This is a genomic window from Bacteroidota bacterium (assembly GCA_026391695.1).
Taxonomy (GTDB): Bacteria; Bacteroidota; Bacteroidia; order Bacteroidales; family JAGONC01; genus JAPLDP01.
The window spans coordinates 1-57,671 of the sequence record JAPLDP010000076.1 but is presented as its reverse complement, the minus strand read 5'-3'; the positions used below and the strand labels follow the sequence as shown (position 1 = coordinate 57,671).

At 41.2% G+C, this 57,671-nt stretch carries 43 protein-coding genes and 2 pseudogenes (1 of these 45 running past the window's edge); 23 read left to right on the top strand and 22 right to left on the bottom strand.

Features of this window, described 5'->3' with window-relative positions; translation table 11 throughout:
- Positions 1–1,134, bottom strand: the 5' portion of a protein-coding gene (locus tag NT175_10985; protein ID MCX6235222.1) for a competence/damage-inducible protein A. The gene continues 120 nt to the left of window position 1, outside the view; the window shows 1,134 of its 1,254 coding nt (coding positions 1–1,134); the start codon lies at positions 1,132–1,134; its stop codon lies off the left edge, out of view.
- Positions 1,135–1,249: 115 nt separating this feature from the next.
- Here NT175_10985 and NT175_10980 point away from each other — a divergent pair, with 115 nt between their 5' ends.
- Positions 1,250–2,128: a nucleoside phosphorylase gene (locus tag NT175_10980; GenBank protein MCX6235221.1), complete on the top strand. Its 879-nt coding sequence runs from the start codon at positions 1,250–1,252 to the stop codon at positions 2,126–2,128.
- Positions 2,129–2,158: 30 nt separating this feature from the next.
- A complete protein-coding gene (locus NT175_10975; protein ID MCX6235220.1) occupies positions 2,159–3,037 on the top strand; it encodes a transglutaminase-like domain-containing protein in 879 nt (292 codons plus the stop codon).
- Between the two features lie 7 nt (positions 3,038–3,044).
- On the opposite strand, the gene NT175_10970 is transcribed toward NT175_10975, so the two are convergent.
- The 4 genes from NT175_10970 to NT175_10955 are packed head-to-tail and all read right to left on the bottom strand — an operon-like array spanning position 3,045 to position 6,823.
- Positions 3,045–3,653, bottom strand: a complete 609-nt coding sequence (locus NT175_10970) for a sugar transferase (protein MCX6235219.1) — start codon at positions 3,651–3,653, stop codon at positions 3,045–3,047.
- A 7-nt stretch (positions 3,654–3,660) separates the two neighbouring features.
- Positions 3,661–4,875, bottom strand: a complete 1,215-nt coding sequence (locus NT175_10965; protein MCX6235218.1) for a DegT/DnrJ/EryC1/StrS aminotransferase family protein — start codon at positions 4,873–4,875, stop codon at positions 3,661–3,663.
- Positions 4,876–4,890: 15 nt separating this feature from the next.
- Positions 4,891–5,844 (bottom strand): phosphoribosylaminoimidazolesuccinocarboxamide synthase, encoded by a 954-nt coding sequence (locus NT175_10960; protein ID MCX6235217.1) that lies wholly within the window; start codon positions 5,842–5,844, stop codon positions 4,891–4,893.
- A 31-nt stretch (positions 5,845–5,875) separates the two neighbouring features.
- Entirely contained in the window at positions 5,876–6,823 is a 948-nt protein-coding gene (locus NT175_10955) for a PhoH family protein (protein MCX6235216.1), read from the bottom strand.
- Positions 6,824–6,917: 94 nt separating this feature from the next.
- Between NT175_10955 and NT175_10950 the strand changes: the two genes are divergently transcribed.
- The 8 genes from NT175_10950 to NT175_10915 all read left to right on the top strand — a co-directional run bounded on the left by NT175_10950 (position 6,918) and on the right by NT175_10915 (position 18,440).
- Positions 6,918–7,697 (top strand): SAM-dependent chlorinase/fluorinase, encoded by a 780-nt coding sequence (locus NT175_10950; GenBank protein MCX6235215.1) that lies wholly within the window; start codon positions 6,918–6,920, stop codon positions 7,695–7,697.
- A gap of 52 nt (positions 7,698–7,749) precedes the next feature.
- Positions 7,750–8,514 (top strand): gliding motility-associated ABC transporter permease subunit GldF, encoded by a 765-nt coding sequence (gene gldF, locus NT175_10945; protein MCX6235214.1) that lies wholly within the window; start codon positions 7,750–7,752, stop codon positions 8,512–8,514.
- Between the two features lie 7 nt (positions 8,515–8,521).
- On the top strand, positions 8,522–10,261 hold the full coding sequence (gldG, locus tag NT175_10940) for a gliding motility-associated ABC transporter substrate-binding protein GldG (GenBank protein MCX6235213.1): 1,740 nt from the start codon (positions 8,522–8,524) through the stop codon (positions 10,259–10,261).
- 200 nt (positions 10,262–10,461) lie between these two features.
- Positions 10,462–14,358, top strand: coding sequence for an Eco57I restriction-modification methylase domain-containing protein (locus NT175_10935; protein ID MCX6235212.1), 3,897 nt, complete (start codon positions 10,462–10,464; stop codon positions 14,356–14,358).
- A gap of 36 nt (positions 14,359–14,394) precedes the next feature.
- Complete coding sequence (locus NT175_10930) at positions 14,395–15,543, top strand: XRE family transcriptional regulator (protein ID MCX6235211.1); 1,149 nt, start codon at positions 14,395–14,397, stop codon at positions 15,541–15,543.
- 3 nt (positions 15,544–15,546) lie between these two features.
- Positions 15,547–16,071, top strand: a complete 525-nt coding sequence (locus NT175_10925; protein ID MCX6235210.1) for a DUF4411 family protein — start codon at positions 15,547–15,549, stop codon at positions 16,069–16,071.
- Positions 16,072–16,085: 14 nt separating this feature from the next.
- On the top strand, positions 16,086–17,141 hold the full coding sequence (locus NT175_10920) for a DUF4340 domain-containing protein (protein MCX6235209.1): 1,056 nt from the start codon (positions 16,086–16,088) through the stop codon (positions 17,139–17,141).
- 42 nt (positions 17,142–17,183) lie between these two features.
- Positions 17,184–18,440, top strand: coding sequence for an O-antigen ligase family protein (locus NT175_10915; protein MCX6235208.1), 1,257 nt, complete (start codon positions 17,184–17,186; stop codon positions 18,438–18,440).
- Positions 18,441–18,479: 39 nt separating this feature from the next.
- On the opposite strand, the gene gdhA is transcribed toward NT175_10915, so the two are convergent.
- Positions 18,480–19,835 carry an NADP-specific glutamate dehydrogenase gene (gdhA, locus tag NT175_10910; GenBank protein ID MCX6235207.1) on the bottom strand — a complete coding sequence of 452 codons (1,356 nt, stop codon included), beginning with the start codon at positions 19,833–19,835 and terminating at the stop codon, positions 18,480–18,482.
- Positions 19,836–20,058: 223 nt separating this feature from the next.
- Between gdhA and NT175_10905 the strand changes: the two genes are divergently transcribed.
- Together NT175_10905 and NT175_10900 are read left to right on the top strand one after the other, a co-directional pair.
- The gene (locus NT175_10905; protein MCX6235206.1) at positions 20,059–23,985 is read left to right on the top strand and encodes a pyruvate, phosphate dikinase; all 3,927 of its coding nucleotides are present in this window, start codon (positions 20,059–20,061) and stop codon (positions 23,983–23,985) included.
- A gap of 142 nt (positions 23,986–24,127) precedes the next feature.
- Positions 24,128–24,949, top strand: coding sequence for a hypothetical protein (locus tag NT175_10900; GenBank protein MCX6235205.1), 822 nt, complete (start codon positions 24,128–24,130; stop codon positions 24,947–24,949).
- A 6-nt stretch (positions 24,950–24,955) separates the two neighbouring features.
- Here the strand turns inward: NT175_10900 and gltA (NT175_10895) are convergent, their stop codons facing one another.
- The 5 genes from gltA (NT175_10895) to NT175_10875 are packed head-to-tail and all read right to left on the bottom strand — an operon-like array spanning position 24,956 to position 32,107.
- Entirely contained in the window at positions 24,956–26,353 is a 1,398-nt protein-coding gene (gltA, locus tag NT175_10895; GenBank protein ID MCX6235204.1) for an NADPH-dependent glutamate synthase, read from the bottom strand.
- Position 26,354: 1 nt separating this feature from the next.
- Positions 26,355–27,170 (bottom strand): sulfide/dihydroorotate dehydrogenase-like FAD/NAD-binding protein, encoded by an 816-nt coding sequence (locus NT175_10890; GenBank protein ID MCX6235203.1) that lies wholly within the window; start codon positions 27,168–27,170, stop codon positions 26,355–26,357.
- Positions 27,163–29,757 (bottom strand): molybdopterin-dependent oxidoreductase, encoded by a 2,595-nt coding sequence (locus NT175_10885; protein ID MCX6235202.1) that lies wholly within the window; start codon positions 29,755–29,757, stop codon positions 27,163–27,165. The genes NT175_10890 and NT175_10885 overlap by 8 nt, the downstream gene beginning before the upstream one ends.
- Positions 29,758–29,796: 39 nt before the next feature.
- On the bottom strand, positions 29,797–31,662 hold the full coding sequence (locus NT175_10880) for an NADH-quinone oxidoreductase subunit NuoF (GenBank protein ID MCX6235201.1): 1,866 nt from the start codon (positions 31,660–31,662) through the stop codon (positions 29,797–29,799).
- On the bottom strand, positions 31,655–32,107 hold the full coding sequence (locus NT175_10875) for an NAD(P)H-dependent oxidoreductase subunit E (GenBank protein MCX6235200.1): 453 nt from the start codon (positions 32,105–32,107) through the stop codon (positions 31,655–31,657). Before NT175_10875 ends, NT175_10880 begins: the two co-directional genes overlap by 8 nt.
- 307 nt (positions 32,108–32,414) lie before the next feature.
- On the opposite strand from NT175_10875, the gene NT175_10870 reads away from it, so the two are divergent.
- From NT175_10870 to NT175_10845, 6 genes are all read left to right on the top strand, one after another.
- The gene (locus NT175_10870; protein MCX6235199.1) at positions 32,415–33,269 is read left to right on the top strand and encodes a hypothetical protein; all 855 of its coding nucleotides are present in this window, start codon (positions 32,415–32,417) and stop codon (positions 33,267–33,269) included.
- Positions 33,270–33,316: 47 nt separating this feature from the next.
- Complete coding sequence (locus NT175_10865) at positions 33,317–34,141, top strand: sulfide/dihydroorotate dehydrogenase-like FAD/NAD-binding protein (GenBank protein MCX6235198.1); 825 nt, start codon at positions 33,317–33,319, stop codon at positions 34,139–34,141.
- A gap of 435 nt (positions 34,142–34,576) precedes the next feature.
- Positions 34,577–35,965 (top strand): NADPH-dependent glutamate synthase, encoded by a 1,389-nt coding sequence (gene gltA / locus NT175_10860; protein ID MCX6235197.1) that lies wholly within the window; start codon positions 34,577–34,579, stop codon positions 35,963–35,965.
- Between the two features lie 543 nt (positions 35,966–36,508).
- Positions 36,509–37,081: a hypothetical protein gene (locus NT175_10855; GenBank protein MCX6235196.1), complete on the top strand. Its 573-nt coding sequence runs from the start codon at positions 36,509–36,511 to the stop codon at positions 37,079–37,081.
- A gap of 12 nt (positions 37,082–37,093) precedes the next feature.
- A complete protein-coding gene (locus tag NT175_10850; GenBank protein ID MCX6235195.1) occupies positions 37,094–37,387 on the top strand; it encodes a transcriptional regulator in 294 nt (97 codons plus the stop codon).
- A 369-nt stretch (positions 37,388–37,756) separates the two neighbouring features.
- Positions 37,757–39,013, top strand: coding sequence for a DEAD/DEAH box helicase (locus tag NT175_10845; protein MCX6235194.1), 1,257 nt, complete (start codon positions 37,757–37,759; stop codon positions 39,011–39,013).
- 31 nt (positions 39,014–39,044) lie between these two features.
- On the opposite strand, the gene NT175_10840 is transcribed toward NT175_10845, so the two are convergent.
- Positions 39,045–40,247 carry a glycosyltransferase family 87 protein gene (locus NT175_10840; protein ID MCX6235193.1) on the bottom strand — a complete coding sequence of 401 codons (1,203 nt, stop codon included), beginning with the start codon at positions 40,245–40,247 and terminating at the stop codon, positions 39,045–39,047.
- A 216-nt stretch (positions 40,248–40,463) separates the two neighbouring features.
- On the opposite strand from NT175_10840, the gene nuoE reads away from it, so the two are divergent.
- From nuoE to NT175_10825, 3 genes are read left to right on the top strand one after another with little or no spacing between them, the layout of a single operon-like run.
- Entirely contained in the window at positions 40,464–40,982 is a 519-nt protein-coding gene (gene nuoE, locus NT175_10835; GenBank protein MCX6235192.1) for an NADH-quinone oxidoreductase subunit NuoE, read from the top strand.
- Between the two features lie 40 nt (positions 40,983–41,022).
- The gene (locus NT175_10830) at positions 41,023–42,801 is read left to right on the top strand and encodes an NADH-quinone oxidoreductase subunit NuoF (GenBank protein MCX6235191.1); all 1,779 of its coding nucleotides are present in this window, start codon (positions 41,023–41,025) and stop codon (positions 42,799–42,801) included.
- 28 nt (positions 42,802–42,829) lie between these two features.
- Positions 42,830–46,558: an FAD-dependent oxidoreductase gene (locus tag NT175_10825; GenBank protein ID MCX6235190.1), complete on the top strand. Its 3,729-nt coding sequence runs from the start codon at positions 42,830–42,832 to the stop codon at positions 46,556–46,558.
- Between the two features lie 102 nt (positions 46,559–46,660).
- Here NT175_10825 and NT175_10820 read toward each other — a convergent pair whose 3' ends face one another.
- The 3 genes and pseudogenes from NT175_10820 to NT175_10810 all read right to left on the bottom strand — a co-directional run bounded on the left by NT175_10820 (position 46,661) and on the right by NT175_10810 (position 51,892).
- Positions 46,661–50,917, bottom strand: a complete 4,257-nt coding sequence (locus tag NT175_10820) for a carboxypeptidase regulatory-like domain-containing protein (GenBank protein ID MCX6235189.1) — start codon at positions 50,915–50,917, stop codon at positions 46,661–46,663.
- Between the two features lie 304 nt (positions 50,918–51,221).
- A complete protein-coding gene (locus tag NT175_10815; protein MCX6235188.1) occupies positions 51,222–51,548 on the bottom strand; it encodes a helix-turn-helix transcriptional regulator in 327 nt (108 codons plus the stop codon).
- A pseudogene (locus NT175_10810) lies at positions 51,545–51,892 on the bottom strand (type II toxin-antitoxin system RelE/ParE family toxin). Before NT175_10810 ends, NT175_10815 begins: the two are co-directional and overlap by 4 nt.
- A 294-nt stretch (positions 51,893–52,186) precedes the next feature.
- Between NT175_10810 and NT175_10805 the strand changes: the two are divergent.
- The gene (locus NT175_10805) at positions 52,187–52,477 is read left to right on the top strand and encodes a hypothetical protein (GenBank protein ID MCX6235187.1); all 291 of its coding nucleotides are present in this window, start codon (positions 52,187–52,189) and stop codon (positions 52,475–52,477) included.
- 24 nt (positions 52,478–52,501) lie between these two features.
- Here NT175_10805 and NT175_10800 read toward each other — a convergent pair whose 3' ends face one another.
- The 7 genes and pseudogenes from NT175_10800 to NT175_10770 form a co-directional block, all read right to left on the bottom strand.
- Positions 52,502–52,858, bottom strand: coding sequence for a transcriptional regulator (locus NT175_10800; protein ID MCX6235186.1), 357 nt, complete (start codon positions 52,856–52,858; stop codon positions 52,502–52,504).
- A gap of 13 nt (positions 52,859–52,871) precedes the next feature.
- Positions 52,872–53,165 carry a type II toxin-antitoxin system HigB family toxin gene (locus NT175_10795; GenBank protein MCX6235185.1) on the bottom strand — a complete coding sequence of 98 codons (294 nt, stop codon included), beginning with the start codon at positions 53,163–53,165 and terminating at the stop codon, positions 52,872–52,874.
- A 593-nt stretch (positions 53,166–53,758) separates the two neighbouring features.
- Complete coding sequence (locus NT175_10790) at positions 53,759–54,118, bottom strand: DUF5615 family PIN-like protein (protein ID MCX6235184.1); 360 nt, start codon at positions 54,116–54,118, stop codon at positions 53,759–53,761.
- Positions 54,118–54,339 carry a DUF433 domain-containing protein gene (locus tag NT175_10785; GenBank protein MCX6235183.1) on the bottom strand — a complete coding sequence of 74 codons (222 nt, stop codon included), beginning with the start codon at positions 54,337–54,339 and terminating at the stop codon, positions 54,118–54,120. Before NT175_10785 ends, NT175_10790 begins: the two co-directional genes overlap by 1 nt.
- 392 nt (positions 54,340–54,731) lie before the next feature.
- The gene (locus NT175_10780) at positions 54,732–55,043 is read right to left on the bottom strand and encodes a helix-turn-helix transcriptional regulator (GenBank protein ID MCX6235182.1); all 312 of its coding nucleotides are present in this window, start codon (positions 55,041–55,043) and stop codon (positions 54,732–54,734) included.
- Positions 55,044–55,054: 11 nt separating this feature from the next.
- The gene (locus NT175_10775; GenBank protein ID MCX6235181.1) at positions 55,055–55,387 is read right to left on the bottom strand and encodes a type II toxin-antitoxin system RelE/ParE family toxin; all 333 of its coding nucleotides are present in this window, start codon (positions 55,385–55,387) and stop codon (positions 55,055–55,057) included.
- Between the two features lie 543 nt (positions 55,388–55,930).
- Positions 55,931–56,107, bottom strand: a pseudogene (locus tag NT175_10770) (type II toxin-antitoxin system RelE/ParE family toxin).
- 102 nt (positions 56,108–56,209) lie between these two features.
- Between NT175_10770 and NT175_10765 the strand changes: the two are divergent.
- Positions 56,210–57,460: an IS1380 family transposase gene (locus NT175_10765; protein MCX6235180.1), complete on the top strand. Its 1,251-nt coding sequence runs from the start codon at positions 56,210–56,212 to the stop codon at positions 57,458–57,460.
- The last annotated feature ends 211 nt before the right edge of the window (positions 57,461–57,671 follow it).

Below are 57,671 nucleotides of genomic sequence, written 5' to 3'. Positions count from 1 at the left end.
AGCGATCCACACTGTGCCGACCGGTTTGTCAGGTGTGCCGCCGTCAGGCCCGGCAATACCGGAGGTAGCAATCGCAAAATCGGTATGAAATTTCTTTTTCACTCCCACAGCCATTGAAGTGACAACCTCCTCGCTGACAGCGCCATGCCTGACCAACAACTTTTGGCTGACGCCGAGAATTTTTTTCTTTATTACATTTGAGTAAGCTATGACAGAACCGGTGTAATAATCCGAACTTCCCGGAACAGAGGTGATCAGGTGAGCAATATATCCACCGGTGCAGCTTTCAGCAGTAGATAACGTCAGTTTTTTTTCCTTTAAAATCCTGCCGATAATTTTTTCCAGCGTATCATCGTCATAACCAAAGATGTAATCGGGAATGATTGTTTTTAGCTTTTCAACCTGTTCTGTAATATCACGGGACAGGCGTTCCCTGTTCGATCCTTTGGCTGTGAGGCGTAAGCGGATCACTCCGGGTTGCGGAAGATAAGCCAAGTGAATATGCCGGGGTAAGGTTTCTTCCCATCCGGTGAGCATGTCGCACAAAGCCGATTCGCCTATTCCTTGTGTTATTATGGTCTTATGGATGATAATACCATCATGCTGCAATTGTATCACTTTCGGTAAAATATAATGGCTCATCATGTGTTTCATTTCAAAAGGAACGCCGGGCATCGAAACGATGATTCTTCCCTTGTCTTCAAACCACATGCCGGGGGCGGTGCCAATGTCATTTTTCACAGGAGTGCAGTTTGCCGGCACTTCCGCTTGTTTGCGGTTGCGTTCGGTGACTTCCATTCCCCTGCTGCAGAAGAGACGCGTCACATTTTCAAGGGCGACAGGATCAAACCGCAGGGTCGTATGGAAGTAATCACATAATGCGGCTTTTGTAATATCATCTTTGGTAGGCCCAAGTCCACCTGTCATTAGTACAATGTCGGCTCTGGTTGTGGCATCGGCCAGCGTTTTGATAATTGACTCTTTTTCATCGGATATGCTGGTGATCTGAACGACCTCGACGCCGATATTATTCAATTCAGAAGCCATCCATGCGGAGTTTGTGTCGACGACCTGGCCTATAAGAAGCTCGTCACCGATGGTAATGATTTCCGCCTTTATTATAGAACTGTCCATAACTCGTTGTATATCTTCATAATAAATCTAAAATCAACTTTTTCTCAACCATTCCTGAACTTCCTACGTATAAGCAAAGTTAGCTTTAAAAAGCAGTGTAAGAAATCTTCATTGAATGGAAAAATTTTCCGATTCTGAACTGATCATAAATTCTGACGGCAGCATATACCATTTACGATTAAAGCCGGAGCAACTGGCGCATACTATCATCGTCACCGGTGACCCGCAGCGGGTCCCTGACATATCAAAATACTTCGACAGCATAGAGTGGGAAATCCAGAACCGTGAGATCATTTCACACACAGGATACCTGAATACCCGCCGGGTTACTGTGCTTTCAACCGGTATGGGTGCGGATAACATCGATATTGTAGTTAATGAGCTGGATGCCCTGGTCAATATCGACCTGAAGACCCGAAGACGGAAAGAACAACATACGGCACTGAACATCATCCGACTGGGGACGTCAGGAGCCATACAGCCGGATATTCCGTTAAACGGGTTTATTGTCGCTGAATATGCATTGGGACTTGACGGCGTCATGAATTTTTATGCGGATAATAAACATATCGTTGAAAAGGAATTATCGGAGGCATTCATTCGTCATACACGATGGCCGGAATTCTTGTCACGGCCCTATGCTGTAAAGGCTTCACAGAAGCTCATTCAGCAGCTTGGCGATCATTTCATCCGGGGCATAACCATAACCGCTCCGGGCTTTTATGGGCCCCAGGGCAGGTCATTACGCCTGAAACTGGCATATCCTGAACTGAATGAAAAAATCGTAACCTTCCGGTATCAGGATTTAAAGATCACCAACTTTGAGATGGAAAGCTCTGCCCTATATGGTTTATGCGGACTTCTGGGCCATCATGCCCTGACCATCTGTATAGCCGTTGCTAACAGGGCTACGGGACAATTTGATCCGGACTACAAAACTAAAATTGATAAACTGATACAGGTACTTCTGGAGAGACTTAGGAATAAGTTGTGAGAATGAACACATGACTATTGAAAATAAATAATGCAAGATTATTCTGAATATAAAGAACTTCATGCGCTGATCAGTCTTCTGGATGATCCGGATAATCACATCTATGAGAAGATACAGGAGAAAATTTACACCTATGGTGTTGATGCTATTCCGGTTCTGGAATCAGCGTGGGAAAATGCATTTGATAATGTCATCCAGGAGCGGATAGAAGTGATCCTTCACAAGCTGCAGTTCGATAGTTTATATGCCGGTTTAAAAGACTGGGCCAATAAAGGGCATCAGGACCTGCTGAAAGGCTTCCTGCTGATAACCCGACACCAGTATCCTGATCTGGATGAAGATAAAATCAGGAGGCAACTGCAACATATCAAACAGGATATATGGCTAGAAATAAACAATGACCTCACCTCGCTGGAGAAAGTGAAAGTCATCAACAACATATTATTCGATATTCATAAATTCAGCGGGAATAAGAGCAACATCAGTGCGCCGCAGAATTCCCATATCAACACGGTACTGGAGACAAAAAAAGGTAATCCTCTCTCTCTGGGCATGATTTATATCATCATTGCCCATAAACTTGACCTGCCGGTATATGGTGTTAACCTGCCACAACATTTCATACTGGCCTATCTGAATGAAATCATGGAAGGCAGTGAACAAATCGTAAATGAAAAGGATATTCTTTTTTACATTAATCCATTTAATAAAGGGGCTATCTTCACCAGAAGGGAGATTGATCAATATATCAGGCAGCTAAAGGTGAAACCTGAGAAATCCTATTATTATCCCTGTAATAACCGCACTATCCTGCAAAGGCTGATCAGCAACCTCCTCTACTCCTATGAATCGCTGGGTTATGCCGATAAGGTCCGCGAGCTTAAAATACTGGGAAAAATTTTGAAATGATTTATGTTTATTTAACTCTATCCTTAAACAATGGGCTAATCTGCCACACTGTCTTAAGAATGATTTTCAGATCAGTCAGGATACTTTGGCTTTGTATGTAAAGAAGGTTGAGTTTCAGTTTTTCCGGCATAAGATAATGTATATAGGTCTCTTCAGGATCAGGGGAATTTCCAAGGATATCACTTTCCCTGATGAACTGAAGTGATGCATAATCGGTGAGACCAGGCCGGACAGAGAGGATTTTCTTCTGTTCTTCATCATATAATTCAACATATTTGCGCACTTCAGGCCGAGGACCTACGAAGCTCATATTTCCCGAAAGGATATTAAAAAGCTGTGGAATCTCGTCGAGTTTATACTTCCGGAGCGTTCTGCCGGCACGAGTAATACGGGCATCGCCGGAACCTATAGTGAGCAATCCTTTTTCAGAGAAATCCGTGAACATAGTCCGGAATTTTAAAATAGTAAAGTCTCTGTTATTCTTTCCGACACGGCTTTGCCGGAAGATGACACCTCCCGGGGAATCCAGAATAATATAAAGGGAAATCAGAACCATCAGGGGTGATAATATAATGATGAACAGAACAGCCAGAACAAGGTCAAAAATTCTTTTCATCATTCTTTTATTTTTTTATTACCTGTTCTACAGATTTCCTGACTGCCCGCACCACAATATCCAGTTGTTCATCTGAGAGGTCATAATAGACAGGCAGGCTGATTACCCTGGAGTAGTTGTCGAAGGCGACAGGGTAATCTGTGATAGTGTATCCGGCCGATTTATAATAGCTCATCATGGCCAGCGGGATGAAATGGACATTGACAGCTACCCCGTTATCAAAAATCCTGATGATGATCTGGTCTCTTTGCTGCTCATTCACACCCTTGATCCTCAGCAGGTAAACGTGGAAGGAAGATGTCCTGCTATCTGTTTCATAGAGGGGTAGCTGGGCCCATTTGCAGGTGGAGAACATACGGGAATAAAAATCAAATATTTCCTTGCGTCTCACCAGCATGTCTTTATCATATCGTTCCAGTTCAATCAGTCCGATAGCTGCCTGAATATCGGTAAGATTGCATTTATAACCAGGTTCTATGATATCGTACCGCCAGTTGGCTGTGCCGAATTTCGCCAGGGCATCTTTGGTTTGGCCATGCAACGATTTAATTGCCAGCTCTTTGTACAGATTTGGATGATCAAATTCTTCACCCAGGTTAAGGCAAATGGCACCGCCTTCGGCTGTGGTAAGGTTTTTAACAGCATGGAACGAGTACACGCTCACATCGGTGAGAGCGCCTGTCCGCTTGCCCTTGTAAACGGCGCCTACACTGTGTGCAGCATCGGACAGGATCAGTATCCTGCCGAGTTTTGTCTGAATATCATTACCGGGATTAAACTTTCTCCTGACTTTGTCACTTCTGACCAAGGCATTGATCTTATCGTAATCGCACGGGAATCCGGCCAGATCGACAGGCATAATGACCTTTGTCCGCGTGGTGATGGCATTTTCAATATTTTCAACAGTGATATTGAAATCTTCGCCGCAATCGACCAATACAGGTTTAGCACCACAATGGATGACGACATTGGCTGTAGCGGCAAAGGTGTAAACAGGAACGATGACCTCATCGCCTTCCTTCACGCCAAACCAGCGCAACATAAGTTCCAGTCCGGCTGTACAGGAGTTGACACACAGGGTGGCTTTATGCCCGCCATATTGTGTCAATTTCTGTTCGAAGAGCTTAACCTTGGGCCCTGTTGTTATCCATCCGGAGCGAAGAGTATCAACGACGGCGTTGATGATTTTCTGATCAATGCGTGGTGGCGAAAATGGGATCATAACATATAAGTTTGTTTATCTGTTGTAAGCTTTCAGAAAGCGGATTACATTATCTTCCACTCTTTTAAAAACATCAGTGACATCAGATCTGACAAATTTTTCACCGGTTATACTCTCATATAATTCAATATACCTTTCAGAGACCTGGTTCACAAAACGGTCATCCATTTCTGGTATCTGTTGTCCTTCCCTGCCCTGGAAGCCGTGGTCCATGAGCCATTCACGGACAAATTCCTTTGAAAGCTGTTTCTGAGGTTCACCTGCACGCAGCCGGTCTTCATAGCCTTCCTTGTAAAAATAGCGCGATGAGTCGGGTGTATGTATTTCATCGATAAGGTAAATCCTGTTGCCGGCCTTGCCGAACTCATATTTTGTATCGACCAGTATCAAACCCATTTTATCGGCCATTTCAGCACCCCTGCGGAAGAGTGCCAGTGTATATTTTTCAAGTTGTGCGTACTCTTCTTCCGGCACCAGCCCACTCCGGATGATCTCTTCACGTGATACATCCTCATCATGGCCAATTATGGCTTTGGTGGTGGGAGTAATGATTGGTTCCGGAAACTTTTCATTTTCTTTCATGCCTTCAGGGAGGGCAACACCGCAAAGGCTGCGTTTTCCGCTTTTATATTCCCGCCAGGCATGGCCGGCCAGATAGCCACGTACGACCATCTCCACTTTAAAAGGCTGGCAAATCCTGCCGAAGGTAACCATGGGGTCGGGAATGGCTATTTTCCAGTTGGGGAGGATGTCCTCGGTGGCATCGAGGAATTTTGTTGTGATCTGATTGAGCACCTGTCCTTTATATGGGATTCCCCGCGGAAGGACTACATCAAACGCCGATATACGGTCGGTAACGACCATCAACAGGTATTGATCATTAATATTGTACACATCCCTTACCTTACCAGTATAAAGATTTATCTTATCAGGCAAAGAAAAATTTGTTTTTATCAATGCATTTCTCATGACAAATAACACGTTTGTTTTTATCTTTTTATTATTGATTTTCGGAATGATAGGCTTTAAGTATGCGCGACACCAACTTATGGCGTATGATATCGGATTCATCAAGCACGACGATGGCAATACCTTTTATATTGGCCAGAATTTTGGTGGCATGCACCAATCCTGAGGGCTGATTGCCGGGCAGGTCAATTTGAGTGATATCGCCGGTGACGATAAATTTGGCTGACTTACCCATGCGCGTTAGGAACATCTTCATCTGGGGTTTAGTGGCATTCTGTGCTTCGTCGAGGATGGCAAAAACATTGTCGAGTGTACGACCGCGCATGAAGGCCAGCGGGGCTATCTCGATAGTTCCATCTTCCATATACGCCAGGAGTTTCGGGGTGGGCAGCATATCCCTGAGAGCATCATACAAAGGCTGCAGGTAGGGATCGAGTTTATCTTTCAGGTCGCCGGGGAGGAATCCCAGGTTCTCGCCGGCTTCGACAGCAGGACGGGTGAGAATGATGCGCTTCACTTCCCTGTTCTTCAATGCCCTCACAGCCAGCGCCACAGCCGTATATGTTTTGCCGGTGCCGGCAGGGCCGAAGGCAATAACCAGATCATTCTTTTCACTGCTATCTACCATCTTTTGCTGGTTTGCTGTGCGGGCTTTTATCAGCATGCCATATCGCCCATGAACGAGAATATCGCTGGTATCTATGCCTGCGGCATAGGACTCTCCCTCTTCCCCACTGAGAATCTGGAGTATATCATTTTCAACCAGCCTGCCGAACTTTTCGAAATGAAGAAGCAAAAGTGAAAACTTATCTTCAAAATTATTAATCTCGCTCTGCTCACCCATGACTTTGATAAACTCACCCCTGACAATGAACTTAAGTTTAGGGAAGTTCGCTTTTATCAGGTTCAGATTTATATCATTCACTCCATAGATATCAAGGGCACTGTAAGATTCGATACTAAAAACTTTTTCAGTCATAAAGTAAGGTGAGAATAAAATTTGTAACTTTGGCTTTCACAAAAGTAAGGGATTTTTTTATCTTCCGAAAAGTTTATCTGAATAACGCGATATTATGCCTGTTATCACGCTCACTAGCGACTGGGGGCTGAAAGATCCCTATCTGGCAAGTGTAAAAGGTACCATTCTGACCCAGCTACCAGATGCCACTATTGTTGACATCTCGCATAATATTGCCCCTTTCGACCTGAACCAGGCCTCTTTTATCATCAGGAATTCATATAAAAGCTTCCCGCTGAACAGTATTCATATTCTGAGTATAAATCCTGAAGCATCTATTCAAACGCCGCACACGGTCGTAAGACATGACGGGTATTTCTTTATCGGGGCGGATAATGGCATCTTTTCGCTGATCTTCGATAAAGAGCCCGAGCAAATCGTCGAAATTGACATCTTCCAGGATTCTGATTATTTTACTTTTCCCACACGTGATGTGTTTGTCAAGGCTGCAGTTCATATTGCCAAAGGTGGCCGAATAGAGGATTTGGGAACGGTCAAATCCTCCGTCAACAAGTTCTATACCTTCCAGCCTGTAGTGGATAGTCAGGTTATTAAAGGCAAGGTGATGTATATTGATGCTTTTGAGAACCTGATCACCAACATTACTGAGACGCTTTTCCGCAGTGTCGGAAAAGGCAAAAAATTTCAGATATCCTTTCGTACTCCAGGTTACAACATCATCTCCATCAGCAAATCATACAGTGATGTCCCCGAGGGAGAGATGCTGGCCATATTCGGCTCAACAGGTTTCCTGGAAATTGCTATGAACAAAGGCAATGCAAGCAGCCTGCTGGGAATGGAAATCGACGATATGGTCCGTATCGAATTCAGTTAAGATTAATGTTTATCTTTGCCACCTGTTTTAAGGAAATAATCAGCACACCTCCATGTTCACGTTATTTAAGAAAGAGGTCAGCAGTTTTCTCAGCTCGCTCATAGGGTATGTTGTCATTGCCGTTTTTTTGCTGGTCAATGGACTATTTCTATGGGTTTTCCCTGTGGAATTCAATATCCTTGATTTCGGCTATGCCACACTCGACGGATTATTCATCATCTCGCCATTTGTATTCCTTTTCCTCATTCCAGCCGTGACCATGCGGTCATTTGCTGAAGAGAAAAAAAGCGGTACAATTGAGCTGCTGCTCACAAAACCTCTGTCGGATTTACAGATTATCATGGCAAAATACTTTGCCGGACTGCTCCTGGTTATTATTTCGCTGCTGCCGACGTTGATCTATCTGATTTCAGTTTATCAGCTAGGGTTGCCAAAAGGAAACATGGATATGGGCGGAACATGGGGATCATATATAGGATTGCTTTTCCTTGGGGCTTCCTTTGTCGCTATCGGTCTGTTCGCCTCATCCCTGACAGATAACCAGATCGTCGCTTTTATCCTGGGTGTTTTCCTTTGCGGTGTGATGTATATCGGATTTGACCTGATCTATCCCCTGTTGATTTTTGGGGAAATAGATCTGTTTATCAAATCCATGGGAATAAATGCCCATTATTCGGCTATGAGCCATGGCGTGATTGATACGCGGGATGTTTTGTACTTTTTAAGTGTGACAGGCATTTTCATTCTGCTCGCCAAGGTTTCACTGGAAAGCAGGAAATGGGACAGGGCTAAGATTAAAACAACAGTTGAAGGGTGATTTTATAATGATGGGTAAAAAAATCAGAAATATCAGGCAAAATAATATCATCCAGCTTGTCATGGGATTGATCATCATTATTTTACTGAATATCATCGGCCAATATATATTTACCCGTTTTGACCTGACATCTGAAAAGAGGTACACACTTACACCGGCCACTAAAGATCTGCTGCGGAATTTAGATGATGTGGTTTACTTCAAAATATATCTGGAAGGGGAATTTCCGGCAGGTTTTAAACGGTTAAGCCGTTCAACAAAAGAGATGCTGGATGAATTCAGGGCATACAGCAACAAGATCCAATACGAATTCATCAATCCGTCGAAGGTGGGCAATGCAGGAGAAGTGAGGAGTTTTTACCAGGAGCTGATAAGGAAAGGATTGAATCCTACCGACCTGACAGTCAAGACCAGTGACGGCACATCGCAGCAGATCATTTTCCCGGGTGGTTTAGTCACCTATAAATCGCGTGAAATACCAGTTCAGTTTCTTCTGTCGCAGATGGGACAAACACCGGAATACATATTAAACAGTTCTGTGCAGAATCTTGAATACACGCTTTCCAGTTCCATCCGGAAAGTGACAATCGAGTCAAAGCCCTCTGTAGCATTTATCGAAGGTCATGGGGAACTTAAAGCACCCTATGTCTATGATATTACCAATGCACTGAAAGAGTTTTACACTGTTGAAAGGGTGAAGATCGACGAAAAGATTAATAGTCTGACACAGAGAGATTCGGCCGGAACAGGTCAGTTCATCGTAAAAAACAAATACAAGGCCATCATCATTGCGCAGCCTGACTCTGCCTTTTCGGAGAAAGATAAATTCATTATTGACCAGTTCATCATGCGTAGCGGTAAGGTGCTCTGGCTTATCGACCCGGTGTATGCCAGCATGGACAGTCTTGAAAACTCCAACCTGACGATGGGTCTGGCCATGAATCTCAACCTCGACGACCAGCTTTTCACGTATGGTGTACGGTTAAATCCTGATCTGGTGCTCGATCTCAACGCCTTACCCATTCGCATTGTCACCGGCATGATTGGTGACCAGCCGCAGATAGAGTTTCTGCCGTGGCCATTTTTCCCTGTCATAACCCCGACCGGTGATCATCCTATTATCAAGAATCTCAATGCCCTCATGACGCACTTTGCCAGCAGTCTTGACACAGTCGGGGCAAAAGGCATTAAAAAAACCATATTGCTTACGACGTCTCAATATTCACATAAACTTCAGACACCTGTGCTGATAAGCCTGGATATGCTCAAGGAGGAGCCCGATCAAAAGCAGTACAGTGAACAGTACATCCCCATAGCAGCATTGCTGGAGGGTGAATTTCAGTCGGTATTCAGAAATCGTATTCCGCCTGAAATACGCGATAATCCTTTAATTGACTTTCATGACATAAGTCCGCCCAATAAAATGATCGTGGTGGCCGATGGAGATATTATCCTGAATCAAATGCATATGACACAGGGGTATCCCCTGCCGCTTGGCTTTGACCAGTATACGCGGCAGACGTTCGGCAACAGGGATTTTATAATGAATGCCATGAATTATCTTTGTGATGATTCAGGGAGTATAGCTGCCAGGACCAGAGAGGTGAAACTCCGGCTGCTCGATAAGACAAAAATCAGTGACGAAAAAATCACCTGGCAACTCATTAATATACTGATACCAATACTTCTTGTCGGTGTAATGGGTGTTGTACAGTATTTAATAAGGAAAAGAAAATATTCACGTTGAAAGCAAGTGTAAAGACCGACACTGCAACCATTAAACTTAACTGCAAGACATTAAAACTACAGGCATAGCTATCAACATTCGGACAGATCTTTTACCAACATTCAGTAAAACTAAAAAAGCCAAATTTACCCACTACACCAAGACGATAAAGCGGTATAAAATCGTAAATTAGCATCTTTAATAGTTGACAGAGAATTTTAATGAAGTTATTAAAACAGACACCAAAAAAAGCACTTAAAGCATTCTTAAAGCAAAGACCTTTGAGAAGCGAAATAGATGTTTTCAAAACCAACCTCATTACTTTGCTTGACAAGATTAGCGTTATTGAAAACCGACCTAAAGACGAAAGCGAAGAACATTTAAAAAACGACCTGCGTGACTTTTTGCGTGACACCTATTACAAGGACACTAACGCTATAAACACCAAAGACAAGAAAGATTTAGTAATTCATTTAGGCAAAACCACCGACAGCGAAGTTGGCGTTATCATTGAAGCCAAAAGACCAACAAACATTAATGAAATGGTCTCGGGTGACAACCCAAACAAAAAAGCACTTCACGAATTAATACTTTACTACTTAGACGAGAGAAACAAAGTTGGCAACAACCAACTGAAACAACTTGTAATAACCAATGTAAACGAATGGTACATTATAGACGTAAACCATTTTGACAAACATATTAACCGCAATAAGCAAATAAATAAACTATACGAAACAAAAATCAACGATAAAAAAGACAATCCGTTCTTTTATGAGGAAGTTGCTAAAATAATTGAGAAAATAGATGTTGAAATACCTTGTGTTTACTTTGACATAAGGGAATACGACACCATTTTACGGAACAACAAAAAGGAAGATGACCGGGAATTAACAGCATTGCAAAAAATTCTTTCGCCACAGCATCTATTAAAAATTGTAACGCCAAACGACAGCAATTCGCTTGACGAAAGGTTTTACAAGGAATTGCTTCATATAATTGGTTTAGAAGAAGCAAAAGAAGGAGGTAAAAACATTATAATGCGAAAGTTAGAAAACAAAAATCCTGCTTCGCTTATTGAATCAACAATTGATGCAATTCTTACCGAAGATTCATTACATCGCTTACCTGACCAGACAATCTATGGAGAAGCAGAAGAAGAACGGATTTTTAATATTTCGTTAGAGCTTTGCATTACCTGGATAAACAGAATTTTATTTTTAAAATTATTAGAAGGGCAATTAGTCACTTATCATCCTGGAAACAAAGAAAAATACCTTTTCCTAAATAGTGCTATAATAAATGACTTTGACGAATTGTTTAAACTTTTCCATAAAGTGTTAGCTGTAAACCTGAAAGACAGAACTGAAGCTATAATAGGCAAATTCAGCCAAGTTCCTTACTTAAACAGTTCGCTTTTTGAAATTAGCGAATTGGAAGACCAAACCATAAAACTTAATTCGCTTGACAATGATGGACAACTTGAATTAATAAACACAACCATTCTAAAAGATATAAAAAAGAAGGCAGACAGGCTGCCTACGCTCGAGTATCTTTTTAAATTTTTAAATGCTTACAACTTTGCAAGTGAAGGAACAGAGGATGTTCAGGAGGATAACAAAACCATTATCAATGCTTCGGTTTTGGGTAAAGTGTTTGAAAAAATTAACGGGTACAAAGACGGTTCTATTTTTACCCCCGGCTTTATTACCATGCATATGTGCAGGCAAGCAATCCGACTGGCTGTAGTCGAAAAGTTTAACGAAGCCTTATCCAAAAACGGAAAAAATCTTTTCGACAAATTTGAAGATGTAAAAAACTACACTCGACGGCTATATAAAACACAGGATATTTTAAGAGCCAATGAAATAATTAACTCACTTCGTATTTGCGACCCTGCGGTAGGTTCAGGACACTACCTGGTTTCGTCGCTCAATGAAATTATTTGTATTAAAGCCGAATTGGGGATATTGGCTGACGAGCATGGTAACAGCATAAGCGGTTATGAAATTGAAATTATAAACGACGAACTCATTATTACCGATCCTAAAGGCAATAGTGTAGAGTATAAATTGCAAAATGGCAAACCTGTAAGTAAAGAAATGCAGCATCTGCAAAAAACACTCTTTCACGAAAAGCAAACCCTTATCGAAAACTGTTTGTTTGGTGTTGATATCAATCCAAACTCGGTAAAAATCTGCCGTTTACGTTTGTGGATCGAACTATTGAAAAACGCTTACTATAAAGAAGAAACCGACTTTTTGGAATTGGAAACACTTCCCAATATTGACATCAATATAAAATGCGGAAACAGTTTATTGAGCCGTTTTCCATTAGATGCTGATTTGAGTAAGGCATTGAAAAGCATAAAGTATGATATAAAAGCATACAGAGGTTTTGTAAATGAATACAAAAACGAAAAAAACCGTGAAGTAAAAAGAGGTTTGCAAATAATAATTGACACCATTAAAAGCGACTTCCGCACTAACCTTGACGACCCGTTTAAATTAAAAATTTCGAAAGCAAGGGGTGAAGTACTAAATGTTATGAGCGACCTGAACCGAAAACAACAATGGGGTGAAAAAATACCTAAAGAGCTAAAAGACAGACTTGATAAGGCATCAAAAAAATTAGTAAAGTTGGAGGCTGAAAAAGAAGCTATAATTAATAATGCCATTTATAAAAACGCATTTGAATGGCGTTTTGAGTTCCCAGAAGTGCTGAATAACAATGGAGACTTTGAGGGCTTTGATTTAATTATTGGAAATCCACCATATATTAAAGAGGATGCGAATCGTGATGCTTTTAATGGACTAAGAACAAAAGAATGCTACCAAGGTAAAATGGATATTTGGTATTTGTTTGGTGATTTAGGGTTGAAACTATTAAAACCAAATTACAACCTGTGTTATATTGCTACAAATAACTGGGTAACAAACGCAGGTGCTTCAAACTTTAGAAACATTGTTATAAAAAACAACCAAATAATTAATCTTACTGATTTTGGAGCGTATATGATTTTTGAAAACGCATCTATTCAAACAATGATTATGCTTTTCAAGAACAATCAAGAAGCCGACAACTATGCTTTTGATTACAGAAAATTAGAAGGCGAAAAACTAAGCCAAGAAAACGTTTTAAATTTACTTACTGGATTGGAGACAGAAAACACAATTTTACTTTTCCCAAAAATCAGTAAAGAAATTTTGCTAAATAAGCCATTGACTTTTAATACTGATAGAAACTCTGAACTGCTTGATAAAATAAAAGCAAAACATAATTTTTTTCTTAGAGAGAAAGCAAATAGAGATTTAGAACTACAAGCGGAAGTTGGTTCAGGAATTGATGTTCTTCAAGATTTTGTTAGTAAAGCGAATTGTGAAAAGCTAATTGGAAAAGCAAAAGTTGGTGACGGAGTTTTTGTTTTAAGTCAAATTGAATTTGACAATATGAGGTTCAGCAAAAAAGAAAAAGAAATAATAAAACCGTATTACACAACAGAGCAATTACAAAAATATTCCGGCCATCCTGAAAACCAGTATTGGATACTTTACACAAAATCAGACATTGGTAAACTCGACAAGGAAACAAAAAAGATTCCGATAAATGATTATCCCAAAATCAAAGAGCATTTGGATAAATTCAGGAGCATTATTACTTCGGATAATAAACCCTACGGTTTACATAGAACAAGAGAACAACATTTATTTGAAGGTGAAAAAATATTTGCCCTAAGAAAATGTCCAAATGAACCTCGTTTTACATATACAGATTTTGATTGTTATGTTTCACGGGCATTTTTAGTAGTTCAAAGCAATAGAATAAATCTAAAATATTTAACTGGTTTACTCAACTCAAAACTGATTGCTTTCTGGCTTCATAAAAAAGGCAAAATGCAAGGCAATGCTTATCAATTAGATAAAGAGCCATTACTTGAAATTCCTATTTATAAACCAACAGATTCAGAAGCCAATAAAATTGCGACATTGGTTGATAAAATAACTGCTCAAAAACAACAAGGCATTGACAGTACAGAAAACGAAAGAGAAATAGATGAATTGGTTTATAATCTTTATGATATTACATCGGAAGAACAAAAAATAATTGAAGGGAATTGAAAAAGTTAAATTAACTCTAAATTTGAAAGGTAATAGATGAAAGAGGAAATTAATATAGCGGTAAACCATGAAGTTCTTGTTTGGGCAAGAGAAGCTATAGTATTGAACCGAACAAATGCATCTGAAAAAACCGGAATATCAGCAAAGCGTTTAATTCAATTGGAAGAAGGAGAAAAACAACCAACATTAGACGAATTAAAGGAACTTTCAAAAGCTTATAAAAGAACTATTGCAACTCTATTACTGACTAAACCTCCAAAGGAAAAGCCACTTCCAACCGACAGAAGAACTATTGACTCAAAAGATTTAGGAAACTTTCACGAAAAAACCATTATGGCAATTCGTAAAGCCCGGGCACTTGTTGTTTCATTAGTTGAACTAAAACAAGATGCCGACATTGCAATTCCCCGTTTCCAATACAAAGCATCAATACAAGCTAATCCTGCAACAATAGCAAATAAGCTACGCAAAGAATGGAATTTAGGCGAGATAAGACAATTGGAAAATATCAATTATGCTTTAGAGGCATATATTGAAAAAGTGGAATCGTTAGGAATTGCAGTTTTTCAATTGAGTTTAACTCAAGACCAGTTGAGAGGATTTTCAATGGTGGATGAAATTGTGCCAATAATTGGAATCAAAAGGGGTGGAGAACAAGCGTCAGCAAAAATTTTCACGCTATTTCACGAACTCGGTCATATACTATTAACTGACGGTGGGTTGTGCGATTTAACAGAAAACATCAATCAGCAGATTGAAAAATGGTGTAATGCTTTTGCGGCTGAAATACTAATTCCGACATCTGAACTTTTGCAAATGAATATTGTAATAGAACAAAAGTCAAAAGGAAAAAAGATGTGGGCAAAAAAAGATTTGATTGAATTGGCAAATCATTTTCACGTTGGTCCATTGGCTATTTTAAGAAGTTTGTTAGAAAACAAACTTACAACTCTTGAATATTACAAGGACAGGCATCAAGCCTGGAATAAACCAACATTCGGCAGAGCAAAAAAACCGGAAGGAAGAAACATTGCAAAAGAAACAATTAAAGAAAAAGGTAGAACATATATCTCTCTTGCATTTTCAGCATTTGACCAAAATAGAATTGACCTTAAAGACCTTTCAGATTTTTTGGGAGTGAAGCTTTCATACATTCCCAAAACTCGTCAATTGTTAAATGCTTAGAAAATGCAATTAGATTTTAATCAGGGAAATATTATTTATGTGATTGATACAAGTGGTTTAATAATGCTTGAATCAACTTTTAAATATGACAACCCAGTATTCATTGCTATTTGGGAAGAAATTGAAGAATTAATCAAACGAGGTCGTTTCAAAACAATTGATTTTGTTGAAGATGAAATAAACAATTACGAAGGCAAGCAAGATTTTTTAATGAAATGGATGAAGAAATGGAAAAAGCTTTTAGTTGTCCCGACAGATGCTGCAAGTATAAACGCAGCTATTCCAATAATTAATGAGGAATATAACTCAGGATTTTTTGATGCAAAAAAACAGGCAGAAGGAAAAGAAGAAGCCGACCCTTATTTGATTGCATATTGCAAAACTCACAATTGTGTATTGATAACCAATGAGAGTAAAGTAAAACCAAACAGAATTCCAGGCGTTTCAGCAAAAAATGGCGTAAAGTGTATTGATATAAATGATTTTTTAATAGAAAGAGAATTGAAAATGGAAAGAAAGAAGAAATAACCCAGTACAATACTATGAAGAAAAACACCATCATATTTATTATAACCATTGTCCTGGCAATCATTGCTGTCACACTGATCATCACCAGCTCGAAAAGCACTATAAGGCGTGAATTGAAAGATTTTGCCGTCGATGACACTTCCAATGTGTCAAAAATCTTTCTGACCGATAAGAACAACAGGAATGTTTTATTGGAGCGGCAAAGTGACGGATCATGGCGACTGAATGGAAAATATAAAGCCCAGCAGGAAAGTGTTGACCTGTTATTAAAGACTATGCTGAATCTGGCTATTTTGGACCCTGTGCCACAGTCAGCCCTGAATACCACAATAAAGCTTCTGGCTACAGGCTCCATAAAAGTAGAGATTTATCAACAGGTTTACAGGATTGACCTGTTCAACAGGATCAGGCTTTTCAGGCATGAAAAAAAATCGAAGACTTACTATGTCGGGCATGTCGCACAAAACAACATTGGCACATACATGCTGATGGAGAACTCTGAAGTACCTTTCCTGGTCTATCTGCCGGGATTAAGGGGATTTGTCCAGTCAAGGTACAACACACGGGAAAAAGACTGGCGCGATCATCAAATCTTTGCCAGCAAACTGCAGGACATACAATCGGTGGAGGTTGAATTTGTTGAAAATCCCAACCAGTCATACAAGGTCGTGAATCATGACGACAGACTCTTCTCACTCATATCTTTGGCTGATAAAAAAGAGATACCTGACTTTGATACCAATAAGGTGGTGAATTTTTTGGCTTCCTTTGCCAACATACGATATGAAGCCCTAATTGTCGACATGTTCCCCAGCCGTCGTGACTCGATCATTGCCAACCTGCCGTTTCATGTCATCACGCTTACCGAAAAATCAGGTAAAAAGTTTGTCGTAAAAACTTTTCACAAACCAGGAGTGCCCGGTGAGATCGATTATAAGGGTAATTCTTTGCCATACGATATAGACCGGTTTTATGCACTCATCAATGATGGAAAAGATTTTGTCCTGATTCAATTCTATGTCTTTGATAAAATTACCAGACCCGTCACATATTTCAAACATTCATCATAAAGATGCACAATGTGGCATCAAGCTCAATGTAAAATCGGGCTAATGAATATCTTACAAAAGTATAAAAGTCTCCGGCCAGAGGTGTACTTCTATCTGATGCTGGTATTTGCATTGTTGATGCCTTTCAATGGTCTGGTTGTCTCCTATTCTATCGGGTTGATCTTTTTAATCTGGTTATCAGGTCCCGGATTCGGCAATGTACGCGGGTCATTTCGCCATGGGGCAAAACACTGGTGGATTTTGTCGTTTTCGTTGCTTTACCTTTTATATCTGGCCGGCCTGGCTTATACCAGAAACCTGACTTATGCAGGTGAAGATATGCAAACCAAGCTTTCCCTGCTTCTCTTCCCGCTGATGCTATCATTGACCGATGACGCGGTTTTCGACACAAAAAAAACTCATACCCTGCTGCGGACATTCATTGCAGGCGTGTTTCTTTGTACATTGACCTGCCTGATCCATGCTTTTATTCAGTATTTTGCCTCCCACTCCAAAATGGCATTTTATTACACCAATCTTTCCTGGTTCCAGCACACCACTTACCTTTCCATGTATATCAGTTTTGCCATCACCCTGCTATTCTATTTTCTTCTGCTGAACAGAATGTCAAAGATGATAAAGGTACTCATCATATTGCTCATCGTTTATTTTTCAGTTTTTATCGTTTTATTGAGTTCCAAGGCTGGCATATTGACTCTGAGCCTTGTTATGTTTGTCATGGCTTTTTATCTTCTGTTTTTCCGCAGGCGAGTGATACTGGGCATCTCCCTGATAGGATCAGTGGTTCTTTTTTTTCTGCTCGCTTCATTTCTTTTTCCTAATGTCTATTCACGGATTGAACGGACAAGGAAAGCCATTGAAAATTATGATTCCGGCGTAAGAAACAGCGAGGAAAGTACAGATGCTAGGTTACTGATCTGGAAAAGTGCTGTGGAGATCATCCGTGAGCACCCGTTATCAGGTGTAGGAACAGGTGATGTGAAGGATGCCCTGCTCGAAAAGTACAATGAAAAGGGCATGACAGATGCTCTATCACACCAATTAAATGCGCACAATCAATTTCTACAGACAGGTATAGCTATTGGACTGGCAGGAACAACCGTTTTACTGGCGATGTTTATCCTGGCGCTGATCTACGCCATAAAAAACCGGAATATTGTCTATCTCCTTTTCCTGGGAATTAATGCCGTTAATTTTCTTTTTGAATCGATACTTGAAACACAGAATGGGGTAGTTTTTTATGCCTTTTTCAATGCGTTCCTGTTCTATAAAATAAAAGAGCTCAGGTGGCCAGAGTAAAATGGCAGCCTGAGCTCCGGATATTAGTTGTGCCGGTTTTTAAACGACACCATGAGCCAGCATAGATTCCGCCACCTTGACAAATCCACCAATGTTAGCACCTCTCACATAATTTGTGTATCCATCTTTTTCTTTACCCCATTTCACGCAAGTGGTATGGATATCTTTCATGATCTGATGTAACCGTGCATCCACTTCTTCTCTTGTCCATGACAACCTCAGTGAGTTCTGTGACATTTCGAGACCTGATGTAGCAACACCACCGGCATTGGCAGCCTTTCCGGGACCATAGAGTATCCTGGCTCCCAGGTATACGTCAATAGCTTCGGGTGTGGATGGCATGTTGGAGCCTTCTGATACGACCTGGCAACCGTTTTTGATCAGTGTCCTGGCATCATCGCCATTGACTTCGTTCTGGGTTGCCGCTGGTAATGCCACATCACATTTAACACCCCATGGACGGAGGCCTTCATAATATTTGACACCATATTTGTCGGCATATTCCTTTATTCTTCCCCTTTTCACATTCTTCAGGTGCATGATAAAGGCGAGCTTTTCGGCATTAATGCCATCGGGATCATGGATGAATCCGGCGGAGTCGGACATGGTAACCACCTTGGCGCCCATTTGTGTGGCTTTTTCCGTTGCATACTGTGCCACATTACCTGATCCGGAAACGAGGCATATCTTTCCTTTCATGCTGTCACCTTTGGTGTTTAACATCTCTTCAGCAAAATAAACTTGGCCATAACCAGTAGCTTCCGGTCTGATGAGGCTGCCACCCCATTCACGGCCCTTGCCGGTAAGAACGCCGGTAAATTCATTACGTAACCTCTTGTATTGTCCAAATAAATAACCTATTTCCCTGCCGCCGACACCAATGTCGCCTGCCGGAACGTCTGTATCAGGGCCTATATGACGGAATAACTCATTCATGAAACTCTGGCAGAACTGCATCACTTCCATGTCGGATTTCCCTTTGGGGTCGAAGTCAGAACCACCTTTACCACCACCCATCGGAAGGGTCGTCAGACTGTTTTTAAAGACCTGTTCAAAAGCAAGGAATTTGAGAATGCCAAGGTTCACCGTCGGGTGAAACCTCAATCCACCCTTATAGGGTCCGATGGCACTATTCATCTCAATCCTGTAACCTTTGTTTATTTGTATCTCGCCCTTGCCATCAACCCATGGGACCCTGAAAAGGATAACCCGTTCCGGCTCAACACACCGTTCAAGGATCTTTGCTTCTTTGTATTTCGGATTTTCTTCCACGAATGGAATCAGTGTTGCAACTACTTCTTCGACTGCCTGGTGAAATTCAATCTCACCGGGGTTCTTTGCGATAACTTTGGCCATGAAATCTTTGACCAATTTTTCATGAACTGGATTTGCCATAATGATGTAGTTTTAAGTAAGTAATTTTTTTATTATGATTAATAACTGAAAAAGCTGATGAAGATTTTGAGGGAGCAATATTAATTAAAATAATTTAAATAAAAATCAGGATATTACGCTTTTTTTTCTCTCTTTGACAAATGTTAATGAGAGTGCGACAGAATGCAAATTCAAAAAAAAGTAATTTTATCCCTGTTATGATATTAAGAAAATTGATCACAGCATGACAGTAAAAGGTTCAACAAAAAAGGTCGGGAAAGCAGTTGAAAAACCTGAACCGGACGACGTGGAAACCAGGCAGATAATCCTTGATCCGGTCCATTACCAGCAGCTTCTGCAAGAGAAGCAGGAACGTATCAAAGAGCTGACAGCTATAAACCGGACAGTCCGCCTGCTCAGGGCTCAGCATTCAGTTGATGATACCCTTCAACAGATTTGCTCCATTCTTCAGGCTGCCTATCAATATCCGGATTACACCTGCGTCAGGATCACTTTTGATAACAGGACATTTACCAACCTGAATTTCCGAGAAACCAGATGGACACAATCACAGGATTTTGAAACCAGTGACAATAAGCGCGGTAACATCGAAATATTTTATCTTAAAGATTTCCCTGAACTGGATGAGGGACCTTTTCTGAAAGAAGAAAGGGACCTGATAATCAGCATCGCCGGGATCATCGCCAGTTATCTAAATTCACTCAAAAGTCTCGAACGTTCGCATGAAACGCAGGAGAGATTAAAGGAGCTGGCATGCATAAACCGCACAAGCAGCATCCTGAAAGAAGGAAAACCTATCGAGGAAGCTTTATTGCAGATTTGCCAGATCCTGCCACAGGCATGGCAATATCCGGAGTTTGCCGTTGCACGTATTCAGTTTGATGGCATGGTATTTAAAAGTCAAAATTTTAAAGAAACCAAATGGACGCAGAGTCAGCATTTCGAAACCATTGACAACCAGGAAGGTGCTATTGATATCTTTTATACGAAAGAATTTCCTGAATCGGATGAAGGCCCTTTCATGAAAGAGGAAAGAGAGCTGATTAACAACCTGGCCAGCCTCATCGCCGGCTATCTGAACAGTGTCAAAGGCAAGGCTCTTCTCAGGAAGACACTTGATGACAAAACTGTACGCGAAAAATACTCCTCTGATGATGGAACATCCAAATATAGCCGGCAGCTCCTTCAGACTTTCCTCAATAAAAGCAACTATAACCGTGATATTTACCATGACCTGATGCCTTTTATGGTAAAAGAGATTCTCCTGGTTGCCAACCTCTATGATGCTTACAGCATCGAAAAAGAGGGCAAATTCTCAGAATATGTGTTGGGTGACTATCAGCAACTCAATCTCACCTCCATACCGCGTATTACAGGCGTGTCCACGCCGGAAGAAGCAATGAATCAGCTCCATATCAAACACTTCGACCTGGTCGTCATTATGGTGGGAGTTGATAAGAATCTGCCCATCGTACTTAGTGAAATGGTTAAACTGGAATTCCCCTATATTCCGGTTTTCCTGCTTCTGAATAACAATTCCGACCTGGCGCTTTTTGAAGGCAGCGATAAAAAACTTCCCAATATCGATAAGGTTTTCATTTGGAATGGTGAGTCCAAGATGTTCCTGGCCATGATCAAACATGTAGAAGATAAAATCAATGTTGAGAATGACACCAAGGTAGGATTAGTCAGAATTATCCTTCTCGTTGAGGACTCAGCAAAATATTATTCCCGTTATCTGCCTATACTTCACCAGATCGTGATGGAGCAGACCCGCCGCATCATTGATGATGTGGCTACGGATGAATTATATAAAGTTCTGAAGCTGCGGGCACGGCCAAAAATCATCCTTGCCTCAAGCTATGAGGATGCCATTTATATATTTGATAAGTACAAGGAATATATCCTTTGCCTTATATCGGATATTAAATTTGAAAAAGGCAGCAGGATGGATGAAATGGCGGGCATCAACCTGGTGGAATATGTTCGTAAAGAGATTCCGGCATTACCCATCATCATCCAATCGTCGGAGCTATCAAACCAGGAAAAAGCCTTTGAGATGAAGGCCACTTTTATAAATAAAAACTCCGACAGTCTGAGCCAGGATCTAAAGAGTTTCATCACACATTTTCTGGGTTTCGGAAATTTTGTTTACAAGGACAGCATGGGGAAACAGATAGCTGTTGCCCGTTCCCTGAAGGAATTTGAGAACCAGCTCAAGACTATCCCTGATGAATCACTTATCTATCATGCCCAGCGTGATCATTTTTCCATGTGGCTGATGGCCCGCGGTGAGATACAGGCAGCGCGGATACTACTGCCACATAAGGTCACCGACTTCAAAAATCCGCAGAATATCAGAGAATACCTCATCAGCGTCATCCAGCAATTCCGCAATGAACAAAATAAGGGGAAGGTCATCCCCTTTGAGGAATCAGCGATACTTGACGAAAGCAACGTGGTGAGCCTGACCTCTGGCTCACTGGGAGGCAAAGGCCGTGGTCTGGCTTTCATCAATACGCTCATTTATAATTACGATTTTTCGGAACACATCCCGAATATCAATATCCGTGCTCCGAAAACATCGGTCATCGGCACCGAAGAATTTGAGTATTTCATTCAGCGAAATAACCTGTATGATATCGTCATTGGTGAAACAGATTACGAAGAGATCAAACAAATGTTTATCAAAAGCAAGCTGACTGAAAGTCTGATTAAAAAACTGAAGATCATTCTCAAGCTGATAAACAAACCGTTGGCCGTAAGATCTTCAGGATTATTTGAAGACTCCCTGATGCAGCCATTTGCCGGCATATTTGAGACCTATCTGCTGCCCAACTGCCATCCTGATTTTAATGTGAGGCTCCAGCAACTGATGGATGCCATAAAACTGGTTTTTGCATCTGTGTATTCATCATTGTCGAAAAGCTATATCCAATCGGTTCATTATAAGCTCGAAGAGGAAAAAATGGCGGTCATCATACAGGAAGTTGTTGGCAATCAATTTGAAAATGTCTTTTATCCCCATATCAGCGGCGTAGCCCAGTCGTATAATTACTATCCGTTTTCATATATGAAGCCGGAAGAGGGTTTTGCAGTTATTGCACTTGGCCTTGGCAAATATGTGGTGGAGGGCGAAAAAGCCTACCGGTTTTCACCGAAATACCCGGCTGTCGAAATCAATTCTCCCAAAGATCAGTATCTTAATTCACAGTTACAATTTTTTGCTGTGGACCTGTCCAAAAAAGATGTTGACCTGCTGGAGGGTGATACGGCTGGTCTTATTCGGCTGGATATTGACGATGCGGAGCGTCATGGAACCCTGACTCACTCAGCATCGGTATATGACATTGAAAACAGCCGTATTGTTTCGGGTATTTCCCACCCCGGACCACGGATCGTCAATTTTGCCGATATCCTGAAATACAATTATGTGCCTCTATCCCAAACCATTGAGGTTGTGCTTGATGTGGTCAAAGAAGCGCTTGGCTCACCTGTGGAAATCGAATTTGCTGTTGATCTGAACAAGGATGAGGACATGAAGGCATCGTTCTATCTGTTACAGATCAAACCACTTATCGGCAGCGCACAGGATTTCAACATCAACATGAAGGAGATCAACAGGCAAAAAATACTCCTGTATACCGAAAAAGGCATGGGAAATGGCATGATCAGGGATATCAGGGATGTGATATATGTGGAAAAAACGTATTTCGATAAAAGCAAGACTGTTGAGATGGCTGCTGAAATAGAACAGATGAATATCCTCATGGGAAAAGAAAACAAGAACTACATCCTAATCGGTCCGGGCCGCTGGGGTACACGCGACCGCTGGATAGGCATACCGGTCAACTGGACCCACATCTCCAATGCGAAGATCATCGTTGAAACCAGCCTGGAGGGATATCCACTGGATGCCTCCTCCGGATCGCACTTTTTTCATAACCTGACATCTATGAACGTCGGGTATTTTTCAGTTTATGAAGAAAATCCGGAAACATTCATCCGCTATGATGTCCTTGAAAAGCAGGAACTGGTCGGTAAATCGGGCTTTTTTCGCCATGTCAGGTTCAATAAACCTTTGATTATCAGAATGGATGGCAAAAAAAGAATTGCAGTCATATCATGGGATGAGATCCCAGTGTTGTAAAAAATCCCGTGAACTGATGTCTGATTTTTTTATATACTTGCAAAGTCACAGAGATCTTATTTACAGCGAAATCTAAAAACCGAATACAATGTACGATTTTCTTTCTTTAAGGGTCAAATGTCCAAATTGCGGGGAATCACTAATGGATGATGAACATCTCGTCGACAATGAATCAAGCATAAAGCTGAGTATTGAGATTGCAGGGAAAAAGGGCAACATCCGCCTGAGTTCGATTTATGGTAGCTATAATCACGTGTCGGAGATAGAAATACATGATAATGAGGTTGCCAGGTTTTCCTGTCCAGGCTGCGAGAAGGAGATAATCTCTGATGTGGAATGCATGACGTGCGGTGCGAACATGGTGTCGTTTTATCTTGATATGGGCGGAAAAGTCAGTATCTGTTCCCGTGCCGGGTGTAAAAACCATCTGGTTGAATTTGGCGACCTTAATATAGCACTTAAGAAACTTTATCAGGAGTATGGGTTCAGAGAAAGGGCATTCCCCAGTATCATAACCGAACCATCAAAAAAGGTTAAAAAACCTGATAAAAAGGATGAATTCAAGGAAATTATTGAGACGGGCACTTTTCTTCAAACATATTGTCCGCACTGCCATAGAAGCTTGATTGAGGATGAAATGATCAAGCTAAATATCATCAATGAAAGAAATGAAGAAGGAATCATTATGCTGAGTCCCTACCTGAATGTGTTTACATCAAAATCCACCATTTTTCTGCCCGAGCTTGAAACAGCCAAAGACCTGAAATGTCCCTACTGTTCTGAAAGTTTAAAGCTGGAAGATAAATATTGTGATTGGTGCATGTCACCTATCGCCATGATAAAAGTCAGTGCCAGAACAAAATTTATCGACTTTTACCTGTGTACGAAAAAAGGTTGTAAATGGCATGGACTGAGCAACGAAGATCTCTATGATATAAAAATGGAAGATAGCCTGGAATGGTAAATTTGTTTACCAGATTCCTGTTTGCAGGTAGTCATGTATACCTCTTGCAGCGATTTTCCCGGCTCCCATGGCAAGTATGACTGTAGCAGCACCTGTAGCCACATCACCACCGGCAAAAACGCCTCTTTTGGATGTTTTTCCAGTAGCCGGATCGGTTATGATAGTTCCCCATTTTGTAACCTCGATATCTTTTGTTGTCGAATGGATGAGAGGGTTAGGACTATTTCCGATAGCAATTATGACCACATCTATGGAAACCATGAAATTGGCACCTTCGATGGGTACAGGTCTTCTTCTGCCAGATTCATCAGGTTCACCGAGTTCCATTTTAATACATTCCGCTTCCCTGACCCAACCGTTCTTATCACCATAAAAGGCAGCAGGGTTGGACAAGAGATGGAATATAATCCCTTCCTGTTCCGCATGATGTATCTCTTCAGCCCGTGCAGGCATCTGTTCCCTGGCACGCCTGTATATAAGGATGGATTCCTTCGCGCCAAGTCGCAGAGCTGTGCGAGCACAATCCATGGCGACATTGCCACCTCCTACTGTTGCCACTCTTTTTCTTTTTATGATCGGCGTTTTGTATTTGGGGAAAAGATAGGCTTTCATCAGATTCGCACGCGTTAAGTACTCATTGGCAGAATAAATGCCATTGAGGTTTTCACCCGGGACCTTAAGAAACCAGGGTAATCCAGCACCTGTACCGAGGAAGACCGCATCGTAGGATTCCTGCAGTTCATCAATGCTTTTAATCATTCCAATGACGGTATCGGTATATACATTGACACCCAGCTTCCTTAAATAATCTATTTCTTTAAAAACTATTTCCTTAGGAAGTCTGAATTCAGGGATACCATATACGAGTACGCCTCCAGGCTGATGCAATGCTTCGAACATATCCACTTTATGGCCAATCTTTGCCAGATCAGCTGCAGCTGTAATTCCTGCAGGACCTGCACCGACGATGGCTACTTTTTTACCTGTAGATTCAGGTTGATGTGGTATTTCTATTTCGCCTTCGTTACGCTCCCAGTCCGCCAGAAACCGCTCAAGCCGGCCTATTGCTACCGGTTCGTTCTTCTTCCCTACGATACACTGCTTCTCACATTGCTCCTCTTGTGGACAAACACGACCACATATAGCCGGCAGGATATTTTTTTCCTTGATCTTCGATATCCCTTCTTTGAATTTCTTTTGAACAAGCAAAGCAATGAAACCCTGAATGTCGATCTCTACAGGGCAGCCTGTTATACATAAGGGTTTCTTGCATTGCAGGCACCGCTGTGCCTCACTCACCGCCTCATCAGGAGTATACCCGAAGGGCACTTCTCTAAAGTTCCGTATGCGTTCCTCAGGCGGTTGCTCCCTCATTGGGGTCTTTGTTGGACTAATAATAGCCATGTTACCACCTTTCTTTTGATATGATCTCTTCCTCCAGATAAGCTTTACGCCTCGATAATACAACATCCCAATCCACCTGGTGGCCATCAAAATGAGGACCATCCACACAGGCAAATTTTGTCTCACCCTTCACTACCAAACGGCATGCTCCGCACATTCCGGTACCATCAATCATTACAGGATTCATGCTGACAATTGTTTTGATGCCAAACGGGCGTGTGGCTTCAGAAATCCGGTACATCATATACGTACAGCCAACTGCCATTACCCTTTCAAACCTTTCACCCGATTGCAGATTAGTTGTTAGAAAGTCATAAGCATGACCTTTGAATCCTAATGATCCATCAACCGTGGCATAACGTACCTCGTCAGATACCTTTTCCAATTTATCATTCCAGTATAATAAAAACTTACTTCTCGCCTCCGAATAGCAAATTACTTCATTACCTTTTTCCTTAAGTGCTTTAGCAGCAGGATAGATCCCACCAATACCATAACATCCTCCTACCAGAGCCACTTTACCAAAATTATCAAACTCGAAAGGTCTTCCCAATGGTCCGGTAAAAGAGTAAATAGTATCACCAGGCTGTAATTCAGCAAAGCGCTGGGTTGCTGCACCAATCTCCAAAAATACAATGGTCACCGTACCTGCTTCTGTATCCCAATCTGAAATAGTAATCGGTATCCTCTCACTGAATTCGTCAGGTATTACAATGACAAATTGACCTGCTTTTGCCTTGCGCGCTATATCCGGTGCATCTACAGTACAACAGTGTATGTTGGGGGCAATATGTGCTTTGTCCAATATTTTAATCATTTCTCAGATCTTCAATTTTTACAGGAATATGATACTGATCAATGTTAATACCATCAGCAATACTTGATATATGTTCCCAAGTTGGCCTGAAAAAGGCAATATTTCCTTCCAGTTCATGATTAATCCTTACGGTCGTATTAATCTTGCCAAATCCTGTTATTATATTTACCTCCTTACCATCAATTAAGGATAACTGCTCTGAAATCAATGCAGAAATAAATAATATACCTTCATCCCTGATTGATTTCATGTCGGGTATGTGTGCTGATAAAATATTGCCAAAATAATGAAAGGCGTTTGGTTCAATGATGAGTGACACCGGTAAATCATTATTTCCCACTGATCTGGTTGTAAGTGGTTTTACTTTCGAAACATTCTTTGCAGGCGAGGTAAAAGTCAGATCGATCAATGAACAAAGATCGGTGAAGATATCCTCTGGCTGTTTATAATTAAATCCGGTTTCATTTAAGCCATCTGAAATCTCTGAAATAACCTGCCATACCGGTTTTGTGCCTTCAAGCGGTTGAATTACACGGGTGTTCTTTTTTAGTTCACCTTCCAGATTCATGATATGACCACTATCCTCAAAATGACTGGTCAGTGGGAAGAATACATTTGCGAATTTCGACGTTTCGGTGAAGAACATATTTTGCTGGACAAGAAAACTTAAACCAGATAACCGTTTATCAGGCGGTATATCACCGACAATAAACAGTGCACTGATGCCATCTCCATTTATTTTTTTAATCATTTCATCAGAAGAATATCCTGGTGTTTGATTGAGTTTGGTCTGCCATTGATGTGACCATTTTTTCAGAGTTTTTTCATCATCAAGCTCATCAAATCCGGCGAGGTAATATGGGTGCATGCCTACATACGTACCACCATAACGGTTACCTTCATCGAGAAGGAACATCATCCTGCAATGCCCATCCAGCAGGAGCTGAAGATTCACTAAAGCATTAAAACTGTTCAGACAGTCAGCATTTCTTAAAATTTCATCACCAACAATGATTACCGTATTTCCGGAATGGAAGATTATATCCGATAGGTTTTTCAGCGCTCCAGGTGTGATACCGCATCTGGCCATGGCCTCATGAATCTCCAGATCCTTAAGCTGCCGGAGAATTTCTTTTGCAGCAGGACTCTTCGTTTTTCTTGCCAAACTGAACAGCAATAAGGAAAGAAAAGCAGATTCTCCACCGGGAGAATAAGTTGTGTGATACGATGTAAAATCCGTTGTTCTGCTGTTATGTGTACTTGCAGCAACAACCTGTCTGCCATTGCTATACGCTTTTCTGATCTTGTTTTCAATGATCGGATGGGATAAATACGCCCTGGAACCTATCAAAAAAACAGTATCCGCATCGGTTATATCGTTCACTTTGAATGGAGGAAAAACTTTATGGTAGTCGTTGATATTTTTAATTAATTCTTTTTCAGGATAAGAGGATAGAAGGTCAACGTTATTTGACCGCATTATTTTTCTTGCAAATTTCTGCAGGATATAATTGTTTTCAATCGTATCCTGAGCCGATCCGATCATTCCAAACCGATTACCCCTGAATTGTTCAAGATGACTGGCAGAATAATGAATTGCTTCTTTCCAGCCTACTTCAGCCCACCGGTTTTCTTTTTTGATAAGTGGGGAGGTGATACGTGCCGGATGGTGGATTATATCGGGTGGAACAAATTTACCACGAACGCACAGCTGGGGAGGATCAGTACGTTTTCCCGGAGCCGGTCCGACATTCACAACCCTTTCTCCTTTTGTGTTTATGTTCATTTCGCAGCCAATGGAGCATGAAACACATGTTGTACTTATTGACCTGTCAGGAAGACCAACCCAGCTCCCCATTTTTTCTGATAGAGAACCTGTAGGACAGACATCCACACAGGCACCACAGTATTCACAACCTGCATCCTTCTGTGACTCATTGAATGCCGTACCCACGAGTGTCGAATTCCCGCGCTGAACAAATGCTAGTACTTTGCTGTGGCGTTCATCATTACAAATCCTCACACAACGGCCACAAAGAACGCAAAGATTATAATCCAGTTCATAGAAGGGATTATCTCTCACAGGTGCAACGTTACGGTATGAAATAGGGAACTTCATGTCCGTAAGCTCAAGATAATCCACAAGGTTTTGCAGCTCACAGTCACCGTTACTGGTACAAAAATTACAACCTGTTGTCACTCCAACTTTTCTGGTGGAGTGCATATATTGCCCGCAATCATTTTTGTCGCCGCAGACAAGACATGTATACGGGTGTTCAGTAAGTAATAATTCCAGGATGTCTCTTCTAAGTGCTTGAAGCTCATCCGTTTTTGTGATTATTTCCATACCCTGAGTCACAGGTGTAGTGCAGGCAGTGGGAAAACCCCTCATATTTTTTATCTCCACCATGCAAAGGCGGCATCCTCCATAATTGGGCAAATTGTCAAGATAACAGAGGGTGGGAATATAACTACCTGATTTTCTTGAAGCCTGCAACACAGTGAACCCTTCAGGGACTTCCAACTTCCTGCCATCAACAGTAACTGTGACATTTATTCTCTGTATTTCCTTTGATGCTTCTCTCATAAACTTTATGTTACAATAAGTTTATCCTCCTCATTGTATCTATTCGATTACAATAGCATCACCGGCAATTGCATCAAACCGACATATTTCATAACATGCACGGCATTTAATACATTTAGTCGGATCCAGATTGTGTGGTTCACTACGGGGACCTGAGATAGCTTTGGCAGGACATACTTCCACACAACGCTCACAACCGGTGCATTTCTCCTTAATTACCCTGTACACCACCAGATCACGGCAGACAGCAGCAGGGCAGCGTTTTTTATCTATATGTGCCGTATATTCTTCCCTGAAATACCTCAGTGTTGTCATCACCGGATTGGGTGCTGTCTGTCCGAGGCCACAAAGCGATCCTTTTTTTACCGTCTGTGCAAGGTTCTCCAGGATGGCAATATCTTCAGAATGACCATTCCCTTCGGTGATTCTCTCCAAAATTTCAACCATCTTACGTGTGCCAATGCGGCATGGTGTGCACTTTCCACAGCTTTCTTTGCTCGTAAATCGAAGAAAATATTTGGCTATATCTACCATGCAGGAGTGCTCATCCATGATGATCAGACCTCCTGAGCCCATAATCGAGCCCGCAGCTGTCAGGGATTCATAATCAATGGGCAGGTCCAGGTATTCTTTTGAAAGACAGCCTCCTGATGGACCACCAGTCTGTACAGCTTTAAATGGCTTAAGTGTGCCACCACCAATGTCAAAAATGATCTCACGCAATGTTGTACCCAGTGGCACTTCAATTAATCCGGTTCTTCTCACTTTTCCGACGAGTGCAAAGGTTTTTGTGCCCTTGCTTTTATCTGTTCCATAACCGGCAAACCATTGTCCGCCATTTCTCAGAATATTGGGAATGGTGGCCAGTGTTTCAACGTTATTGATCGTTGTCGGATTGCCATGTAATCCTGAAATAGCAGGAAAAGGAGGCCGGCTGCGAGGCATTCCCCTATTTCCTTCGATGGATGAAATCAGTGCGGTTTCTTCCCCACAGACAAATGCTCCTGCCCCTTCTTTTAGGCGGATTTCAAAATCAAAACCACTGTCAAGGATATTTTTCCCGATGAGACCAATATCTTTCATTTGATTTATAGCCAGCTTCAGTCTTTCAATAGCCAGCGGATATTCAGCACGTATATAGATATATCCGAATCCCGCTCCGATGGCATAAGCTGCAATCATCATACCTTCAAGCAGGGCAAAGGGATCACCTTCTATTAACGACCTGTTCATAAAAGCACCGGGGTCGCCCTCATCAGCATTACAAATGAGGTATTTCGGACTGGCTTTGACGTCCCTGCAGAGCTGCCATTTTTTGTAAGTCGGAAAGCCTGCTCCACCTCTTCCGCGCAAGCCGGCTATCTCAATTTCCTTGATGACGTTTTCTGGACCTCTTTGGAACGCATTTATCAATCCCTGAAATCCATCTCTGGCAATATAATGCTTTATATTTTCGGGATCTATGATACCACAATTCCGTAGGACAATCCGTTTCTGGTTTTTAAGCATAGGAAGGCTCCAGAATGATTTTGTCCCGTTAATGTGCTCATCAGGATCACCTAAGTGTCCGAGGGGTTTAAATACGGTCTCACCACCAAAAATATAACCCTTCAGGAGTTGATCAGCTTTATCCGGATCGACATTGTTAAAGCTTAAGCGTACCGATCCGGGTTTCTTGATATCAAGAAACGGTTCCAGATAGCAGGGACCTATGCATCCTACCTTTAACAAATGCACTTTCTGCCTTGATCGGGATATTCTCTTCCTGACTTTCTCCCACACTTGTCCGGCACCAGAAGCGAGACCACAGCTTCCCATCCCGATATAAACGACAGGAGCTGAACCATTCTGTAAAGCCTGCCATTCCTCTAAAGCTTCCCGTTGTATCTGACTAAAATCATTCATATTTTTTAAGAATCTCTCTTAATTTTATCACTGACATACGGCTATGAATGTCCCTGTTAACCATCATTACCGGTGCCAGTGCACAACAGCCAAGACAGGCAACCCTTTCCATGTCAAACCTTTTATCTACGGAAGTTTCACCCGGGCCTATGCCTGTTTCGAGCTTCAATGCACTCAGTAGAAAATCACCGCCCTGGACATGACAGGCGGTACCCAGACAAATTTTAATGGAATGCCTTCCGGGTGGATTAAACTTGAACTGTGAATAAAAGGATGCTACACCATATACTGTGCTTCTCGAAATTCTTAAATGAAGAGATATTTTTTCTATTGCCTCCCGGGAGATATATCCATCATGATTCTCTATCGCCTGGAGTATAGGAATTAAACTCCCTTCATCATATTTTGGATATCGGTTTAATATTGCATTAATAGGCTCTTCCATTGAAAAAAAAATATTTCTTTATTGGTATAATCTAGCTTTAATCAGCAATTCCCCAATTAGATATGATAAATCAATGATAAAAGTAAAAAAAAAAGTAAAAAAAAAAAAAATTTTAGTTGTTTATAAAATAAATATATGAAAATATCTTTATAACTAAATTAATGACTGATTATTATTTAAACTCATTATAAATAGGTTAATATTCACTATAACAATAAAAGAAGAATGATTAAAATTCATAAAATTGTAGGGGCTTTAATAAAACAAGTTATTACTCATTAATTATTCATTAAAAAAGAGATGCTCTATGGATGATATATTATTTGATTTTATATGCCTGAATGTCAAATGTCCATTGTGCAAGAAAAGCCTCATGGATAAGGATCAACTTGTCGATGGCAAACCAGGAATTGTTTTAAATATTGAAACATCTGAACAAAAAGGCACAATTATTCTTAGTTCTATCTACGAAAGTTATAACTATCGATGTAGTATTGATATTCCCTCCGGTGAGATTGCCAAATTTTCCTGTCCGCTATGTCATCAAATGATAACCAGTGATATTCAATGTGAATACTGCGATGCTCATATGGTACCTTTGCTTTTAGACATTGGTGGAAAAGCTAATATTTGCAGCCGGTCGGAATGCAAAGGTCATTTCCTGGAGTTTGAGAACATCTCTGTAGCGTTGAAAAAGCTTTATCTGCTTGGTGATCTTACTGGTCCCCTGCCGGAAGGTATTTTCGAAAACGGCGATTCTAAAGAGATTCTGGAAACAGGGACTTATCTTCATACCTATTGTCCAATATGCAATAAGACACTGATTGAGCAGGGGCTCATCAAACTCAAGATCATTAATGAACGAAATGAGGAAGGTTTTGTATTACTGAGTCCCTACCTTAATGTCTTTACCTCAAAATCAACTGTATTTCTGAAAGAAGATCAGGTAGTAAAAAATATAAAATGCAACCATTGTGACACCAGTTTAATCGATGAAAAGGTAACATGCCAGGTATGTGGATCACCCACTGCAAAAATCGCTGTCAGTGCTTCCAAAAAAATTATCGATTTTTTTATCTGTTCAAAAAAAGGTTGCAGATGGCATGGATTAAGTGAGGAAGATCTATATGACATTCAATTGGAGGATAGTCTCGAATGGTGATGGTATTGAGATAATAATTTGATGAAGCATTAAACGTTGTATTAATTATGTTTCAGATAAAGAGAAAACAAGTGATGGCGAAGGGGACGATCATTCGTATGGATATTGATGCTCCTAAGATTGCAAAAAAAATAAAAGCCGGACAGTTTGTAATTATCAGGGTAAATGAAACCGGAGAAAGGATACCGTTAACAGTTGCTGATAAGGACGACTTTGCCGGCATTATAACAATCATCTTCCAGGTCGTTGGTAAAACAACTGCACTTATGAGATCGCTAAAGGAAGGCGATATAATACGGGATGTCGTTGGGCCTTTGGGAAGACCTGCTGAAGTTGAAAAGTTTGGGACAGTCGTGATGGTTGGAGGCGGAACGGGCATTGCCATCCTTCATCATGTAGCTAAAGCTTTTAAAAAAGCAGGAAATTTCGTGATCGGCATCATTGGAGCCAAGGAGAAAGACTTGCTTATTCTAGAAAACGAAATGACATCCATCTGCGATGAACTTGTTATCACCACTGATGATGGCAGTTATGGAGAGAGGGGATTCGTTACAATGCCCCTTGGCAAGTACATCAATGAAAGACAGGATATCAAGCTGGTGTATGCCATCGGGCCGATAATAATGATGAAAAATGTATGCAAATTAACCAAGCAGCATAATATTCGCACCCTGGTAAGCCTCAATCCTATCATGATTGATGGAACTGGCATGTGCGGAGGATGCAGGGTTAAGGTTAACAATGAACTTAAATTCTGTTGTGTGGATGGACCTGATTTTGATGGGCATCTTGTTGATTTTGATGAACTGGATAAAAGAAACACTTTGTATATCCAGGATGAAAAGGAATCGCTTTTATTTTCAATCAGATAAAAGTTTTAAGAAATGTTTGAACAAGACGTCAGATATCTAAAATACAAAACCTATCTGAGCTTTTACTGCCCCCACTGCAGTAAGACATTCAATGTTGAAAGACAACACGAGAAGTCACTGGTATTTAATGGCATTTATAAAGGCCAGGATCTTATTCTGAAGCTCAGCCCATTTCTTGATGTGTTTGACATAAAAACATCTATTCATGTCGATAAAGGCGATTCGCTGGATGATCTGCTGTGTCCTCAATGCAAGAAAAGCCTCATAAATCCGAATGTCAAATGTGGTGAATGCGGATCAAAAGTGGGTGAAGCTATTGTTTCTGCCTATGCCAAACTGATACCTTTCTATTTCTGTTTGAAGCATGGGTGTGAATGGCATGGGATAACCAAGGATGACGAAAAGACCATTAAACTGAAGATTCCCCGCCAGGATATGCCTGAACAGGACAGGAAACTCCGCATCGAAAATTTCCAGGAAGTGCCCTATGGATTTACCTCAGAGTTAGCTTTGCTGGAAGCCGGAAGATGTTTGCAATGTAAAGTCCCGAAATGTGTTAATGGATGTCCTGTGAATGTAGATATACCATCTTTTATAAGGCTTATTACGGAAGAAAAGTTCAACGCGGCAGTAAAAAAGATCAAGGAAACCAACGTTCTACCGTCCATTTGTGGCCGTGTCTGTCCGCAGGAAAACCAGTGTGAATCCCAATGTATTCTCGGTAAAAGAGATGAACCCGTGGCCATTGGAAGATTGGAACGGTTTGTTGCCGATTACGAAAGGAAAATGGATCTGGTTACTGTCCCCGAAATTAAACATTCCACTGGTATGAAAATCGCTGTTATCGGTTCCGGTCCGGGAGGATTAACGGTTGCCGCCGATATGCGTCAGCTGGGCTATGAAGTTACCGTATTCGAAGCGTTGCATGAGTCAGGCGGAGTATTGACTTATGGTATTCCTGAATTCCGGTTACCCAAGTCCATTGTCCAGTCTGAGATTGATTACCTGAGAAAGCTTGGTGTACGTTTTGAACTAAATCATATCATCGGCAATATACTTACAGTAGAGGAATTGCTACAACATTTCAATGCGGTGTATGTCGGTGTAGGAGCAGGATTGCCTTGGTTCATGGGCATTGAAGGAGAAAGCCTCGGCAATATTTTCTCAGCCAATGAATACCTCACCCGGATGAACCTGATGAAAGCCTATCGATTCCCCGAATATGACACACCAATGCCCAGAGGTAATAAAGTAGCCGTCATTGGTGGTGGTAACGTCGCCATGGATTGCGCACGCACAGCCATTCGCACCGGTGCAAACGAGGTGACAATCATTTACAGGAGATCAAGGCAGGAACTCCCGGCACGACAGGAAGAAGTCCATCACGCTGAACAAGAGGGCATTAAATTCAAGCTGCTTAACAGCCCTGTCCGATACCTTGGAACAGATACAAAGCTGATCAAGGGTATTGAATGTATTCAAATGCAACTCGGTGAACCAGATTCTTCCGGAAGGAGAAGACCTATTCCAGTGGAAGGTTCAAACTATACCATTGAATGTGACCTGGCCATCGTAGCTGTAGGAAATGGACCCAATCCCATACTTTTCAAGTCTACTCCTGATATAAAACTGAATAAACGGGGTTATATCGAAGCAAATCCTGAAACAGGAGAGACTTCAAAAGAATTTGTATATGCCGGAGGAGATATTGTTACCGGGTCTGCTACTGTTATTCTGGCTATGGGCGCCGGAAGGATAGCAGCCAGGGCTATGCATGAGAAACTGACGAAATTGGCCACTTCAAAGACCCAAAAGGCGAGCTGATCACTTTCACCTGAAGAGGATGGGATAGGGACGGTTCCACAATTTCCATTTGATTTTTACATATTCACATATCAATGGATACATTCGGCGATAAAGAAACCGTGATATATCCCTGTATACAGGCCATATTTTAATTCCTGCCCGGTCATTCATAGGTTTCATACTCAATATGTCGGGTCCTGGCAATATGACTAACATGCGGAAACTTAGTCAGGAGGTTCTGACATGCGCTCGAGCCCGAACACATATTGGAAAGAATGAGTATGCACTTTGTCTTCGACATATGCTAATTTCGATTGACTTCGTTAATTTACTTTAGAAATTTTAAAATAACTTTTTAATTGTTCAGAATAAATTTTCAAAAAAATTATTTAAAATTTTAATAAAATGTTTGTTTATTAAATAAACTTGTTTACTTTTGCATCATGTTTATAAAATTTATCACCCAAAATAAATAATAAAATACTTCCGGAAGCTCTGAACGACCGGCGTATATGTTTAAAAATCAATTTATAAAACCATTAATCATTAAACTCTTTCATTATGGAAACACAATTAGATCACAACGAAAAGCTCAACATTATTTATGAGATGATCGAAAATTCAAAAACACAAATCAAGGAGAATGCCTTCTTTTATCTTTTATGGGGTTGGCTGGTTTTGATTGCCAGCTTAGCACACTTCATCCTGCTAAAAGTCGGATTTTTCTATTCCTTTCTTGTCTGGCCTGTTATCATGACCATTGGTGGGATCATTTCAGTCATTGCCGGTATACGGTTAGGGAAAAAAACAAAATACCGCACCCATATTAGTACCGCTATCATCTATCTCTGGTATGGATTTTTCTTCGCCCTGCTGATAGTCCTGGCTTATTCCATTGCCGGTAAAATACCGTGGGCTGTCTGCAATGCTCTAATCATTTCACTATATGGCCTGGGCACCTTTGTTTCGGGAGGTATTCTGCGATTCCGGCCTCTTATCATTGGAGGTATATGTTGCTGGGTAATTGCACTGGGCGCGTTTTTTATCCCTGAAGACTATATGCTCCTTATGGTTTCAGCATCGATAATAATAGCCTATCTCATACCGGGTTATATCATTCGTTTAAAACATTAAAGGAAATGTACCATGTTCGAAGAGCTTGATCCAATATTACATTCCCAGCTCAGGCTGGCGATCATGTCGGTGCTTATCAGTGTTGAGTCGGCTGAATTTAATTATCTGCTCGAAAAGACGGGGGCCACGCGAGGAAACCTGAGCGCCCAGATCAGTAAGCTGAATGAAGAGGGATATATAGAAGTAAAAAAGAGCTTCAGGAAAAACTATCCGCTGACTACCTGTCGCATTACTCCAAAAGGTCTTGCTGCATTTGAAAAATATGTCATCACTCTGCAACAGTATCTGAAGGTGAATAAAGGATGACATCTCTTCGCAGATGTCATCCCTTTTGACAGAAATTGAAGATTTTTCTCTGCCCGTGTGTGCGGAGCACTATTTTACTTACCTTTGTCGCGAATTGTTGGTATTAATTATTCAGAGTTCGATATAACAGTTGAGATTCACTCCAGCACAGCCGTAGACCAATTGATCATCGAAATCCCACAACAGCAAAAGAAAGTATCTCACCAGTTTGCCACATAAGTGGGCCGAAGCTATTAAAACAAACAATTACAGTCAGTGTGACAAAGTCAGATACAGTGAGTCAATCTGGCGTGGATATCATTATGTAACTATCTGACAAGAAATAAATTAAAATATAATTGTTTGTTTAAATCATATTAAAATCATCTTATGACATTTGAATCATTAAATCTCATTGAACCAATCAAGAGGGCATTGGTAACAGAAGGCTATATTCAACCAACGCCTATTCAAGAAAAATCCATCCCTGTCATTATGCAGGGAAAAGACCTGCTGGGTTGCGCCCAGACAGGCACAGGAAAAACAGCTGCTTTTGCCATTCCTATTCTCCAGCTATTGCATAAAGAACCATCTACGGACAAATGGCGAAGAAAAATAAAAGCATTGATCATCACTCCAACGAGAGAGCTTGCCATTCAAATCGGGGAAAGCTTTGATGTTTATGGCAGGTATATTCCATTAAAGAATACTGTAGTGTATGGTGGGGTTCACCAGAAACCACAGACAAATGCCCTGCAGAGAGGCATAGATATACTCATCGCCACTCCAGGCCGGCTGCAGGACCTTATGGACCAGGGATACATCAACCTGCAGGCCATTGAAATTGTCGTGCTGGATGAAGCCGACCGAATGCTTGACATGGGATTTATCAATGATGTCAAGAGAATTATGTCGGCTTTGCCTGCCAAAAGACAATCACTTTTCTTCTGTGCCACTATACCACCGGAAATTTTAAAACTCGCCGGAACCATTCTGAAACAGCCTGAAGAAGTGCTGATAACACCCGTCACAGCGACAACTGATCTTATCGGGCAGTCGGTTTATTTTGTGAGTAAAGCGGATAAGAACGACCTGCTCATTCATGTTTTGAAAGATGAAACCATAAGCAATGCCCTGGTTTTTACCCGCACAAAATATGGCGCCGATAAAGTGGAGCGGTTACTTAATAAAAAAGGAATAAAAGCTGAAGCCATTCATGGAAATAAATCACAATCGACCCGGCAGAAAGCCTTGCAAAACTTTAAAAACAGGGAGACACGGGTACTCGTTGCCAGCGATATTGCATCAAGAGGAATTGATGTGGAAGAGCTGTCATGCGTGATCAACTTCGATATACCGAATATTCCTGAGACGTATGTTCACCGTATAGGCCGTACCGGAAGAGCGGGAGCCTCAGGAATAGCACTGTCGTTCTGTGACACAGATGAAAAAACTTACCTGAGAGATATTTCCAAGCTCATTTCCAGGTCAATACCAGTGGTGAGTGATCATCCATACCCCTTGGCCGATCAAACTCCCCTGATGCAGCATGACTCACAGAAATTCAGACGCCCATACAGGAATGGGACATCTGGTTTTTCACGGCATCAGCTTAAAACGTATTTCCAAAACCAAAGGTCTAAATAGGTGGAACAGGGATGACCTCTCTTGCGAAATGTCATCCCAGCATTTCTTTCCTTCTCAGGTCAAAATGAAATATCAAGGCAACCATTAGCAGTAGAAGATTGCTTAATCCGATCAGTCCCATCCAAAATAGCTTATCTGAAAGTTCTCTTCCGAAGAGATCAGTCGAATTGCCCCCATACAAAAATATAAGGAATATAAAGATTGGGATAAACCAGTAAAGCTTTCTTTGATTTATGGAATAAATAATAAATGTGATCAACGGAGCACATACCAGAAAGTGTTCTGAATCCGTCTTAACCAGATTAGGTATCACTGCGATAAGAATAAACCATTCCATAATAAAATCCATATTTGCCATCTTGATGGGATTATTGGATTTTTTCTCAAGGTGTGTGTTACGGATTATAAGCCAGATTGCAACAAATCCCGAAAGGATAATGATAACCAGCTGAAAAAAGCCCGGCAATCCCGGGTAAATAAAATGCTGGATAAAATAATAAACGGTATTCACTCCCGGATAAATATCCTGATGCAAAAACATGGTTTTAAACCACTCGAGGTGTAATTCCCATCCGTTTGCAGGACCCAGAAAAAATAAGGGGAGCCAGAATCCAACCACCAATGTAAAGACCATCCCCGCAAGGGCTTTCCAGTTTTTTCTGAATAGTAGCGGGAGAATCAGGATCAGGAAATAGGGTTTGGTCAGCACCACAATGCCAAAAAGGATTCCGCCTAAAATATTTCGGTTTCTCAGGCAATTCCATAACGACAGACAGCAAAGAAGCAAAAGCACGGCATTGAAATTCCCCAGATGAAGTTCCTTTACAACATGAAGCATTATACAAATCAAGGCGAATGAGAGAAGTAATCCTTCGTTTTTAATCCTATCTGTAAAGAAATACCGGTCAAGCATTTTCCGGAGTAATATGAAGGTGAACCAGACCACGAAACATAAAATCACAAAATAGAGTATGGCAGCAACCTTATAACTGAATATACAAAACGGAAGAAAGAAGAATAATACAAAGGGAGAATATTTATAGAGTCCGGCACCATAGTCAAACTGAATGAAGTAAATCCGGCCACCCATTATCATTGTTTTTGCCGCCTGATAGTAGACTTTAAAGTCGGTTAGCCAGAAACGGTGGTTAATGTTTTCAATCGTAAAAATCAGAATGAAGACAAGAAATGCAAAAACAGTAAAACCAAAAACCGATTTATCCTTCCGGATCATATGGGGTGCTTCAGAAATAAACATCTTCATGGAGAGTTATCTACAGGACGGAATAAAATTAAAAAAATCTTCATTATTGTCAGGTAAAAGGGATGACAACTTTTACACAGTGACATCCCATTTTCAATTATTTAGACCTGATATAAATTGTTATTCCATTAACACCGACTCCAAAACATTTTTTATTTTTACCCGGTCTTAAAAAAGATGTAAACCATGCGTATTACAAGGATTCGGACAAATCCGGGAGTAAAAAATCAGGGTCCTGTCGACCTGTCATTGCTTGATCCTTTAATTAAAAAATACAGGGACAAAAAAGGCAATCTCATACCCTTATTACAAGGCACACAGGATATATTCGGATATATACCCCGTGAAGCATTTGAAAAGATATCGGACGACACCGGTATCAATCTGAGCGATATGTATGGGGTGGCCACATTCTATGCCCAGTTCAGGCTTAATCCTGTAGGGCGGCATATCATCAAGGTGTGTCATGGTACCGCCTGTCATGTACAGAATGCCAACTCCATTTCGGACTCTATCAAGGAATCCTTGAATATCACTGAAGGTGAAACAACCGATGATGGGCTGTTCACCCTGGAATCCGTCGCCTGCCTGGGCTGTTGCTCCCTCGCCCCGGTGATGATGATTGGAGATGAAACCTCTGGCAAGCTTACCGGAAAGGAAGCCATTAAGATCATCAAAAATATCAAGATCAGGGAGAATATTTAAAATGCCCTGATTGCCTCGTTTCAGAGTTAATCGCAGAAATATGGAAAAAACAAAAGTCATTGTTGGTTTGGGAAGTTGCGGTATTGCAGCCGGAGCGGTGAAGACCTATGAAAAGATCAAAGCCTTGCAGAAAGCCGACAACCTCGACTTCGAACTCAAAAAAACCAGCTGTATTGGCATGTGTTACAGGGAACCTCTGGTAGAAGTTATCGACGACACAGGTTCGTACCTTTATGGTGAAATCGATGAAGGAAAGGTCATCGAAGTCATCGAAAGACATGTCGTTGAGAAGAATCCTATCAGGGAATATATTGTTCATAGCGATCTGTTTGACACAAAAGACAAGGAGTTCATCGACAACCAGGTGAAGATCGTTCTGCGCAATTGCGGCTATATTGATCCTGAGAGCATAGAAGAATATGAAGCCCGCAACGGGTATAGAGCTCTAAAGCGCATTGCCGGTCAGCGCATACCGCGTCTGGACATTATCCAGTCGATCATTGATTCCGGTTTACGCGGACGCGGTGGTGCAGGATTCCCCACAGGCCTCAAATGGAAACTGGCCAATGACAACAAAGCGCCGGAGAAATACATCATTTGCAATGCCGATGAAGGCGACCCGGGTGCTTTCATGGACCGTTCAGTGCTGGAAGGCGATCCGCACTCAGTCATCGAAGGCATGATCATTGCCGCCTATGCCATCGAAGCCACAGAAGGTGTGATCTATTGCCGGGCTGAATATCCCCTGGCCATCAAACGATTGAACATAGCCCTTCAGCAGGCCAGAGTAAAAGGCTATCTCGGTAAAAACATCCTCGGTATGGATGGTTTTCACTTCGATATTTTTATAAAAGAGGGTGCCGGTGCTTTTGTCTGCGGTGAGGAAACCGCTCTCATTGCCTCCGTGGAAGGTGAACGCGGCATGCCACGCAAGAAACCCCCCTTCCCTGCTACATCCGGGCTGTGGAAAAGACCTACCAATATTAACAACGTAGAGACCTATGCCAATATCCCATGGATCATCCAGAATGGCGCTCCGGCCTATGCCAAATATGGCACTGCCAAAAGCAAAGGCACCAAGGTTTTTGCACTGGCAGGCAAGATAAAACGTTCCGGGCTTGTGGAAGTGCCCATGGGCATTACTATCAATGATATTATCTTTAAACTTGGCGGCGGCATACGTGAAGATAAACGTTTCAAAGCTGTCCAGCTTGGCGGTCCCTCGGGGGGCTGTATCCCGGCCTACCTCGGCGAGACCCTCGTCGACTATGACTCACTGAATGCCACAGGTGCCATCATGGGTTCAGGCGGCATGGTGGTGATGGATGAGAATACCTGCATGGTGGATATTGCCCGGTTCTTCCTCGACTTCACACAGAAGGAATCCTGCGGCAAATGCACCTTCTGCCGGGTTGGAACAAAACGTATGCTGGAAATGCTCGAACGCATCACTTCAGGGAAAGGACAAGAAGGCGATATTGAACGTCTTATCGACCTGTCGTATCAGATCAAAGACAGCTCACTGTGCGGACTGGGGCAAACTGCCCTCAATCCTGTGCTGACCACCATCAAATATTTCAGGGATGAATATGAGGCACACATCCGTGATAAAAAATGTCCTGCCAAAGTCTGTAAGCAACTGCTGACCTACGAGGTCATTCCTGATAATTGCACCGGTTGCACCGTATGCGCTAAAAACTGTCCTGTCGAAGCCATCACCGGCGAACGGAAACAGATTCATTTTATCCGCCAGGATATCTGCATAAAATGCGGTGTATGCTTCACCAAGTGTAAGTTTGATGCGATTAAAGTATCATAGCTTTTGATCAATAAATCATTGTAAAAAGATGAGAGAAGATCTGAATATTATTCTGAATGGTAAAATAGTCAATGGCAGGGAGGGAGAGAGCATTCTGGAGCTGGCGAGCCGGCTCGGTATAGATATCCCCACACTGTGTCATGATCCGCGATTGGAACCATTCTCCTCATGTTTCCTCTGTGTCGTGGAAGTGGAAGGATACAGAAGCCTGCAGCCTGCCTGCTCGACGAAGATCATCGAGGGGATGAAAATCGTGACCCATAACGAGAAGATATATAAAGCCAGGAAAACAGCACTGGAGCTGCTTCTGAGCAACCATTATGCCGACTGCATTGGGCCCTGCAAGGATACCTGCCCGGCAGGTGTCGATGTTCAGGGGTATATCTCTTACATTGAAAAAGGCATGTATCATGAAGCAGTAGCGCTCATCAAGGAGACCAATCCATTGCCTGCCATCTGCGGACGTGTGTGCGTGCGTCCCTGCGAGGTAGCCTGCCGCAGAAACCTCCTCAGCGAAGGAGCACCCGTTGGTATCGACTATCTGAAACGGTTTGCATCCGACTATGACCTGGCTTCACCACAAACATGGAAACCGGCGGTGAAAGCTAAGACAGGTAAAAAAGTGGCTATCATTGGTGCCGGCCCTGCCGGACTTTCAGCAGGCTTCTTCCTGCAAAAGGAAGGTCACCAGGTCGATATCTATGAATCCAGCCCAAAGGCCGGCGGCTGGCTGCTCTATGGTATACCGGAGTACCGCCTGCCCAATGATATCATTGATCTGGAAGTGAAAAATATTACCGATCTTGGAGTCAATATCTTCTATAATAAACGGTTTGGGCGAAATGTTCATTATAACGACCTGAAGAAAAAATACCATGCTGTTATCCTTGCTATCGGCTCACAAAAAGGGACATCCATAGGTTGTGAAGGCGATGATGCAGTGAATGTATTCTCCGGAATTGAATTCCTGAAAAATATGGAAATCACTGGAAAACGTTATGACTTCACAGGTAAGCGTGTTGCTGTCATTGGCGGTGGCAACACGGCCATGGATTGCTGCCGTACAGCACGGCGTTGCGGTGCCAAAGAAGTTTATGTCATATACCGCCGTACCGAAAAGGAAATGCCAGCCAACCCCATTGAGATCCATGAGTCAAAACTCGAAGGTGTGCAGTACATGCTTCTGACCAACCCGACCCGCATCAACAAGGATGCTGAAGGTAAAGTGAAGTCGGTCACCTGCCTGAAGATGAAGTTAGGCGAACCTGACTCCAGCGGCCGACGCCGGCCTGTTCCTGTTGAAGGGTCAGAATTTGAAATCGCTGTCGATTTTGTGCTGGCAGCTATCGGGCAAAAGACAGAGATCAATTTCCTCGACGACATAAATAAAGGCAGTAAAGAAGATGAACTCAAACCAAACCGCTGGGGTGATATTGATGCCGATGCAGGAACACTGCAAACAGGCATCCCTTCGGTTTTTGCTGCCGGTGATGGAGTGACCGGACCTGCCACTCTTATACAAGCTATCAGCCAGGGTAAAAAAGCCTCATACAGCTGCCACCAATACCTGATGGGATGGCAGGTGGAACCTATGAAAAAAGAGTTCCTCAGTAAAAAAGATAACTTCAGAAACCAGGATACTGAAGATTATAAAGCGTTGTTTGCTACACAGCTAAGGGAGGAAATGCCTACCCTTGCGCCTGAGGATCGTTTCAATTTCCAGGAGGTGGAACTGGGCTATGCCAGCGAAGCTGTGGCATACCATGAATCGCAGCGCTGCCTGGAGTGCGGCTGCATCGAATATTATACCTGTGACCTCAAACGGCACTCCACGGAGTATGACGCCGACCAGATGGCATTAAAAGGCGATTTCAAGGAATTTCCTATTGACTTCCGCCATCCCTATATTGAGATTGATAATAATAAATGCATTCTCTGCTCGCGTTGTATCAGGATATGCCGCGAGGTTGTAGGCGCCGATGCTCTCGGCCTGGTCAACAGGGGTTTTGAAACCTATGTGGCACCCAGCATGGGCGACCGCCTGCAGGATACCACCTGTGAGTCATGCGGATTGTGCATATCCACATGTCCTACCGGCGCTCTGACCGAAAATGTGCCATTCAAACCCGGACCTGTGCGGCTTGAACCAGTCGAAACTATCTGCAATTATTGCTCGGTTGGATGTACCATCACACTGAATCACAAGAACGGTTTTGTCATGCGTGTAATCGGCACCGACGGAATGATCAATACGGATGGCAACCTGTGCAAATACCCGAAATTCGGATATCATTACCTGAATGACAAGAGCCGCATCACCAAGCCACTGGTCAAAGTCAACGGCAGGTTCGAGGAGACGACCTACGACAAGGCTTTTGAGATGATCTACGACAAGATCAGAAGGGTCAAATCCGACGAAAACCTGTTCCTTGCCGGCGCACGGCTCACCAACGAGGAGATGTACCTCATCCAGAAACTGGCCAGAGCCGGGGTGAAAACTAATAACGTCACAAGCTTCCATTACCTCAACCGTGGCAATGGGTATATCCATATCTCCGAAATGAACGTGCCCTTCGACCAGATAGAAGGAGCCGGCAAAATATACCTCATTGGCTCCGAAATCAACATGGATAATGCCGTTGCCGGATTCATGGTCAACAATGCACAAATAAAAAACAAGATACCGGTGGAACTGGTGACGACTCACAGGAATAGCCTGATGAAACATAAGGTCGACAGCTATCTCGATATTAAATCGTACTATCATTTTATCAAGGCAGTGAACTACTATCTGGTCGCCAACGGCTTTGAAAATCAGCTTTTTATAAATGAAAACTGCAAGGATTTCGAAGAATACAGGGAGAATCTGCTTAAGGAGAACTTTGTGGATCTCATGCATAAGTCGGGCGTCAACATCATGGATAAAATCGTTGAGTTCGCCAAGGAGATCAACAGGGAGATGAATGCTGTCATCATTTTTTCGGAAAAAGAATTATGTGCAAATGCATGTCTTGAGATTCACAACCTTGCCCTGCTCACTGGCAAGATGGGAAAGAGATCGAATGGTATCATTGCACTGAAGGAAAAGAACAATTCACAGGGATTATTCGACATGGGCATATTTCCTTCGCTGGGTGTGGGAGGGCAGCCTATCGGGGATAAACTATACCAGAAAAAGCTTAAGAAAAAGTGGCATATTGAAGAGATGCCTGTGAAAGTGGATACGAACATTCACTTGTTACTGGAGGAGGGCAAAGTCCGGAACCTGTTTATTTTCGGCGAAGATCCGCTGGGATGTGCAAAGAATAAAGTGAAAGTAGCGGGCTGGCTGTCGGTGGCCGATTTTGTGGTAGTGCAGGATATGTTTATGACCGACACTGCGATGCAAGCTGATCTGGTACTTCCGTCCTCCCTACCTTTTGAGTCGGGTGGCACATTTGCCAATACACAGAAAGTTATACAGACCATCGAGCCTGTATTCAATCCAAAGACCGCAAAAACCAGCGTGCAACAACTGCTCGACATGCTTGCGGGTTTTGAACTGAAGGGCCCCGAAACCACCGGCGATGTCCTGTTGGAAGCTATATCACTCCTGCCTGAGAAAAAAGAGAATCAAAAACTGGCCTTTGTCTTCACACAGGATTCCAACTGCAACCGGTTCTTTGACTATGGTTGCGATGTGATCAACAAGCGATTTGAAGAGGAATTTGCTGAGGCTATACAGACTGGGGATTCCGCCGGAGCCCATGGTTCATGATATTGATATCAGGCATATCTGCGGCTCCGGAGGAGCCACCCATCTGTAGAAACCCTCAATATTGGTAACCAAATAGCTCCGGAGGAGCGTCCCGTCTGTGACCTATTTGAGAATTAGAAATTTCTTATTGATAATATCGCCATTTCCGGTAAAACATTGCACAAAATAAATTCCTTGCGAAAATCCAATGGTATTGATGCTGACCATGCTCCCGGATACAGGGATTTCTTCACAAACATTTTGTCCAAAAGAGTTCAGGATCTTGATCCTCTTAATATTTACATCAGAATAGATGTGCAGTTCATCTATTGCCGGATTAGGGTAAAGTGTCAGTCCCTTACTATCCTGCATATCAGGCAATGATGTTATCATTTGTAATTCAATATCCAGGAATGTCATTCCAAAAATATTAACACTATCTATGGTTTTTGTAAGATATCCATCGGCTGCTGCAGTAACATCATACACTCCTTCCTCAACATCAGCAGAATATAATCCATAGATGTCGGCATGCACAGGATCATACCCTTCCACAGTAACTATAGCATCATCAATGAAAGAACCTGCCGTGTCAGTAACGCGACCGCTTAATGTGGCCATTCTTTTTGTAAGGATTTCAATATTGTCGATATGCCAAGTAACGGATGAACACTGGCCAATACCTTTTGCGACAAATCTCACTTTCATCAGAGGACCCTGGATCATGTCGGATACTTCGAATCGGAAGTGTGTCCAATCGGCCGGATTATAACTCGTGTATTCTATAAGTTGTGACCAGTAGAGTCCATTCCAGATATCCACTGTGAGAATTTCGGGATCAAGATAGAATGCATCACTGATTTTTAAATCATAAGAAACGATTACGCTGTCCATACCAATCCCAGTATAAACAATTGGGCTGATAAGGGCATTTGCATAGTTTGAAGCATTGGATTCGCAAGTGAATGTTGCTGAAGGAGGCGGACTACCTGAATCGGAGGAGATATCCCAGTATGCCTGTTCCAATCCGAAAGTCCAGTGCTGATACTCAAACGTACCCGCTTGCCAGGTTTCGGTAAATGGGACGAAGCTTACTTCTTCATTGAATAATTCGAAATTCTTTTCCGTCATTAAACCATATTTGATACTGATGCCCGTTTCAGATACCTGATCGTAATTCACAGCAGTAACTGTTATCTCATAAATCCCAACAGGTAAATCATAAATATGGTAGGATCCGTTTGCATCAGAGGTATCATTGATATTTCCAGGGAATAAAGATATCACAGCATTTTCTATTGGCGATCTGGAAATGGCATCTGTTATGCAGCCTGAAAGATGCCCTTTTCCATAGAATGTAATTGTTGCCGGACCAGTCCGGAATGATTCCATCGTATCATATACAGCCGAAACATAATAATCATAGGTTTTAGGGACGATTATCGTATCTATATATGAAGTTTCGGTTGCCGGGAGATAATATATCTTTTTATTATTTCTCCAGAGATTATATCCTGTAAGTTCAGACCGTGGGGAAGAATTTGAACCAATACCTTGTTGTTGTGGTTCACTACTCCAATTGAGTAATGCTCTTTTCTCATCAAGTGGCTGGGCGATAATGGTATCAGGAGGAAATAAATTTTCACCTGCCACGATGGTATAAGGGGTATCCAATAAGCAACTTTCAGTCGTCGAACCGTAGGCGGCTGTCACATTATATTGATATACACCACCCGGTGAAATAGTTTGAGTAAAAATTGTATCAGGATAAACGTCATTATTCAAACGTTCACCATTTCTATAAATAAAATATCCAGTACAATCATCACGTTTCCCCCCTTCACTTTCGATGTATTTGTTTGTATCTGAAACCGTTCCATCAGATTGAATTTCTTCGGGCGGAGACCAGGTGAGCGTGATATTCATGCCATTCACAGAGCCTTCAAAATTCCCTGGAGGATTATAATAATCGCATGGAATATATACAAAGGTGTAATAGAAAATTTCGTGTAATGGCTCTCCATTCCAGAATCCAAATACATATACCTGACCTGGTATTATTTGAGTCATGGTGTCCAAACTTATGCATCCTTCAGATTGTACCTCCACCCAATCACTTCCGTTAATTCCAAAAAACCAAGTCCTCGGAGAATGTGGAGAAGAGATGCTTGTATCAGTTGCCAATATCTTTATATCATCGATACAAACACCCATTCCGCCAGGATTTACCAGGCCGGTAAAACCTATCGAATAGAATTCGGAAGGTTCATGGAGATATATGACTTCTTTTTCCCACTCCGGTTGGTTTTGAGAGTATGTTTCGAGGGGATGCCATGCATCATCTTCATATTTTTTATAATAAACTTTGAGTTTATCCTGAACTGAATCACCGGCTTGTGCATGCTGGAATTGCAAATGTGGCCGGACGAGCCCACTAACATCCAACTCCGGGACAACAAGCGTTGTAATAGCAGAATTATCGATAAATGAAGCATTGAATTCCCTTGAAGAAGCATGATCAGGAACACCTGAAGGGCTTCCTTTACCGACTGTCCAGGCGATTGTACTGTCAACATATTCTTGTCGCCATCCGTAAGGAATTACACAAGATTCGAAATCTTCAGCATAAATACAATACTGATCTGCAAAAGTATACCAGCATATTTTTAATTCCTGACAATTAATATAATAAATATCAGGAAAAGACATTGGTTCATTTATTATATATACATCGCGAAATACATTATCATAAACTTGAATTGACGATTCCTCATATATATAATAATATTTTACTACCGTTAAATCATATATACCCGGAACTATATCCGATATTGTTACCATACCCGACCAAGGTGAAATCGCTTCATACTTATGCTGTGGATCATTATCCTGATTGACCAGGTTAACTAAAGCTCCATGTGCACTTTCTCCGTTACTTATAACGATATTTATAGTCATTGTAAATCCGTTCCTGACCAGATTCGAAAATGCAGGTTCAGAGGCATTATAACTATATGATGCTATCACGGCATATCTGTATAAACCGGTATCTATTGCCGTCCAGCCGGTGTCAACTAAAAAATTCTCCAATACCAAATCATCAACAATCGTCCAATTTTCAGGATTTGCTTCATCTCCTTTTAGGAGTCGAAAAACTTCATAATGGCTCAGAGCTCTGTTACCTTTGGATTCCAGGCCTGATTTTTGGATTTCCCCAGTGTTCGTTTTATCCGAATCGCTATAAATATATGACCTTATCATAAAATCATTATATCCGGCTTCTGTCCATTCTTCGCCTCCAGATACATTTTTCGAATAACTCCTGTATATCGGGTTAGTGGTATCAACAGCAATGGGTGCGCAATCAGGGAAATCGCCTCCCTGTATCATTACGATATAAAAGTAACCATCGTTGACTATGACATTACTATTCGAGAAATCAACAAATACCCAACCATAACCATATGGTTCCGCTTCAGTAATGGCCAGCTCACTGCCAGGCATATTATCAGTGCCATCATCATCATATATGGCCACATGAAAAGGAGTAAGGGTGTTTCCCTGGGGCCAGGTGCCGTCATAAATATTTATCTCTGCTCCAAAGACATTAGCCGGGTATCCTGCAGGTGTGAATTTCACAGCATTCATGTTGCCTCCCTGCGGCCAAGCGGTGACTTCATCAGCTATTCCGTCATCATAGGCGATCGTGTAGAAATCATTGAAATTGTACCATGATATGTGACACAGATCATCTAAGTTATTAATTTGAGCATGAACGTTTAATACGGGATATGGAAATTCTAAAAGCTGGGCATCGCATACCAAATACTGACCGCCTTGAATTTCAATAATATCGGAAACAGTAGCGTAACCATCAGCCGAAAAGATAAGGGTATAAAAACCAGCAGGAGCCCCTATTGAATAATGACCATAGGCTCCGGTCACGCCCGTGTACGTATAACACTCATTAGTAAGAGTAACAGTGGCACCAATAATAGGAAAATTATAACCATAAGCAGTAACTTTTCCTGATACCCAGCCAACAGTATCAGGTATCATTTCAGATGGCTGCAAATTTATTTGTCCAGGGAATGCGATTTCTTGCCTGATGCCGGTTATATGGTTTGTCGCTATGGCAGGTTTTATCGGAGTTTCAGTAAACCAGACAAAGCTGATCATTGTCAGTGAAATCAGCGATATCAATAAATTTATTAAAATTTTGTTAAAGATTTTCATTGGATAAGTATAGAAGTTTGATCGATAGGTTGACGGCATTAAAGATACGATAAAATAGTCAGGAAAGCAAATCAATATCTCTATCATGATATTAGTGACAGCGATGCGGTAGGTCTTCATCAGCCCCGACGAAGCGGTTTTCACAATTCAGACTATTATGACCTCACCAAAAAACATTATAATTTATTAATTTCTATGAATTTCCAGCTTTGAAAAATGGCAACAGACTGATAAGGGTGTCAGGAAATGGGTATGGTCTGTCATTTCCTTTCTTTAGTCGTCAAAAGGCAGCAAATTCAACTGACGTTCCAAGGCAAAATACTGGCGGGCGCTTCGGAGCACTTTCCTTCCTGCCTTGAGTGAATGATGGTTGAAGGTACAAAGTTTCTGATTCGGCAGTCCCGCCCGCCTTCATTTAGCCTTTATCACCGGCTGGTTTTCTTTTATGTCAGGCAAGATTCACTTTTTGGTCGAGTAATTCAATGTTAAAGTTGATTTTAGCATTTAAAGCTTTAAAAACTTTGATAATCGTCTCAAACCTTGCATCTGTCAGACTGTTTTCGAGCTTTGATATTTGTGCCTTTTTTACACCCACGAGTTGCCCAAGTTCTTCTTGTGTCAGTTTTCTTTCTTTTCTTGCTTGTTTTATGGCTTCTCCAATCAAGTCAAGACGTAACTCGTAATCAAATGCTTCTCGTTTTGGCGTCCCAGGTTTTCCGATATACTTATCAGTAATCTCGTCCAGGCTGTATATTTTTAATTTTTGAGCTTTCATTTTTCCGGAGTTTTTTGTTCAAAATATAGTTTCCTTAACTGCTCTGCTTTTATGAGGTCACTTTGTGTAATTTTATCAGTCTTTTTGATACGTCCATGAGTTGATATAACAACAGTGTCTGTCTTCTCAGTTTTGTCCCAAAATGCAAATAGTCGGTAATGAGTTTTATTGAACAAAGTCCTGAACTCCTATATTTCACCTTTCAGTTTTTTGAATAACTCCTTATCATTGGAAATCCTTGCCTTGTAGATGTTATAGATTACTTTATCTCTTGTCTTTTCGTCAAGACTGTCAAGAAACGTTACTGCTTCCGCTAAAAACCGAACCTGAAATCTTGCTGTCACTCGTTAAAGGTTTCTGCAAAGATAGATGTTTCTTTATTAGGAAACAAATCTTATTTTGAGGCTCTTTTAAAACTTGCCGATAACTATTTACTACCAGTAATATTACGAATTATCTCTATAAAATCCTAATATAAATAAAAGCAACGAATTCTTTAAGGTGTAGCCCGTGAAATGGATAAATCCGCACGTAAATTAGTACCGGCTTTTTTATGAAAACCACAAGCAACTTGCCGGCAAGTTACCTCTGTTTTTTGATGTTATTTTGACTCTTTTTAGGTGATATTGGTAGAACGCATGTATGCCATCTTTTCGAAAGATATCATCCGTATTTTTCTGAATCCAAAGAAACCAGGTGAGGCGCTGATAAAACCCATAGCTTTGAAAAATGATAGCAGACTGACAGAGGTGTCTATAGATGGTATGGTCTGTAATCTCCTTTCTTTAGTTGTCAAAAGGCAGCAATTTCATCTGACGGCCGGTGCTAAGCGCCGTGAGGGATTTCAATCGACTTACATGTCGCCAGACGGGGAAGTTTGCGAAAGTCATGCCCTGGGAGGCCGGGAGTTTGAACTGCATGGCGCTTAAGTCCATGTAGCAAAAGTATGCAATTTAGTATTCCTTTAATAATGCCTCATACGGAATATTTAATTCCTTATGAAGCTTTCTGATCATGTTTAAACTTAATTTTCTCTTTTTTGAAAATATTTCTGATACCCGGCTTTTATATCCAATAATTGAGGCAATATCCATTTTTTTAAGCCCCTGCTGTTTCATTCTAAATTTTATAGCCTCTATCGGATCGGGGGGATCAATTGGAAAGTTCTCATCCTCATATTTTTCGATTAAATACGACAATAATTCTGCTTCCTCTCCCTCAGGAGTATCCGCCAGGGCATCAAAAAGTTCTTCAAATCTTTTTATAGCTAACTTATAATCCTCTTCGTTTTTTAATAATCTTATTTCCATTATAATGTTTTATTTAAAAATTATTTGCATCTAATTTATCATATTCAGCATGGGTACCAATGAATCGGATAAATACCCAACCTCTTAAAAAATTAATTTTAACGATCAATCTGTATGAATTGCCTTTAATTCTGAATATAATCACATTATTTTTCACTACACTAACAGTTGGATAGCGCTTTTTAATATAATTTGATGTTTCCCATTTATTTTTCGATACTTCAGCATACCATGCCTTAAGGCTTTGTTCGGCATCAGGATGCTTTAGCCAAAATTCAACTAAAGTTTTACGCACAAAAACTCTCATCCCGAAATTTTGATACAAAAATAATATAAAATTACCAATATGGTAACTTGAGGTAAAAAAAATTTAAATTGTTACCGGCTTTTTATGAAATACAGAGACACCTTGCCGGTAAGTTGCCTGTGTCTTTTGATGTTTTTTGACTCCTTTTGGGTGATATTAGTAGAAAGCACGGGGGGGTGACTAATAAATTAAAATGTTTTGGATTTCCCCCTTTGTGTTCCTTGTGCATACTTCGTGATCCTTTGTGGCTCAATAACTTAAGATGTAACCACAAAGGCGACAAAGGATTTCACAAAGGCTCACCAAGACATTTTAGTCACCCCCTAGTATTTTTCTGAATCCAAAGAAAACAGGTGAAGCGCTGATGAAATCCTTAGCTTTAAAAATGGCAGCAGAGTAATAAGGGTGTTCGGAAATTGGTATGGCCGGTCAACTCATACCTTTAATTGTTAAAAGGCAGCAAATTCATCTAATGTTCTGCCGCTTTGCGACGGGCGGGATCGAATTGGTAGTTTGTTTCCTTTCCAGTTGAGATATTTTACTTGTAATCTGTATATTAACCAACTTTTCTCGCCTAATCACATTGCGGCCTGTTATGCCTCGAAAATATCTTTACTTATCTCCAGGCAACCGACTTCGTGATAATCGGGATTCTCAATGAATTCACGGATAAGGCTTTGATGCTCTTGTAAAATTCTTATCAAATTATCTGTTGATGTATTTCCAAATCTTAACCAGATTACTTTTGGTGGAATTCCTGATATGAGGGTTAGATCGTAAAAATCAGAATCGAAGGTTACAATTGTATAGCCTTCTTTTTTAGCATATTCCCAGATATTATGATCCGTCGCATTCTCAAGATATAGCTCACAGACTTGCTTTGCATTGGGAAAAATTTCAATTAATCCCTTAACCGCTCTGAAAGAGATATTCTGGTCGAAAAGGAGTTTCATTAGGCCACACGTAGTTTATGTTCTTTATCGGCTGCAAATGCAAGACACGCTTTTATGTCTTCTTCTTTTAATTCCGGATAATCCTTGACAATTTGTTCATGGGACATTCCGGATGCCAGCCAGTTAAGGACGTCATAAACAGCAATGCGCGTTCCTTTGACGCAAGGCCTGCCAAACCTTATGTTTGGGTTTATTACTATTCTGTCTATGTATCGAATCATGTTAAAAAGTTTGATCAAATATACGAAAAATCGGAATACTTTACTAAATGGTTAATATTTTTGAGCCATCTTTTCGAAAGATGTCATCCGTGTTTTTCTGAATCCAAAGAAACCAGGTGAGGCGCTGATGAAACCCTTAGCTTTGAAAAGTGGCAGCAGACTGATAAGGGTGTCCGGAAATGGAATGATCTGTCATTTCCTTTTTTAGTTGTTAAATGGCAGCAATTTCATCTGACGGTCGAGACTAATAACTGGCGGAAATTTCGAAGTTCAATACTTCAAACAGCGCCATAGTTTATTGTTTGTAATTCTTTTCATATTAGCACTTTCCGTCCGCTTGCTTTTAGCCTTTGTTAGGGTTTTGTTGTTTCGAATCCCGGATAAGTTTAATTTTATACTAATTCAATGATGTCTTCATTTATTTCAACCCTAAACTTAAATTTTGCGTTTAAAGCATTCATTATTTCCAATATTGTTGAGATAGTCAGATTTCTTGTTCCTTTTTCGATTTTTGATATTTGGGATTTGTCTTTCCCTATTAGAATCCCCAACTCTTCCTGAGTAAGATTTCTGCTCTTTCTTAATTCTTTTATTTTATAAGCGATAATATCCAATTGCAATTCTTGCTCAAAAGCTGACCTAACAGGCGTTCCTCTCTCGCCTATATACTTATTTAACAATTTTTCGTGTGATGTAGTTTCCATTTTTATTGTTATTAAATCGATTTTTCAAAATACTTTTTTCTTATTTCTTCTGCCTTATGTACTTCCCTTAATGGTGTTTTCTTTGACTTCTTAATAATTCCATGTGAGCAAATAACATATGCTGCTTTAGTTTTATCCCAAAATGCAAAAAGTCTATAATAATTCTTTTCATAAATAGTGCAAAATTCCCATATTTCTCCAGACAGTTTCGTAAACAGACTCGCAGATTTCGTGTGTTTTGCAAGAGAAATATTGTACAAAATCTTTCTTCTGACTTTTTCATTTTGTAGCTCAATAAAATTCACTGCTTCCGGCAAATATTCAACTTCAAAATATCTTTTCATGTTTTTTATTATGACAGAACAAAAGTATAATAAATTGCATTATATTGCAACTTATTGGGTGTATTTTTTCAAATTATTGACAGAATGATACTTTTACTTGATTATTCAAACCTGAAAACAATAAACCCTAACCATTCGCAAACAGCAATAATACGTTTTATTTCAGAAAAATTCTAATTTAAATAAAACCAACGAATTATGTATGGTGTAGCCTTTTATGGATAGACCGGTACTTTAATGGGTACCGGCTTTTTCATGAAAAACAGAGGCACCTTGCCGGCAAGTTGTTTCTATTTATTGATGTTTTTGGCTCTTTTTGGTGGTATTTGTAGAAAGCACGGATGCCATCTTCTTGAAAGGGATCTTCCGTATTTTTCTGAATCCAAAGAAAATAGGTGAGGCTCTGATGAAACCTGGCTTTGAAAAATGACAGCAGACTGACAAGGGTGTCCGGAAATGGGTATGGCCGGTCATCTCCTTTCTTTAGTTGTCAAAAGGCCGCAATTTCATCTGATACCCCGCCGGCAGCCGTAGCTTTTTGAACTATCTTTTCCGTTTGTACAGTGCTGATTTTGTCAACAAACGGGCAGAATGGTGAACAGTAAGAATATCAATTCTATAAATATCCACAATCCGGTAAACTATCCGGTAACTACCTCTTATTAATTCCCTTATGTTTTTATTATTAAATTCGGGGACAATTCGACCAGCTTTTGGGTGGGATTCTAATAACCTGAATTATTCATAAAAAAATGGAAAAGTTTGTTATCTCATTGATAATCATTATCTTTGAGGTGTATAAACTTTTAAACAAACTTTTCCATGAGTAAAGATACAAAAAGCCCAAATACCCATCTTGTTTCTGATACAGGATTTTTTTCTTCTTCCCTTTTTGCCCTTTCATCGATTTGTAAAAAGCCAATAGAATTATGCTTTACTGCGGAGAAGATTTCTTCGGATGGAGGTTTACTTTTATTACGTGAAATAGAGGCCCAGAGCGGTTTATTACAAGCCATTACCAACTGTATTGAAGAAGACCGTCACCTAGGTTATATCAAACATTCGATAAACTCAATGTTAACACAACGGGTATTCCAAATCGCTGCAGGATACGAAGATGCCAATGATTGCAACACCTTGAGAGATGACATGATATTTAAAATATGCGCAGATGTGGCGCCGGAAAGCGGTAAGCATCTGTCCTCTCAGCCAACGATGAGCCGGTTTGAGAATTCCCTGTTTAATGATTATTATGGAGAATACTGTTATATGCCCTTACATATCTATGAAGGCTTGAGCGGAAAATTAATCACCACCATATTGAAACCAGGCCGCAGAAGTAAGACCGCAGATGTTTTTTCCATTTTACACCGGATTATTATCCATTTGCGTAAGGTGTGGAAAAACACGATGATCATTGTACGTGGAGATGGCCATTTCTGCAGCAAAGAACTGATGGTCTGGACAAGCACCCGTCAACGGGTTCATTTTCTTACCGGGCTTACAGGCAATAAATCCCTCAATAAACTGGCAAGAGTAACCATTGACTCGGCAGAGAAACAGTTTAAAAGTACCGGCAAACCGGTAAAACGGTATCATAGTTTTGACTATGCAGCAGACTCATGGAGTGAACCCCAACGCGTAATCGTGAAAGTGGAAGTGAGCGAAAAGGGAACCAATATCCGGTATGTGGTAACCGACATCCGTTGCATAAGAACCAAGGCCTTGTATGAACAGGGTTATTGTGCACGCGGGCAAATGGAATTGTATATCAAGGAAAGCAAAACCTACCTGGAATCCGACCGTATGTCGTGCAGCCGTTTTGAAGCCAATCAGTTCCGGTTGTTTATGCATTCAGCTGCCTACGTCCTGTTACACGCCCTGCGCAGTGAAACCCTGCGGACAACTGAGTATGCTACCGCTACAATGAAGACCATCCGGTTGCGCCTGATCAAGATTGCCGCCTATGTAAAGGAAATGAAAACCCGGATTAAAATTGAGTTCCCAAAACAATTTCCGGATATGGAAGTGGTTGCAAATTGCCTGGGTATCTTCAGCGTGTTACGATGTTAGCACATTGTTGAAAACCACGGGAAATACCAGACAAATCATCAGATTTACAGAATAACCTCCAGTAACCACTCAACGGACGCGAAGAACATTGTCAATAACCCAAAAAAAATGTTAGTAACGGCGATTTTTTAAAAAATCTCACCTGAACAATGAATTTTGTCAAAACAAAAACTGCATCAATATCTTACAAATTATCCCAGCTTGCCTAATT

Bases quoted from the DNA above. Each gene is read 5' to 3' on its own strand.
- NT175_10980 (MCX6235221.1), top strand. From the start codon at position 1,250: ATGGAAAAATTTTCCGATTCTGAACTGATCATAAATTCTGACGGCAGC.
- NT175_10975 (MCX6235220.1), top strand. From the start codon at position 2,159: ATGCAAGATTATTCTGAATATAAAGAACTTCATGCGCTGATCAGTCTT.
- NT175_10970 (MCX6235219.1), bottom strand. From the start codon at position 3,653: ATGAAAAGAATTTTTGACCTTGTTCTGGCTGTTCTGTTCATCATTATA.
- NT175_10965 (MCX6235218.1), bottom strand. From the start codon at position 4,875: ATGATCCCATTTTCGCCACCACGCATTGATCAGAAAATCATCAACGCC.
- NT175_10960 (MCX6235217.1), bottom strand. From the start codon at position 5,844: ATGAGAAATGCATTGATAAAAACAAATTTTTCTTTGCCTGATAAGATA.
- NT175_10955 (MCX6235216.1), bottom strand. From the start codon at position 6,823: ATGACTGAAAAAGTTTTTAGTATCGAATCTTACAGTGCCCTTGATATC.
- NT175_10950 (MCX6235215.1), top strand. From the start codon at position 6,918: ATGCCTGTTATCACGCTCACTAGCGACTGGGGGCTGAAAGATCCCTAT.
- gldF (MCX6235214.1), top strand. From the start codon at position 7,750: ATGTTCACGTTATTTAAGAAAGAGGTCAGCAGTTTTCTCAGCTCGCTC.
- gldG (MCX6235213.1), top strand. From the start codon at position 8,522: ATGATGGGTAAAAAAATCAGAAATATCAGGCAAAATAATATCATCCAG.
- NT175_10935 (MCX6235212.1), top strand. From the start codon at position 10,462: ATGAAGTTATTAAAACAGACACCAAAAAAAGCACTTAAAGCATTCTTA.
- NT175_10930 (MCX6235211.1), top strand. From the start codon at position 14,395: ATGAAAGAGGAAATTAATATAGCGGTAAACCATGAAGTTCTTGTTTGG.
- NT175_10925 (MCX6235210.1), top strand. From the start codon at position 15,547: ATGCAATTAGATTTTAATCAGGGAAATATTATTTATGTGATTGATACA.
- NT175_10920 (MCX6235209.1), top strand. From the start codon at position 16,086: ATGAAGAAAAACACCATCATATTTATTATAACCATTGTCCTGGCAATC.
- NT175_10915 (MCX6235208.1), top strand. From the start codon at position 17,184: ATGAATATCTTACAAAAGTATAAAAGTCTCCGGCCAGAGGTGTACTTC.
- gdhA (MCX6235207.1), bottom strand. From the start codon at position 19,835: ATGGCAAATCCAGTTCATGAAAAATTGGTCAAAGATTTCATGGCCAAA.
- NT175_10905 (MCX6235206.1), top strand. From the start codon at position 20,059: ATGACAGTAAAAGGTTCAACAAAAAAGGTCGGGAAAGCAGTTGAAAAA.
- NT175_10900 (MCX6235205.1), top strand. From the start codon at position 24,128: ATGGATGATGAACATCTCGTCGACAATGAATCAAGCATAAAGCTGAGT.
- gltA (MCX6235204.1), bottom strand. From the start codon at position 26,353: ATGGCTATTATTAGTCCAACAAAGACCCCAATGAGGGAGCAACCGCCT.
- NT175_10890 (MCX6235203.1), bottom strand. From the start codon at position 27,170: ATGATTAAAATATTGGACAAAGCACATATTGCCCCCAACATACACTGT.
- NT175_10885 (MCX6235202.1), bottom strand. From the start codon at position 29,757: ATGAGAGAAGCATCAAAGGAAATACAGAGAATAAATGTCACAGTTACT.
- NT175_10880 (MCX6235201.1), bottom strand. From the start codon at position 31,662: ATGAATGATTTTAGTCAGATACAACGGGAAGCTTTAGAGGAATGGCAG.
- NT175_10875 (MCX6235200.1), bottom strand. From the start codon at position 32,107: ATGGAAGAGCCTATTAATGCAATATTAAACCGATATCCAAAATATGAT.
- NT175_10870 (MCX6235199.1), top strand. From the start codon at position 32,415: ATGGATGATATATTATTTGATTTTATATGCCTGAATGTCAAATGTCCA.
- NT175_10865 (MCX6235198.1), top strand. From the start codon at position 33,317: ATGTTTCAGATAAAGAGAAAACAAGTGATGGCGAAGGGGACGATCATT.
- gltA (MCX6235197.1), top strand. From the start codon at position 34,577: ATGCCTGAACAGGACAGGAAACTCCGCATCGAAAATTTCCAGGAAGTG.
- NT175_10855 (MCX6235196.1), top strand. From the start codon at position 36,509: ATGGAAACACAATTAGATCACAACGAAAAGCTCAACATTATTTATGAG.
- NT175_10850 (MCX6235195.1), top strand. From the start codon at position 37,094: ATGTTCGAAGAGCTTGATCCAATATTACATTCCCAGCTCAGGCTGGCG.
- NT175_10845 (MCX6235194.1), top strand. From the start codon at position 37,757: ATGACATTTGAATCATTAAATCTCATTGAACCAATCAAGAGGGCATTG.
- NT175_10840 (MCX6235193.1), bottom strand. From the start codon at position 40,247: ATGATCCGGAAGGATAAATCGGTTTTTGGTTTTACTGTTTTTGCATTT.
- nuoE (MCX6235192.1), top strand. From the start codon at position 40,464: ATGCGTATTACAAGGATTCGGACAAATCCGGGAGTAAAAAATCAGGGT.
- NT175_10830 (MCX6235191.1), top strand. From the start codon at position 41,023: ATGGAAAAAACAAAAGTCATTGTTGGTTTGGGAAGTTGCGGTATTGCA.
- NT175_10825 (MCX6235190.1), top strand. From the start codon at position 42,830: ATGAGAGAAGATCTGAATATTATTCTGAATGGTAAAATAGTCAATGGC.
- NT175_10815 (MCX6235188.1), bottom strand. From the start codon at position 51,548: ATGAAAGCTCAAAAATTAAAAATATACAGCCTGGACGAGATTACTGAT.
- NT175_10805 (MCX6235187.1), top strand. From the start codon at position 52,187: ATGTATGCCATCTTTTCGAAAGATATCATCCGTATTTTTCTGAATCCA.
- NT175_10800 (MCX6235186.1), bottom strand. From the start codon at position 52,858: ATGGAAATAAGATTATTAAAAAACGAAGAGGATTATAAGTTAGCTATA.
- NT175_10795 (MCX6235185.1), bottom strand. From the start codon at position 53,165: ATGAGAGTTTTTGTGCGTAAAACTTTAGTTGAATTTTGGCTAAAGCAT.
- NT175_10790 (MCX6235184.1), bottom strand. From the start codon at position 54,118: ATGAAACTCCTTTTCGACCAGAATATCTCTTTCAGAGCGGTTAAGGGA.
- NT175_10785 (MCX6235183.1), bottom strand. From the start codon at position 54,339: ATGATTCGATACATAGACAGAATAGTAATAAACCCAAACATAAGGTTT.
- NT175_10780 (MCX6235182.1), bottom strand. From the start codon at position 55,043: ATGGAAACTACATCACACGAAAAATTGTTAAATAAGTATATAGGCGAG.
- NT175_10775 (MCX6235181.1), bottom strand. From the start codon at position 55,387: ATGAAAAGATATTTTGAAGTTGAATATTTGCCGGAAGCAGTGAATTTT.
- NT175_10765 (MCX6235180.1), top strand. From the start codon at position 56,210: ATGAGTAAAGATACAAAAAGCCCAAATACCCATCTTGTTTCTGATACA.